This window comes from Stenotrophomonas sp. GL_101, assembly GCF_057835675.1.
Map to the genome: position 1 here is coordinate 2,152,420 of NZ_CM174432.1, position 56,642 is coordinate 2,209,061.

At 66.9% G+C, this 56,642-nt stretch carries 50 protein-coding genes and 3 pseudogenes (2 of these 53 only partly in view); 41 read left to right on the top strand and 12 right to left on the bottom strand.

All coding sequences use genetic code 11. From position 1 onward, the window contains the following. The 4 genes from AC3IR9_RS09650 to AC3IR9_RS09665 all read right to left on the bottom strand — a co-directional run. A protein-coding gene (locus tag AC3IR9_RS09650) for an ATP-binding protein (protein WP_489295511.1) crosses the window boundary here: on the bottom strand, positions 1-1,668 show its 5' portion. It extends 606 nt beyond the left edge of the window; the window shows 1,668 of its 2,274 coding nt (coding positions 1-1,668); it begins with the start codon at positions 1,666-1,668; its stop codon lies off the left edge, out of view. 14 nt (positions 1,669-1,682) lie between these two features. Next, positions 1,683-2,309 (bottom strand): response regulator, encoded by a 627-nt coding sequence (locus AC3IR9_RS09655; protein ID WP_489295512.1) that lies wholly within the window; start codon positions 2,307-2,309, stop codon positions 1,683-1,685. 195 nt (positions 2,310-2,504) lie between these two features. Then, positions 2,505-3,386, bottom strand: coding sequence for a LysR family transcriptional regulator (locus AC3IR9_RS09660; RefSeq protein ID WP_489295513.1), 882 nt, complete (start codon positions 3,384-3,386; stop codon positions 2,505-2,507). A gap of 72 nt (positions 3,387-3,458) precedes the next feature. Further along, positions 3,459-4,439, bottom strand: a complete 981-nt coding sequence (locus AC3IR9_RS09665; protein ID WP_489295514.1) for a helix-turn-helix transcriptional regulator — start codon at positions 4,437-4,439, stop codon at positions 3,459-3,461. A 134-nt stretch (positions 4,440-4,573) separates the two neighbouring features. On the opposite strand from AC3IR9_RS09665, the gene AC3IR9_RS09670 reads away from it, so the two are divergent. From AC3IR9_RS09670 to AC3IR9_RS09680, 3 genes are all read left to right on the top strand, one after another. Beyond that, on the top strand, positions 4,574-5,179 hold the full coding sequence (locus tag AC3IR9_RS09670) for a glutathione S-transferase family protein (protein WP_489295515.1): 606 nt from the start codon (positions 4,574-4,576) through the stop codon (positions 5,177-5,179). Between the two features lie 119 nt (positions 5,180-5,298). Further along, positions 5,299-6,744, top strand: a complete 1,446-nt coding sequence (locus AC3IR9_RS09675) for an amidohydrolase family protein (protein WP_489295516.1) — start codon at positions 5,299-5,301, stop codon at positions 6,742-6,744. Positions 6,745-6,929: 185 nt separating this feature from the next. Next, positions 6,930-7,304, top strand: coding sequence for a DUF805 domain-containing protein (locus AC3IR9_RS09680; RefSeq protein ID WP_489295517.1), 375 nt, complete (start codon positions 6,930-6,932; stop codon positions 7,302-7,304). Positions 7,305-7,755: 451 nt separating this feature from the next. On the opposite strand, the gene AC3IR9_RS09685 is transcribed toward AC3IR9_RS09680, so the two are convergent. Further along, positions 7,756-8,343 carry an NAD(P)H-dependent oxidoreductase gene (locus tag AC3IR9_RS09685; RefSeq protein WP_489295518.1) on the bottom strand — a complete coding sequence of 196 codons (588 nt, stop codon included), beginning with the start codon at positions 8,341-8,343 and terminating at the stop codon, positions 7,756-7,758. 74 nt (positions 8,344-8,417) lie between these two features. Between AC3IR9_RS09685 and AC3IR9_RS09690 the strand changes: the two genes are divergently transcribed. The 7 genes from AC3IR9_RS09690 (at position 8,418) to AC3IR9_RS09720 (ending at position 15,034) form a co-directional block, all read left to right on the top strand. Further along, a complete protein-coding gene (locus tag AC3IR9_RS09690) occupies positions 8,418-9,017 on the top strand; it encodes a TetR/AcrR family transcriptional regulator (RefSeq protein WP_489295519.1) in 600 nt (199 codons plus the stop codon). 221 nt (positions 9,018-9,238) lie between these two features. Next, on the top strand, positions 9,239-9,418 hold the full coding sequence (locus AC3IR9_RS09695; protein ID WP_489295520.1) for a hypothetical protein: 180 nt from the start codon (positions 9,239-9,241) through the stop codon (positions 9,416-9,418). A gap of 199 nt (positions 9,419-9,617) precedes the next feature. Then, positions 9,618-10,622, top strand: a complete 1,005-nt coding sequence (locus AC3IR9_RS09700; protein ID WP_489295521.1) for an alpha/beta hydrolase — start codon at positions 9,618-9,620, stop codon at positions 10,620-10,622. 131 nt (positions 10,623-10,753) lie between these two features. Continuing rightward, positions 10,754-12,130: a Vgb family protein gene (locus tag AC3IR9_RS09705; protein ID WP_489295522.1), complete on the top strand. Its 1,377-nt coding sequence runs from the start codon at positions 10,754-10,756 to the stop codon at positions 12,128-12,130. 47 nt (positions 12,131-12,177) lie between these two features. After that, positions 12,178-13,227 (top strand): heme/hemin ABC transporter substrate-binding protein, encoded by a 1,050-nt coding sequence (locus tag AC3IR9_RS09710; RefSeq protein ID WP_489295523.1) that lies wholly within the window; start codon positions 12,178-12,180, stop codon positions 13,225-13,227. Continuing rightward, a complete protein-coding gene (locus tag AC3IR9_RS09715) occupies positions 13,224-14,267 on the top strand; it encodes a FecCD family ABC transporter permease (protein ID WP_489295524.1) in 1,044 nt (347 codons plus the stop codon). The genes AC3IR9_RS09710 and AC3IR9_RS09715 overlap by 4 nt, the downstream gene beginning before the upstream one ends. Beyond that, positions 14,264-15,034 carry a heme ABC transporter ATP-binding protein gene (locus AC3IR9_RS09720; protein WP_489295525.1) on the top strand — a complete coding sequence of 257 codons (771 nt, stop codon included), beginning with the start codon at positions 14,264-14,266 and terminating at the stop codon, positions 15,032-15,034. The genes AC3IR9_RS09715 and AC3IR9_RS09720 overlap by 4 nt, the downstream gene beginning before the upstream one ends. Before the next feature lie 23 nt (positions 15,035-15,057). On the opposite strand, the gene AC3IR9_RS09725 is transcribed toward AC3IR9_RS09720, so the two are convergent. Beyond that, a complete protein-coding gene (locus AC3IR9_RS09725; protein WP_489295526.1) occupies positions 15,058-17,259 on the bottom strand; it encodes a TonB-dependent siderophore receptor in 2,202 nt (733 codons plus the stop codon). A 260-nt stretch (positions 17,260-17,519) separates the two neighbouring features. Between AC3IR9_RS09725 and AC3IR9_RS09730 the strand changes: the two genes are divergently transcribed. From AC3IR9_RS09730 to AC3IR9_RS09745, 4 genes are all read left to right on the top strand, one after another. After that, complete coding sequence (locus AC3IR9_RS09730) at positions 17,520-18,272, top strand: hypothetical protein (RefSeq protein ID WP_489295527.1); 753 nt, start codon at positions 17,520-17,522, stop codon at positions 18,270-18,272. 433 nt (positions 18,273-18,705) lie between these two features. Continuing rightward, complete coding sequence (gene fusA / locus AC3IR9_RS09735) at positions 18,706-20,754, top strand: elongation factor G (RefSeq protein ID WP_489295528.1); 2,049 nt, start codon at positions 18,706-18,708, stop codon at positions 20,752-20,754. A gap of 319 nt (positions 20,755-21,073) precedes the next feature. Then, entirely contained in the window at positions 21,074-21,991 is a 918-nt protein-coding gene (locus AC3IR9_RS09740) for a M14 family metallopeptidase (protein WP_489295529.1), read from the top strand. Positions 21,992-22,133: 142 nt separating this feature from the next. Then, positions 22,134-22,463, top strand: coding sequence for a hypothetical protein (locus AC3IR9_RS09745; RefSeq protein ID WP_489295530.1), 330 nt, complete (start codon positions 22,134-22,136; stop codon positions 22,461-22,463). Here the strand turns inward: AC3IR9_RS09745 and AC3IR9_RS09750 are convergent. Then, positions 22,457-22,861, bottom strand: a complete 405-nt coding sequence (locus tag AC3IR9_RS09750) for a ribonucleotide reductase subunit alpha (protein ID WP_489295777.1) — start codon at positions 22,859-22,861, stop codon at positions 22,457-22,459. The genes AC3IR9_RS09745 and AC3IR9_RS09750 overlap by 7 nt on opposite strands. 179 nt (positions 22,862-23,040) lie before the next feature. Between AC3IR9_RS09750 and moaA the strand changes: the two genes are divergently transcribed. The 19 genes and pseudogenes from moaA (at position 23,041) to AC3IR9_RS09845 (ending at position 42,654) form a co-directional block, all read left to right on the top strand. Next, entirely contained in the window at positions 23,041-24,021 is a 981-nt protein-coding gene (gene moaA / locus AC3IR9_RS09755; RefSeq protein WP_489295531.1) for a GTP 3',8-cyclase MoaA, read from the top strand. A gap of 8 nt (positions 24,022-24,029) precedes the next feature. Further along, positions 24,030-25,028, top strand: coding sequence for a bifunctional molybdenum cofactor biosynthesis protein MoaC/MoaB (gene moaCB / locus AC3IR9_RS09760; protein WP_489295778.1), 999 nt, complete (start codon positions 24,030-24,032; stop codon positions 25,026-25,028). Next, a complete protein-coding gene (locus AC3IR9_RS09765; protein WP_489295532.1) occupies positions 25,025-26,284 on the top strand; it encodes a molybdopterin molybdotransferase MoeA in 1,260 nt (419 codons plus the stop codon). Before moaCB ends, AC3IR9_RS09765 begins: the two co-directional genes overlap by 4 nt. Next, on the top strand, positions 26,281-26,538 hold the full coding sequence (locus AC3IR9_RS09770) for a MoaD/ThiS family protein (protein WP_489295533.1): 258 nt from the start codon (positions 26,281-26,283) through the stop codon (positions 26,536-26,538). Before AC3IR9_RS09765 ends, AC3IR9_RS09770 begins: the two co-directional genes overlap by 4 nt. Before the next feature lie 2 nt (positions 26,539-26,540). Continuing rightward, on the top strand, positions 26,541-27,047 hold the full coding sequence (locus AC3IR9_RS09775; RefSeq protein WP_489295780.1) for a molybdenum cofactor biosynthesis protein MoaE: 507 nt from the start codon (positions 26,541-26,543) through the stop codon (positions 27,045-27,047). Beyond that, complete coding sequence (gene mobA / locus AC3IR9_RS09780) at positions 27,028-27,588, top strand: molybdenum cofactor guanylyltransferase (RefSeq protein WP_489295534.1); 561 nt, start codon at positions 27,028-27,030, stop codon at positions 27,586-27,588. Before AC3IR9_RS09775 ends, mobA begins: the two co-directional genes overlap by 20 nt. Positions 27,589-27,622: 34 nt before the next feature. Further along, entirely contained in the window at positions 27,623-27,952 is a 330-nt protein-coding gene (locus AC3IR9_RS09785) for a hypothetical protein (RefSeq protein ID WP_489295535.1), read from the top strand. Between the two features lie 139 nt (positions 27,953-28,091). Further along, positions 28,092-29,510 (top strand): NarK family nitrate/nitrite MFS transporter, encoded by a 1,419-nt coding sequence (locus AC3IR9_RS09790; protein WP_489295536.1) that lies wholly within the window; start codon positions 28,092-28,094, stop codon positions 29,508-29,510. A gap of 68 nt (positions 29,511-29,578) precedes the next feature. Then, positions 29,579-33,326 (top strand): annotated as a pseudogene (locus AC3IR9_RS09795) (nitrate reductase subunit alpha). Then, the gene (gene narH, locus AC3IR9_RS09800; RefSeq protein ID WP_489295537.1) at positions 33,326-34,870 is read left to right on the top strand and encodes a nitrate reductase subunit beta; all 1,545 of its coding nucleotides are present in this window, start codon (positions 33,326-33,328) and stop codon (positions 34,868-34,870) included. Before AC3IR9_RS09795 ends, narH begins: the two are co-directional and overlap by 1 nt. After that, a complete protein-coding gene (narJ, locus tag AC3IR9_RS09805; protein ID WP_489295538.1) occupies positions 34,867-35,547 on the top strand; it encodes a nitrate reductase molybdenum cofactor assembly chaperone in 681 nt (226 codons plus the stop codon). The genes narH and narJ overlap by 4 nt, the downstream gene beginning before the upstream one ends. Then, positions 35,544-36,251, top strand: coding sequence for a respiratory nitrate reductase subunit gamma (gene narI / locus AC3IR9_RS09810; protein WP_489295539.1), 708 nt, complete (start codon positions 35,544-35,546; stop codon positions 36,249-36,251). The genes narJ and narI overlap by 4 nt, the downstream gene beginning before the upstream one ends. Before the next feature lie 3 nt (positions 36,252-36,254). Then, positions 36,255-37,151 carry a peptidylprolyl isomerase gene (locus tag AC3IR9_RS09815; protein WP_489295540.1) on the top strand — a complete coding sequence of 299 codons (897 nt, stop codon included), beginning with the start codon at positions 36,255-36,257 and terminating at the stop codon, positions 37,149-37,151. A gap of 25 nt (positions 37,152-37,176) precedes the next feature. After that, positions 37,177-38,507, top strand: a pseudogene (locus AC3IR9_RS09820) (MFS transporter). A 44-nt stretch (positions 38,508-38,551) separates the two neighbouring features. Beyond that, the gene (locus AC3IR9_RS09825; protein WP_489295541.1) at positions 38,552-39,766 is read left to right on the top strand and encodes a coproporphyrinogen III oxidase; all 1,215 of its coding nucleotides are present in this window, start codon (positions 38,552-38,554) and stop codon (positions 39,764-39,766) included. A 10-nt stretch (positions 39,767-39,776) separates the two neighbouring features. After that, positions 39,777-40,550, top strand: coding sequence for a helix-turn-helix domain-containing protein (locus tag AC3IR9_RS09830; protein WP_489295542.1), 774 nt, complete (start codon positions 39,777-39,779; stop codon positions 40,548-40,550). Between the two features lie 23 nt (positions 40,551-40,573). After that, complete coding sequence (gene modA, locus AC3IR9_RS09835) at positions 40,574-41,314, top strand: molybdate ABC transporter substrate-binding protein (RefSeq protein ID WP_489295543.1); 741 nt, start codon at positions 40,574-40,576, stop codon at positions 41,312-41,314. Positions 41,315-41,324: 10 nt separating this feature from the next. Beyond that, on the top strand, positions 41,325-42,002 hold the full coding sequence (modB, locus tag AC3IR9_RS09840; RefSeq protein ID WP_489295781.1) for a molybdate ABC transporter permease subunit: 678 nt from the start codon (positions 41,325-41,327) through the stop codon (positions 42,000-42,002). Further along, positions 41,992-42,654 (top strand): sulfate/molybdate ABC transporter ATP-binding protein, encoded by a 663-nt coding sequence (locus AC3IR9_RS09845; protein ID WP_489295544.1) that lies wholly within the window; start codon positions 41,992-41,994, stop codon positions 42,652-42,654. The genes modB and AC3IR9_RS09845 overlap by 11 nt, the downstream gene beginning before the upstream one ends. 46 nt (positions 42,655-42,700) lie before the next feature. Here the strand turns inward: AC3IR9_RS09845 and AC3IR9_RS09850 are convergent, their stop codons facing one another. The 3 genes from AC3IR9_RS09850 to AC3IR9_RS09860 form a co-directional block, all read right to left on the bottom strand. Further along, positions 42,701-44,242: a flavodoxin domain-containing protein gene (locus AC3IR9_RS09850; protein ID WP_489295545.1), complete on the bottom strand. Its 1,542-nt coding sequence runs from the start codon at positions 44,240-44,242 to the stop codon at positions 42,701-42,703. After that, positions 44,242-44,670, bottom strand: coding sequence for a PAS domain-containing protein (locus AC3IR9_RS09855; protein ID WP_489295546.1), 429 nt, complete (start codon positions 44,668-44,670; stop codon positions 44,242-44,244). The genes AC3IR9_RS09850 and AC3IR9_RS09855 overlap by 1 nt, the downstream gene beginning before the upstream one ends. A gap of 632 nt (positions 44,671-45,302) precedes the next feature. Further along, complete coding sequence (locus AC3IR9_RS09860; RefSeq protein WP_489295547.1) at positions 45,303-45,836, bottom strand: hypothetical protein; 534 nt, start codon at positions 45,834-45,836, stop codon at positions 45,303-45,305. Positions 45,837-46,246: 410 nt separating this feature from the next. Between AC3IR9_RS09860 and proP the strand changes: the two genes are divergently transcribed. The 7 genes and pseudogenes from proP (at position 46,247) to AC3IR9_RS09895 (ending at position 52,998) form a co-directional block, all read left to right on the top strand. Further along, the gene (gene proP / locus AC3IR9_RS09865) at positions 46,247-47,734 is read left to right on the top strand and encodes a glycine betaine/L-proline transporter ProP (RefSeq protein ID WP_489295548.1); all 1,488 of its coding nucleotides are present in this window, start codon (positions 46,247-46,249) and stop codon (positions 47,732-47,734) included. A gap of 150 nt (positions 47,735-47,884) precedes the next feature. Beyond that, complete coding sequence (locus tag AC3IR9_RS09870; RefSeq protein ID WP_489295549.1) at positions 47,885-50,236, top strand: GH92 family glycosyl hydrolase; 2,352 nt, start codon at positions 47,885-47,887, stop codon at positions 50,234-50,236. Positions 50,237-50,370: 134 nt separating this feature from the next. After that, positions 50,371-50,709 carry a type II toxin-antitoxin system prevent-host-death family antitoxin gene (locus AC3IR9_RS09875; RefSeq protein WP_489295550.1) on the top strand — a complete coding sequence of 113 codons (339 nt, stop codon included), beginning with the start codon at positions 50,371-50,373 and terminating at the stop codon, positions 50,707-50,709. Between the two features lie 3 nt (positions 50,710-50,712). Then, positions 50,713-51,342 carry an ATPase gene (locus AC3IR9_RS09880; protein WP_489295551.1) on the top strand — a complete coding sequence of 210 codons (630 nt, stop codon included), beginning with the start codon at positions 50,713-50,715 and terminating at the stop codon, positions 51,340-51,342. Between the two features lie 114 nt (positions 51,343-51,456). Beyond that, positions 51,457-51,876: pseudogene (locus AC3IR9_RS09885) on the top strand (baeRF12 domain-containing protein). After that, positions 51,873-52,202, top strand: a complete 330-nt coding sequence (locus tag AC3IR9_RS09890; RefSeq protein WP_489295552.1) for a thioredoxin family protein — start codon at positions 51,873-51,875, stop codon at positions 52,200-52,202. The pseudogene AC3IR9_RS09885 and the gene AC3IR9_RS09890 overlap by 4 nt, the downstream one beginning before the upstream one ends. 7 nt (positions 52,203-52,209) lie before the next feature. Beyond that, entirely contained in the window at positions 52,210-52,998 is a 789-nt protein-coding gene (locus tag AC3IR9_RS09895) for an AraC family transcriptional regulator (protein WP_489295553.1), read from the top strand. A gap of 10 nt (positions 52,999-53,008) precedes the next feature. On the opposite strand, the gene AC3IR9_RS09900 is transcribed toward AC3IR9_RS09895, so the two are convergent. After that, complete coding sequence (locus tag AC3IR9_RS09900; RefSeq protein ID WP_489295554.1) at positions 53,009-54,238, bottom strand: MFS transporter; 1,230 nt, start codon at positions 54,236-54,238, stop codon at positions 53,009-53,011. A gap of 179 nt (positions 54,239-54,417) precedes the next feature. Here AC3IR9_RS09900 and AC3IR9_RS09905 point away from each other — a divergent pair, with 179 nt between their 5' ends. Next, on the top strand, positions 54,418-55,848 hold the full coding sequence (locus AC3IR9_RS09905; protein WP_489295555.1) for an XAC2610-related protein: 1,431 nt from the start codon (positions 54,418-54,420) through the stop codon (positions 55,846-55,848). 43 nt (positions 55,849-55,891) lie between these two features. Here AC3IR9_RS09905 and AC3IR9_RS09910 read toward each other — a convergent pair whose 3' ends face one another. Beyond that, on the bottom strand, positions 55,892-56,642 hold the 3' portion of the coding sequence (locus AC3IR9_RS09910) for an AraC family transcriptional regulator (protein ID WP_489295556.1). Its footprint extends 203 nt past the window's final position; 751 of the gene's 954 nt are visible here — the last part of the coding sequence; its start codon lies off the right edge, out of view; it ends in the stop codon at positions 55,892-55,894.

Here is a 56,642-nt window from a genome sequence, read left to right on the forward strand (position 1 = left end):
GACGGTCAGCTGGCGGGCCGCCAGCACCCGGTTCAGGGCGTGATCCTCCACCAGCAGCAGTGAGCACCCGGCCAGTGGCGCCGCGCGTGGGGGCGTGGCGAGCGGGCGCACCGAGACCGGCAGCAGCAGCGCGAAGCGGCTGCCGCGTGCGGGCGTGCTGCTCAGTTGGATGCTGCCGTGCAACGCCTGGGCCAGCTCGCGGCAGATCGACAGGCCCAGGCCAGTGCCACTGGCGTCGCGCACCTGCGCATCGGGGGTCCGTGCGTACGCGCCGAACACGCTGGCGTGGTGGTGGGCCGGAATGCCGATGCCGGTATCGCTGACGACCAGCTGTAGTTCGGTGCGGGCGGCGGTGTGGCACAGGCTCGCCTCGAGTGCGATATGCCCGTGGTCGGTGAACTTCAGCGCGTTGTCCAGCAGGTTGTCGAGCATCTGGCGCAACGCGTGGGCGTCGATCCACAGCGACGGTAGCGGGTCCGGTTCGATCGCCAGCGCCAGGTGCACCCCGTTGGCCGTCGCTGCCGGGGCGATCGTCGCGAGGCAATCGCGTAGCAACGGGGCGATGTCGTGCCATTGCGGGCGTGGCTGGTACTTCCCGGCCGCCATGCGCGCGTGCTCCAGGGCCCGGCCCAGCAGTTGCCGAAGGCCGCCGCCGGCGGCACGCGCGGCATTGACCAATTGCCGTTGGCCCTGGTCCAGGCCGGAGTGGCTCAGCAGTTCCACCGATGACACCAGCGTCTGCGCGGCATTGCGCACTTCGTGGCTCATCACGCCGATGAAGCGCGCCTGGCGGCGATTGCTGCGCTGCGCCGAATGCTGCGCGTGTGCAAGCCAGCAGGTGGCGGCCAGCAGTAGCGACAAGGCCGTGCCCAACAGCAGCAGTTCCCAGCGGAAATGCTGAACCACGGCGGCCACGGTAGGGACGTCGATGTAACCGTGCCGTGCCAGTTGCTGGAGGAGTAGGCCGTGCTGCTGCGGGGTCACCGCCTGGAGGGCGGCCTCGATCTGCTCCAGCAACGGTTGGTCGCTGCTACGCGCCACAAGATGGAGATTGCCGGGCAGGTCGTCAGGCCCACTGCGCAGCAGCAGGTCGTTGGCGTAGTCCCGGCGGACCAGTGGGCGCATCACGACATCCAGGCCCAAGGCGGCATCGACGGCGCCAGCTTCCAGCGCCGACAGCGCGGCGCGCAGGTCCGGTGCGGCGACGACCTGCAATTGCGGATAGTGCGCCTGCAGCCACGCGGGGTAACGACTGCCTTGGGCCACGGCCACGCGGTGCGATTGACCGTTGTCCAGCACGACCACGGCGCGGGAGCCGCGTCGGCTGGCTACCACGGTTTCGCCCCGATAGTAGGCGCGCGAACTGATGAGCGGGCAGGGCGGCAGCTCTATCGGGCCCAGCAGCAGCATGAGGTCGGCGTGGTGGTCACAGACGGCGAGCATGGCCTCCTGGCTGGACGCCACTTGATAGGGCTGGATCTGCATGCCGGAGTGGGCGCTGACCAGGGCGGTGTAGCCTCGGGTCAGGTGGGCCGAAGGGCCTGGCTGCGTTGCGGGCGCCAGCACCTGGTACTGCGTGGGATCCAGTGCGACCCTTACCGTGCGCGCTGCAGGTGCCGGCGCCATCGTGGTGGGTGGTGCCGTGGCCAGCAGCGCACTTGCCAGCATCCAGGCCGCCGCACTCACAGTGGTGCCAGCTGGTGGCGCAGGGTATACAGCTCACCATCGTTGCGCAGCCCGAGTTTGCGCAGCGCGGCGTGTTTCTGCGTGCTGACCGTTTTGATGCTGCGGTGACGACGCAGGGCGATCTCGGTCACCGTCATCCCGGCCAGGCACAACTGCAGTACCTCGCGCTCGCTGCGTGACAGCGTGGCCTCCTCGGTCGAGCCTCTGATGCCGGCGGGCAGCCGGTGCAGCCCGCTGGCCACCTGTGCCACGGCCTCGGCCAGGGCATCCAGTCGCTCGGTCTTGGTCACCACGCCGGCCGCGCCGGCGCGCATCACGCTGGACAGCATCACCCGGCCGGTGTATGCGGTGAACAACAAGGGGCGCACGCCAGGGAAGCGGTTTTTCAGCAGGGTGAGCAGTTCCAGCCCCGCCAGGTCGTTGCTGGCCAGCAGGTAGTCCACCACCGCCACGTCCACGCGATGGGTCGTGAGCGTGGCGATGAGGCCGTCGCTGTGTGCATGACTTCCGACCACGTTGAAACGTGGGTCGGTAGCGAGGTGGACGAAGGTGCCGTGCCGGACAACGTCATGGTCGTCGAGCAGGGCGATCGTCAAGGTGCGGGAAGAGGCCTGTCCGCTCATGGGATCTGGATGCTGGTTGACAAAGGGAGGCACGCGCTGGGAAGTTTTGAGGAATTCTCCTCACTTGTATGTGCGGTAATGCCGCCTCAGTGCAAATTTAGGACTATTCCTACATCCGGTACGCGAGCCCCGTCACTTTCCGGGCGCATCCGATCGGTCGCGTTGCGGTCGGCCGGGTGGTTCGGCAGGGCGACGTCAGCGTCGCTCGCGATCCAGCAACCGCGAGAAACGGGTGGCCAGTTCATGCACCAGTGGCGTGGCGCCGGGGCGGTGCAACAGTGCGATTTCCATGGTCTGCATGGGCGGCAGCCCGTGGCGACGGCTCAGTGCACGGTGCTCGCGGGTCATCGCGCGTGCCGGTAACAGGCTGATGCCCATGCCATCGGCAACCGCACCCTGGATGCCGCTGAGGCTGGAGCTGGTGAAGCTGATCCGCCAACGCCGGCCCATGGCTTCCACTGCCGCGATCAGCTCGTCGCGGTACAGGCCACGTGGTGGGAAGGTGACCAATGGCACCGGGTCAAGGGTGATGCAGGGGTTGCGCGCGCTGTCCACCCAGCGCATCGGCTCGGGCCAGCATGCGACGGCTTCGCGGCTGTTGCGCCGCTGCTTGACCAGTACCAGGTCCAGTTCGCCGTGGTCATAGCCATTGGCAAGGTCGCGACTGAGGCCGCTGGTCACCTCCAGCTTCACCTGCGGGTAGCGGCGGTTGAAGCTGCCCAGCAAGCGCGTGGTCCGCGCGTTGACGAAATCCTCCGGCACCCCCAGGCGTACGGTGACCGCCACGGTGGCGCCGGCCAGCACTTGCAGCATCTGCTCGTTCAGCGCCAGCATCTGGCGGGCGTGGCCGAGCAGGGTCTGGCCGGCGTCGGTGGGGTGCACGTCGCGGTTGCCACGGACCAGCAGCGGGTGCCCGGCCATGTCTTCGAGCCGGCGGATCTTCTGGCTGATCGTGGACTGGGTGGAGTGCAGGCGGGCGGCGGCGGTGGTGAAGCTGCCGCAGTCGGCGACGGTGACGATCGCGCGCAGCAGATCCAGGTCGAACAGGCTGCGATGGGAGGTTGCTGGGGTGGCCACGGTTGCCTCCATCGACAGGGGGCTTGCGTTCTAACATGGCCGCGTCGGTGCGGCAAACCTGGGCTTGGCGCGTCAGCCGGTGGCGCTGGCTGCGGCACGGGCCAGCCCGCGTGCAATGCGCTCGCCGGCCTCGCGCAGTTTCTGCTGCAGCGCCGGCGGGCCGAGCACTTCGAACTCCAGGTCGATGGCCATCAGCCAATACACGATCGAGCCGTGCGGGCTGGCACCGCAGCGGAGCAGGCAACGCTGTTCATCGACCGCTTCCAGCGCCCCGGCCGACGCCGGAATCTGCTGCCGCATGGCTGCCAGCGGGGCATGCAGGATGATCCGCGCCTGGTCGGCGGACTGGCCCAGCGACAGCTGCTGGGCTACCCAGGTGCGCAGGTCGCCGTTGCCAGGGCCGGTGCGCGGGCTGAAATGCACGCCAACCACCGGCGCGGCCGTCAGGCGGTCGATCCGGAACGTGCGCCAGTCCTGGCGCGCCAGGTCCCATGCCACCAGGTACCAGCGTCGATCGGTGTGCACCACGCCCTGCGGCTCCACCCGCCGCTGGCTGCGCTGGTCGCTGCGGTCGGCGTAGTCGAAGTGCAGCTGCAGCTGGTCGCGACAGGCACCGGCGAGCATCGCCAGAACGCTGGCGTCGACCACCGGGCCGGACTGGTCCAGCGGCAGGATCGCCGAGCGCAGCGCATCCAGGCGCTTGCGCAGGCGCGCTGGCATCACCTGTTCCAGCTTTACCAAGGCGGTGATCGCGGTCTGTTCGATGCCGCTGACCGTTCCGGTCACCGCGGTGCGCAGTGCCACCGCCGCGGCCAGGGCTTCTTCGTCATCCAGCAGCAGCGGCGGCAGGGCGCGGCCGGCGCGGAACGCGTAGCCGCCGGCGACGCCGCTGCTGGCCTGGATCGGGTAGCCGAGCTGGCGCAGGCGGTCGATGTCGCGGCGCAGGGTGCGCGCGTGCACCTGCATGCGTTCGGCCAGCGCCGCACCGGTCCAGTGCGGTCGTGATTGCAGCAGGGACAGCAGGCTGAGCAGGCGCGAGGAGGTGGTGAGCACGGCGGCAGTGTCGGCGATGGTCGAGGACAGGAACTGTCCGCAATGGTGGCTAGCCTGTGGCCAGGGTGCAAGGCCACAGGCAGCACCGTTCTACCTCGACCATCCACACCTCGATCATCCACAAGGAGTTGCACATGTCCCTCGTCTTCTATTGGCACCCGATGTCCAGCGCTACCCCGGTCGCCTGCGCGCTGGCCGAACTGGCGGTCCCGCACGAGCGGGTCCGGATCGACATCCGCGGTGGCGAGCAGCGCACGCCGGAGTACCTGGCGATCAATCCCAATGGCAAGGTGCCGTGCCTGGCGATCGATGGCACGCCGATGTTCGAGGGCCTGGCGATCCTGCAGTGGCTGGGGGCGCGCTACGGGGTGGCCCAGGGCGTGTGGCCGGCCGAAGGCAGTGCCGAGCGGGTGCAGGCGCTGTCCTGGACTACCTGGGCCTACGTCACCTATGCCGCACTGCTGACGCGGCTGTGGCTGGCCACCCGCGACGAGGCGTTGCGCAGCCACGAGCATGCCGCCGCGGCGCTGGCCGGGGTCAACGAACTGCTGGACCTGCTGGAAGCACGCCTGGCCGAGCAGTCGTGGCTGCTCGGTGAGGCCTACTCGCTGGTGGACCTGGTGGTGGGCTCGGTGGTGGGGTACGGGGTGTACTTCGGTGCCGATGTCGACGCGCATCCGCAGGTCAAGGCATGGCTGACCCGGCTGCAGTCGCGGCCGGCGATGCAGGGCGAGGTGTGAGCGCGCACGCTGGATGCGGTGGCATTTGATTACTGCATGCAATGCATGCCCAGATTTAACTGGTGCATGCGGGTGGCCGGGTCTTATCGTGGCCCGGTCTCCCTGATTCAAGCCCTCCCATGAAAAAGTCGCTGTGCGCGTTGGTTCCGACCCTGCTGATGCTGGCCACCCCGGCGTTCTCCGCCGAACAGGCCGACCTGATCATCCGCCAGGCCACCGTGGTGGACGTGGAGCACGCCCGCACCGTGGCCCACCAGAGCGTGGTGGTCCGCGGCGACACCATCGTGGCGGTCGGCGAAGATGCGGTCATCGCCGGGCAGTGGCGCGCGCCGCGCCGGATCGAGGCAAAGGGCCGCTACCTGATTCCGGGGCTGTGGGACATGCACGTGCATTTCGGCGGTGGCCCGGACCTGATTGAAGAGAACAAGGCGCTGTTGCCGCTTTACATCGCCCATGGCATCACCACCATCCGCGATGCCTCCGGCGACCTGCCCGGGCAGGTGCTGCAGTGGCGTGGCCAGATCCGCGATGGCAGCCTGGTCGGGCCGCAGTTGTTTACCTCCGGGGCCAAGATCGAAGGCATCAAGCCGGTCTGGAAGGGCACGATCGAAGTGGGCAGCCAGGCCGATCTCGACGCGGCCTTCGTGCGCCTGAAGAAGGACCAGGTCGACTTCGTCAAAATCACCGACAGCACGCTGACCCCGGAGTTGTTCCTGGCGGCGGTGCGTGGCGCGCGCGCCAACGGCCTGCGGGCATCGGGGCACATTCCGATGGCGTTGACGGTACAGCAGGCGGTGGATGCGGGGATCAGCTCGATCGAACACCTGGACTACGCCTATAAGGCGGGGGTGAAGGATGAGGCGTCGATCGCGGCGGATTTCGCTGCCAAGCGGATCGACCGTGCGCAGGCCAATGCCCGCCTCGACGCCGGTTTTGATCGTGACACGGCGATGGCCGCCTATCGCGGGTTCGCGGCCAAGGGCGTGTCCGTAACGCCCACGCTCAATGGTGGGCGCATCCTGGATTTCCTCGACCAGGACGACCACGCCAACGATCCTTACCTGGCTTACATCGGCCCCAAGCTGCAGGCCACGTATGCCTGGCGGGTGGAGCGCGCCGCCAAGGCGACGCCGGCGCAGATCCAGGCACGCCATAAGCAGTATCACCAGGTGGCGGCGGTGCTGCCGATGCTGCAGCAGGCCGGGGTCACGATCATGGCCGGCACCGATGCCGGCTTCCTCAATTCGTTCAACTATCCCGGCATCGGGTTGCATGACGAGCTGTCATTGTTCGTCAAGGAGGGCTTGAGCCCGGCCCAGGCGCTGTCGGCGGCGACCCGCGCCGGCCCGGGCTGGTTCGGCACGCTGGATCGCTATGGCGGGATCGCCGCGGGCAAGGCCGCCGATCTTGTCCTGCTGGAGCGCAATCCGCTGCAGGACATCCAGGCGACCCGCGGCATCGATACGGTGGTGTTGCGAGGGCAGGTCTACGACCGCAAGGCGTTGGATGCGCTGCTGGAGCAGGCACGGGCCAAGGTGGCGGCGTGGAAGGCGGCGCAAGGCTGATGGGGGTGCCGGGCAAGTCTGTGCCCGGTTTTCCGGAAACGTTTTCAACGTTCCGGCCGGGATGACCTGATCGGCAATCCAAAGTACCTGAACAGCTGTTATCCTGCGCGCCGCCCTGCTACGTGGTCCGCGCTCGCGGGTTACCGAGAGGCAGGTCTTTCCACCTTCAGGATGAAGTGAATCCCATGAAATCGATGCTGCTTCCGTTCCACCGCTATGCCCAGTTCGATGGCCGTTCCGGTCGCAAGGAATACTGGATGTTCCAGTTGTTCCTGTGGCTGGTGATGATTGTCGGCTACGCCGGCATCGGTCTTGGTGCCGCCATGGAGAGCAACCTGGTGTCGGGCCTGTTCGGCGTGCTGTTGGGGCTGTTCTCGCTGGGTGTGATTGTCCCGGCGATCGCCGTGGCGATCCGTCGCCTGCACGACATCGACAAGTCTGGCTGGTTCATCCTGGTCAGCCTGATTCCGTTCGTGGGCGGCATCATCCTGCTGGTGTTCAACGTGATGCCGGGTACCCCGGGTGAGAACCGCTTCGGTCCGGTGCCGCCGCAGGTCTGATCCTGCCGGCACGCAGACGTTGCAGACGCCCCGCAGTGCGGGGCGTTTTTTTTTGGTTTTTCTCTCATGTTAGGGGATTGGTTCACCCACAGGGCGACAGCAGATTGCGGGGGCTATATCGCTAGCGTCCGGGGCCGCTTGGCGGCCGGCAGGCCCTTGTGCAAATGTCCCCCGGTCGACGCCTGCGGCGCCGGCCTCCTCCTTTATTTTGCCAAGGACCTGCCGGCCGCCAAGCGGCTCGGCTTGCGGAACGCAACTGCACACTTCGATGTTTGCCGCAGGCCGCCTTGGTTCCCGACACGCGGGCACCGATGCGGAGGTAGGTCACCACCGTTGGTGGTGACGCGGATCTCGACCCACCCCTGCCCAGCGTGGGAACCAATGAATGGCTCCGCCTTCCTGCTTTCCCGCAGTTGGGCGAAGCATTCTTTTTTGTCGATGATGCAGCCGCTCAGCGACCTGCGATGGCGGCGCCGATGTCGGTTGCTGCCGCCAGTGCCGCCGGCGCGCCGGTGGTATCGACCTCCAGCAGCAACGTGGAGGACACCACCGGGGCGCCACAGTAGTTGAAGATGCCGGTGTCGATCTGGGTCTTCATGGCATCGGTGTAGCCGCGCTTGGTCCAGGTGCGCAGGTCGGCACCCCCGAGGCCGACCAGGTGGACGTCCAGGTGGCCCAGTTTCTTGCGCACGCTGCCGTCGGTGTCGTCGTAGGCCCAGCCGTTGGAGAACACCCGGTCGATCCAGCCTTTGAGCAGGGCCGGCATTGCCCACCAGTACACCGGGAACACCAGCACCAGGGCGTCGGCGCGGTCCAGGCGGATCTGCTCGGCGCGCACGTCGTCCGGCGACGGGCGTCGGTGATGATGGGCGTCCAGGTCGGCCTGGGAAAAGCGGGGGTCGAAACCCTCCGCGCTGAGGTCGGCCAGTGCCACGGTCACGTCGGGCCGGGCCTGGGTGATGCCCTGCGCGAGCTGCGTGGCGACGGCATGGGTGAGCGAGCCGGGGTCGGGATGGGAGAAGGCGATGAGCGTGTGCATGCGTGGGTCCGGGGGAGGAGGGGGTGTATACTTTTGGTAAGTTACGGTTCGTAAGTTACGATTGGTATATAGCCATGTCAAGTCCGCCTCCCGTTGCCGTGCCGCGTCGTCGGATGAGTCGCGAGCAGCGTTTGCAGCAGTTGTTGACCCATGCCTGGCAACTGGTGCGCGAGGAAGGCACCGAGGCGCTCACGCTGGGCCGCCTGGCCGAGCAGGCAGGGGTGACCAAGCCGGTGGTGTACGACCATTTCGGCACGCGCGCCGGGTTGTTGGCTGCGCTCTACCGTGATTTCGACCGGCGCCAGGGTGTAGTGATGGAGGCCGCGCTGGCCACCAGCGGGCCGACACTGGCCGACAAGGCCGCAGTGATCGCACGTTCCTACGTGGCGTGTGTGCAGACCCAGGGCCGCGAGATTCCAGGCGTGATCGCCGCGTTGGCCGGCTCGCCGGAACTGGCGCGGATCAAGCGCGAGTACGAGGCGATCTTCATCGAGCAATGCCGAGCGTTGCTGGCGCCGTTCGCGCACGCAGCAAGACTGCCATTGGCCGGTTTGTGGGGAATGCTGGGGGCGGCCGAAGGGTTGTCCTACGCGGCGGTCAACGGTGACATCACCGCCGTGCAGGCCGAACAGGAGTTGACCGCGACGATCATGGCGATGGTCGCGCGCGGTTGAGCCGACAGCCATTGCGCAGGATTGCCGCACCGTCCCGCATGTAAAGCGGCTGCGACAACTGTGTCAACGCAGTGACGTGCAGGGTGCACGGCATGAACTGTTTACCGACATGCCGACCGTGTCTAGGGCAGGAGCCTTGCGCGGCACGCAGCAGTAACGCGCCGCCGCCTACGGTGGAGTCACCGGCAACGATCACGATGCCGACTACCGGAGATGCAGCGATGGGCACCAACCAGAACCAGCCGAACCCGCAGCAGGACCAGAAGAATCAACCTGGTCAGCAGAACCAGCAGAACCAGCAGGAGCGCGACAAGCAGCGCGACGGCCAGCAGCAACAGCAGGATCCCAACCAGGAACAGAAGCGCGAGCGCCAGCAGGGCGGTCAGGACGAAGAAGAATAAGTCGACTGTCCACTGAACGATGCGCGAGGGCCCGGCCACATGGTCGGGCCTTTTGCATGTGCGCCGGTGAGTGGTCGGATCGGCGGGCCGGATACAGCGTGACACATGATCTATGTGATAAGCATTCGCATTTGAGGTAGACTGCGTTGTCCCCTTGTGAAGAGGGCTGCGCCGCCTGCGCCGCCACCCACCCGTACCCATGATCCTGTCCCTTGCGGCCCGCCGCCGATCACCTGTCCTGCTGCCCCTGGCTGGCCTCGTGCTGTGCCTGGCCTGCGCGTTGCCGAGTGCGTCGGCGCAGCAGCGCAATCCGCAACAGCGGGTGAGCAACAGTATTTTCGAGCAGAAAGCGCAGAGCTACCGCTTCGAGCGCTTCACCCTGGACAGCCCGGACGGACAGCGCCGCTGGCAGGTCAATGTTGGCATTCCAGTGCGGGCGGGGAAGGCACCGGCGCCGGTGTTGTACATGCTCGATGGCAACGCGGCGGCGATGGTGATCGACCAGCCGCTGCTCGCCGAGCTGGCGGCCAAAGCGGCACCGGTTTTGGTGTTCATCGGCTATGACAACGACCTGCGCATCGACTCGGCGGCACGCACCGCCGATTACACCGCGTGGATCGATCGAGCCGACGATGAAAGCGGCACGCCGACGGTGGTCGGCGGCGGTGCGTTTGCGTTCCAGGACCTGATCGAGCGCCGGATCAAGCCGGAGGTGGAAAAGCGCGCGCCCATCGATCGCCAGCAGCAGGCGCTGTGGGGCCACTCGCTGGGCGGGCTGTTCGTGCTGAGCAGCCTGTACACGCGTCCGGCGGCGTTCCAGTACTACCTGGCCGCCAGTCCGTCATTGTGGTGGAACCAGGGCGCAGCGCTGGGCGACCTTGAACAGCAGTTCCTGGAAAGCCAACACGGCCAGCCGGCCCGTTTGTGGATGATGCTCGGCGGTGCCGAGCGCGTCGGCGACCGCGGCAAGCGCGACATGGACAACCCGCGCGTGGTGGCCCATCTGCGCCGCATCGGCGGGGCCACCCCGGATGCGGCGATGCAGTTGGCGCAGCGCCTGGGCAAGGTGCCCGGGTTGCAGGTGCAGTACCGCGAATTCGAGGGGCTCGGCCATGGGCCGATGCTGCCCGCCTCGCTGCAGGCCGCGCTGAGCGCGCTGTACGGCGTCGGTGATCGCAGCACGGCCGTGTCCGCGCCGCCCTGACCGAGTGTTTTGATTCCTCGCACGGCTATTCCGTGCGCCCCGCTACCCAGGCTTCATGTGCATTGCGCACCGGCCCAGGCAACCGTTGAACCCACCGCGCGCCGCGCGGTACCCCGTGCAAGGAGCCTGTCATGTCGTTCCGTTCTTCCTTCCGTCTCACCACTTTGGCCGCCGGCCTGCTGCTGGCTGTCGCCGGCAATGCGCAACCGGTGTTCGACCAGCCCGTCAGTGTGTTCAAGGGCGAAGTCGTTTCGCGCGGTGAGAACGTCGTGCCCGGCAGCACTGCCGAGGTGATTGGCCGGGATTTCGTCCCGGGCCAACAGGTCAGCCTGCTGCGCGGCGAGACCGTGCTCAACGGCCAGCCGTTGATCGTCGATGCTGACGGCAACTTCAAGACCCAGCTGCAGATCCCCGCCGACGCCGTGCCGGGTACCCACCCGGTAGTGGTGCGTGCCAGCCAGCCGGCCGCCGCGACGGTGCTCAAGCTGCGCGTGTCGCCGCAGCTGCCGCTGTCGGGCCAGGAACGCTTTGCCACCCAGTCCAACAAGCTGGTGCAGGGCCTGTACCAGTCCGCCTACAGCGCGGCCAGCAATGCGGTGTTCGTCACCTCCGCGGTCGGCCGTCCGCCGGTCACCCAGTCGCAGCTGCTGAAGCTGGACCCGACCTCGCTGAAGGTGGTCAAGGCGATCACGCCGGCACAGGTGCCCGATGCCAAGGGTGGCAGCGTGTTCGCGGTGTACGGCGTGGGCGTGGACGATGTGAACGGCAATGTGTGGGTGACCAACACGCGCCAGGATACGGTGGCGGTGTATCGCCAGTCCGACCTGTCGCTGGTGCACCAGTTCCCGGTGGGCGCGGTGCCGCATGCGCGTGACGTGGTGGTGGATGCCAGGCACGGCAAGGTCTTTGCATCTGCCGGCGGGGAGGACCACCTGTCGGTGTTTGATGCTAAAACCCTCAAGCCGCTGGAACCGATCGTGCTGGCGTCGGGTGTGGATGACGGCAAGTTCGTCCCGATGAGCCTGGTGCTGGATGAGGCCAGCGGCAAGCTGTTCACCGTCAGCATCAGCACGCCCGAAGCGGCGGTGATCGATGTGGCCAGCGGCAAGGTCGACAAGGTGATCGATCTCGGCAACGCGATCAGTGCCTCCGGGGTGGCCTATGACGCCCGGCAGAACCGGTTGTATGTGGCCTCGCAGGGCACCGACAACCTGCTGATCGTCGATGTGGCATCGGGCAAGGTGGTGCACGACGTGGCCGTGGGTGCCGGTGCGCTCAATGTCGCCTTCGATCCGAAGGCCGGCCTGGCCTATGTCACCAGCCGGGGTGCCGGTACGGTCACCGTGGTCGATCGCAGCGGCAAGGTGGTGGCCAACCTCGATGGGGGCACGTTCCCCAACCACGTCCGTGCCGATGGCAAGGGCAACGTGTTTGCGGTGAACAAGTCGCGCGGCGTCGACGATGCCAAGGGCGACCACATCACCCGTATCGCACTGCGCAAGCAGTAAGTCATGGGGCGGGGCGGCCGCCGGCCGTCCTGCCGAAGGAGCAAGTGATGAAATCGATGTATTCCCTGCCGCGGGTGCCGTTGTCGCTGGCACTGGTGGTTGCGCTTGCCGCGTGCAGCGGACCGGCCGCGCCTCCGGCGGCCGATGCTGCCCCGGCGGAACACCCGGCCGCTTCGGCAGCGGCCCCCCAGCCGCTCCCGGCTGGCTGGGTGCGTTTGGATGGCGGTGCGTTGCCGGCGATGATCGGGCAGGTGCCGGTGCTGCCGGCAAGCGTGCGCTCCGACGATGGCGCGCAGGTCGAGGTGGATGACACCGCCCGGATCGTGGTCGGTGGCGATGACGTGATTGCGGTGATCGATGCGCTTGGTCTCGGCAGTCAGGTCTTTGCCGCACCCAAGAACACCACCACCGATTCCGGACGCGCCGCGCCGCACCAGTTTCTGTTCAACCGCACCACCGGGGTAGAGGGTGTGCTGAGCCTGAAGGGCTCCCTGTTCCTGGGCAACAGCCTCCGCCGCCACACCGAACTGGCGCAGAAGCTGCGCGCCGTCGGCGAGCCGGCGGTGGTGGTCGACGATCTGCAGCCGGCCCCGGACAAGGTGCGCAAGATCGCCGCTGCGCTGGGCCTGGCCGATGCGGGCCGGCAGCTGGCCGCGCAGGTCCAGCAGCAGCTGGATGAAGCAGAAGCGATCGGCAAGGCCAGTGGCCGTGCGCCACGCGTCATCCATGTCTCGGCGACCGGGGCCGGCGGCTCACCGACCGTGGCCGGCACCGACAGTGCGTCGGCCAAGCTGATCGCCCTCGCCGGCGGGCTCAACATCGGGACCGAAGCGGGCGTGGCCAATTACTCCGCATTGAGCAACGAGGGTGTGGTGGCGGCGGCACCGGAGGTGATCCTGGTCACCGAGCATGACCTGGCGCTGTTCGGTGGTGCGGACGGCCTGTGGAAGGCCTATCCCACCCTCAAGCAGACCCCGGCCGGCCAGGCCAACCGGGTCTGGGTGATGCCGGATGTGCAGCTCAAATACGCCAGCGTCGGCTCCGGCGTGGGTGCGCTTGCGTTGGCAAAGGCGTTGGCGGCGCTGCCGCCGGCATGAGCCCGGCGGATCGTCGCCGCCGCCGCGGGCGCGGCATGTTGTTGCTGGCCGCGGCGGTGCTGTTGGTGGCGGTGCTGGCTTCGTTCGCGGTCGGCCCGTTGCGCTTGCCGCCGATGGATGTACTGCAGGCCATCGGCGCGAAGCTGGGCCTGGTCGATCCGCAGTTGGTGAGCCGCCGCGACATGGCGGTGGTCTGGCAACTGCGCATTCCGCGCGCGCTGCTCGGCGCGATGGTGGGTGCGGCATTGGCGATGGCCGGTGCCAGCCTGCAGGGCCTGTTTGGCAATCCTCTCGCCGACCCGGGCATCGTCGGGGTCAGCCAGGGCGCCGCGCTGGGCGCGGTCGCGGCGATCGTACTGGGTGCGGCCGGCGCCGCCGGCTGGATCGTGCCGGTGGCCGCATTCGTGGGCGGCGGCTTGGCCATCAGCCTGACCTATGCGTTGGCACGGCCGGGCCGGGGCAGTGGCAATGCGACGCTGCTGCTGGTCGGCATTGCGATGGCGGCGTTCTGTTCGGCGGTGATCGGCTTCCTTACCTACATCGCCAGCGAAAGCGAACTGCAGTCGCTGGTGTTCTGGCAGATGGGCTCGCTTGCCCGTGCCAGCTGGGCCGACGTAGCCGCGGTAGCACCGTTGTTTGCGATCGGGGTGTTTGCCCTGCAGCGCCTGTCCACGCCGTTGGACATGCTGGCGCTCGGCGAACGGCAGGCCCAGCATCTTGGCCTGGACGTGCCGCGTACCCGGCGCCGGCTGGTGGCGTTCAGCGCACTGCTGGTCGGGGCGGCTGTCGCCTTCGCCGGCTCGGTGGCCTTTGTCGGCCTGGTGGTGCCGCACGTGGCACGCATGCTGGTTGGCCCGGGCCATCGCTGGTTGCTGCCGTTGTCGGGCGTGCTGGGCGCGGTGTTGATCGTGGTGGCCGATACCGCCGCCCGTACGCTGGACCCGCCCGCGGAAATCCCGTTGGGATTGTTCTCGGCGGCACTGGGCGCCCCGTTCTTCCTGTGGCTGGTGCTGCAGCAGCGCCGCAAGGACTCGCCATGACGCCCTTGTTGCGCCTGCGCGGGGTGATCGTGCGCCGCCAGCAGCGCGAGATCCTGCATGGCATCGAACTGGATTTCATGGCCGGCACGGTGACCGCGCTGGTCGGTCCGAACGGGGCCGGCAAATCGACCCTGCTTGCGGTTGCTGCCGGCGACCTGCAGGCCGATGCCGGCGAGGTGCTGCTGCAGGGCAGGGCGCTGGCCGGGTACAAGACCGGGCCGCTGGCGCGGCAGCGCGCGGTGATGCCGCAGGAGCACGGTGTGCGCTTCGCCTTCAGCGTGGAGGAAGTGGTGGCGATGGGGCGTCTGCCGCATCCGCCGGATCCGGCGCTGGACGATACGCACGTGGAGCGCGCGATCAGTGCGGCCGAACTGCAGGCATTGCGTCAGTGCGAGGTACAGCAGTTGTCCGGAGGGGAATCGGCGCGCACCACGTTCGCGCGTGTACTGGCCCAACAGACGCCCTTGTTGTTGCTGGATGAGCCAACGGCGGCGCTGGACCTGCGCCACCAGGAGCGCACGCTGCGCTCGGTGCGCGCCCTCGCCGATGCGGGCGCGTGCGTGATCGTGGTGCTGCACGACCTCAACCTGGCGGCCGGGCATGCGGACCGGATCGTGCTGCTGGAGCACGGCACGGTGGCTGCCGATGGCACGCCGGCAGAGGTGTTGACCGAAGCCACCCTCGGCCGCGTCTACCAGCAGCCGGTCATCGTGTTGCAGCATCCGCAGCGCGGCGTGCCACTGGTGGTGGTAGCCGACACCGCGTAGGGCCGGGCTCGGCCCGGCCGCATTTACCAGCCGAACCTCGCCGTGGCCATCACCGTGCGCCCGCTGCCGTAGTAGCACGACGACACCCCGGTGCAGGTGGACACGAAACGCTTGTCGGCCAGGTTGCTGGCATTGAGCGCCAACTGCACCGAGGTACTGCCGATCTGGCCAAGGTCATAGCGGATCGCCGCATCGAACAGGGTGTAGGCGCCGATCCGGTACAGGTTGGCGCTGTCGCCGTAGCTGACACCGTTGTAGCGCGCACCCGCGGCCAGGCTGATGCCGCGCAACGCGCCGGCCTGGAAGGTGTAGTCGGCCCAGAACGAGGCGCTGTAGTCGGGCACCATCGCCAGTGCCTTGCCGCGATAGGGCGTGGAACGGGTCATTTCCGAGTCCATGCGCGATGCCGCGCCGATCAGGCTGAAGCCCTCGATCGGGGTGATCCGGCCTTCCAGTTCGATCCCGCGCACGCGGCCTTCATCGCCCTGCACCGAGCAGGTGGCCGTGCCGGTGGCGCCGCAGTTGCGGTGGCTGGCCACCGGATCGTCAACGATCATGTTCTGCTGGCGCAGGTCATAGACCGACAACGTCACCAGCCCGTCCACCGTGGCCGGCTGGTATTTCAGCCCGGCTTCCCATTGCGAACCGGTGACGGGCTCGAACGCGGTGTGGGTGAAGCTGTCCAGCGGCGAGCGGGTCGAGGGCTGGAACGATTCGGCATAGCTCACATAGGGGGTGAGGCCGTTGTCGAACACGTACAGCACGCCGGCGCGACCGGTGAAGGCGTCGCTCTTGATCACGCTGCGGCCGCCGGGCGTGGAGATGCCGGTGGCGATGTTGCGGTTGGCGCTGCTGCTGTCGTCCTTGGTCCAGTCGTAGCGGCCGCCCAGGGTCAGCCGCCAGTTGCCCAGCGCCATCTGGTCCTGCAGGTACACGCCGCTCTGGCGGTTGACGCCGGCGGTCGGGGTTTCCGTACTGACGGTGGGGACGTAGTTTGAGTAGACCGGGTTGAAGATGTCGATCGGGCGCGGGCTGCTCATCGCGCTGCGCACGCCTTCCCAGTCGGCACGCTGCCAGTCCCAGCCCAGTAGTACGGTGTGGTCGACCGCACCGGTGGCGAAGCGGGCCTGCAGGCGGGTGTCGAAGGTGTCGCCGTCCGAGTCGCCGGTGCCCTGCACGCCGCGACGGTTCTGGGTGCGGCCGTCGGCATTGAGCGCACCAAAGGTGACCACGCCGCGGTACAGCGAATCCACATGGGTGCGGCGCGCGCTCTGGGTGAGCGTGAGGTGGTCGTTGAACTGGTGTTCGAACATCCAGCCGGCCGTCCACAGCGTGCGATCGAAGGTATTCCAGCCGGGCTCGCCGATGAAGGTGCTGTTCTTCATGTGGCCGTAGGGTGTTGCGTTGAGCGTGCCGGCCGCCGGCAGGAACTGGTAGGTCGAGCCACCGTCGTCCTTCTGGTACATGCCGAGCAGGGTCAGGCGGGTGTGTTCGGCGATCTGCCAGGTGTAGCTGGGCGCCAGGAACCAGTGCTGCTGCTGGGTGTGCTTGATCTGGGTGTCGCCGTCGCGATACAGCCCGACCAGTCGCAGCAGATGGGCGTTGTCCGCGCTGCCGGTGCCCACGTCGAAGGCGGCGTTGTATTGGCCGTTGGCGTCCACGCCCAGACGCAGTTGTTGCTGCTGGCCCGGGGTGGGGGTCTTGCTGACCTGGTTGACCATGCCGCCGGGCGCCACCTGGCCGTACATGACTGCCGACGGCCCCTTGAGCACTTCCACGCGTTCCAGGTTCCAGCTGTCGAACATGCTGCGGTTCCACTGGCTGCCCTGCGGCGCACGCATGCCGTCAAGGGTGACATTGTTGGCCCAGCTGCCCGCGTCGAAGCCGCGGATGCGGAAGTCGTCCACGCGGTTGTCGATGCCGCTGCTTTCCAGGCTGACGCCGGCCACGTAGCGCATGGCGTCATTGAGCGACTGCACGCCGCGCGCATCCAGTTCGGCGCGCTCGATCACCGACACGGACTGGGGCGTTTCGGCGATGCTGGTGCTGGTCTTGGTGGCGCCACTGATGCTGTTGGCGGCGCGATAGGCGTTGACCTGGACCGCATCCAGCGCGGTGGCCTGCTGCGCGGTTGCGTCGTAGGACAGCGTGGTGGCCGCCAGGGTGCAGGCCAGGGACAGCAGGGTGCGGCGCAGCCTGTAGGGAAGGGGGGCAGGAGAATGCATGGCGCGGCTCGGGACGGATGGGGGCGAATGCCTGGCCGGTGGTGATGGGCAACACTGCGGACGTTGATTCCAATCCAGGCAACGGGGAATCTGCACGCCATTTTAACCGGTTTGCGCGCTGATGCAATTGCAACCCATTCGCATATCCGTGGTTGCGACATCCGGTCGCAGCGGGCCACGGGGCCGACCCGCCCACGTATCATGCGCGGCCCTGTTCGACGTCGACCTCCATCGACGCGCTTCCGCAAAGGAGTGATCGCATGACCCACACCCCCATCCGCATCGCGCTTGCCACCGGGCTCCTTGGTCTGGCCGGCGCCGCCATGGCCGGCACGTTGAGCACCGTGTCGCTGAACAAGGCCGCCTCGGAGGCCGCCAGCATCGATGTGCAGCACCTGCCGGGCAACGGTGCCGAGATCTCGTCCATGCAGACCCGGCATTTCGCCGACGGCGACCAGCTGACCACCTGGGCCGACGGTGGGGTGATGATGCTGTGCCGCAAGGTGGGCTACATCAAGGTGCCCGCCGACAAAGCGGACATGGCCGCGCTGCCGCTGGAGCAGCGGCAGATGCTGGTGTACGCGGCGGTGATGGGCAGCGTGGGCGGCGTGATGCAGGTGATGCAATGGACCGGCGAGAACGTGGCGGTGGCCGACGACGGCAGCGAAACCACGCGCAGCGCCGAATCCAACTGGGCCTACGGTGTGGAGCGCGCCGAGGTGACCACCCAGCGCATGCCCGACGGTGCGTTGCGGGTGCGTGCTCACAAGACCGCCACGGAAGAATCCACGCCGCGCTCCGGGCCTGGCGACAGCTTCAGCACCGACGCCGACCGTGACGCACGGATTGCCGAGCTGCCGGCCGTGGGCAGCTGGATGGAGGTGCTGATCGGCACGCAGCCGAAGGCGGCCCGCATCGATCCGGCGTTCTCCCTCACCGGTTGGGTGTCCTCGGGCGACGGGCACGCCGCCACCGTGGGCGAGGCGCGGGCGGCGGCGGGCTGCAAGGACTGAGGCGTGCATAGTGCCGTTGTTCTGTTGTTGGTCGATCCATCGCTGGATGGATGTCAGTGTTCTGCCGTTGTGGTGTAAAAGCCCTTGCTGCCGGCCTGCACAGGTCTACAATGGCGCCATTCCTTCCGGGCCACCCCGATGCGTTCGCAACCGCTCCTGACGTTTTTTACCCAGACCCGCGCAAGCGTGGAACGGGCGCGTCTGCCCTGCGGCTCATCCGGCGGCTGATCGATACCCGATCCCCCTGAACGACCCAGACAGAGCGACCTACCGGGCGCTCTTTTCGTTTCCGCGCTTCACTTCCTTCCCTGCTACAGAACACCGCAAAGGAGAACGTGCCATGCACCTGATCGCCGAGCCCCAAACCTGGCCGCACGCCCGTTAGCCAACGGCGGCGTGCGGCTCTTCGATGTTGGCGACGAGAGCACTCATCATGAACACCCATACGCATACCCATACCCTTTCCCATCGGCGCAACCTGGGCATCATTGCCCACATCGACGCCGGCAAGACCACCCTCACCGAACGCCTGCTGTGGAAGACCGGCGAGATCCGCCGTGTCGGCGAAGTCCACGATGGCGCGGCCACCACCGACTTCTCGGCGATCGAGCGCGAGCGCGGCATCACCATTGGCGCCGCTGCCGTACAGGCGCATTGGGCGCCGCGTGGCGGTGCGGACCATCGCCTGACCCTGATCGACACACCCGGCCACATCGATTTCGCGATCGAAGTGGAGCGTTCGCTGCGTGTGCTCGATGGCGCGGTAGCGGTGTTCTCGGCCGTCGATGGCGTGCAGCCGCAATCGGAAACCGTCTGGCACCAGGCGCGCCGTCATGGCGTGCCGCTGATCGCCTACGCCAACAAGATGGACCGTGTCGGTGCTTCGTTCGAACGCGTGCTCAGCCAACTGCAGGACAAGCTGCAGGCGCGTCCGTGGGCGCTGGGGTGGCCGCTGGGCAGTGAAAGCCAGTTCCACGGCTGGGTCGACTTCATCGACCAGCAGATCGTGGAGTGGGACGACGCCGGCACGCCGACGCGTCGCGACTGGAGCGCGGCCGAGCAGGCGCAATGGCAGCCGCGGCGACAGGCGTTGATCGAGGCCGTTGCCGACCACGATGACGGCCTGGCCGAGGCGTGGCTGGAGGGACGGGCGATCGATGCCGATACGTTGCGTGCGGCGCTGCGCCGGGCAACGCTGGCCGGTTCCGGCGTGCCGGTGCTGGCCGGCGCGGCCTTCAAGAGCAAGGGCATCGACACGTTGCTGGATGCGATCGTCGACTTCCTGCCCTCGCCACTGGATCGACCGGCGGTGGTTGCCAGCGCTGGCGACGTGGAGGTGCTGTTGCCGCCGGACCCGAGTGGCCCGCTGGCGGCGCTGCTGTTCAAGATCACCCACCAGAGCCACGCCGCACTGAGTTTCCTGCGGGTGTACTCGGGCACTTTGAAGGTGGGTGACCACGTGGCTAGTTCGCAGCACGCACAGGGGCGAAGGATCGGCCGGCTGGTGCGGGTGCAGGCCGACCAGACCCACGACATCACCGAAGCGGTGGCCGGCGATATCGTGGCGGTGATCGGCTGGAAGGATGCGGTGAGCGGTGAGACGCTCAGCGCGCCGTCGGCGCCGCTGCTGCTCGATGCCATCCAGGCGCAGCATGCGGTGCTGGCGTGGCGGTTGAGTGCGGAAAAGGCCGCCGACCTGATCCGCATGAGCCAGGGCCTGTCGAGCCTGGCGCAGGAGGACCCTTCGTTCCGTGTCGAGGCCGATGCGGTGACTGGGGAGACGTTGATCTGGGGCATGGGCGAGCTGCACCTGGAGGTGATGGTCGAGCGCCTGCGCAGTGAGTGGAATGTGGCGGTGCGGACCGGTGCGCCGCGTGTGGCCTACCAGGAAACCCCGGCACAGGTCGTGAAGGGCGTGGAAGGCAAGGTGGCCAAACAGACCGGTGGCCAGGGTCAGTTCGCCCGGGTGCTGATCGACGTGGCGCCCACCGACGATGGGGCGATCCGCTTCGTCGACCGCACGGTCGGCGGGGTGATTCCCAAGGCGTTCGTGGCGGCGGTGGAGAAGGGGGTGCGCGCGGCGTTGCAGGAAGGGCCGCGTGGACACCCGGTGGTCGGGATCGAAGTGACCCTGAGCGATGGCCAGACCCACGCCAAGGACTCCTCGGAAATGGCCTTCCACCGCGCCGGTAGCGAGGCGGTCAAGGCCGCGTTGGCGAAGGCGGGCACGCGCCTGCTGGAGCCGGTGATGGAGGTGGCCATCCACGCGCCGTCGGGCAATGTCGGCGATGTGGTCGGCGACCTCAATCGCCGCAATGGGCGGGTGGCCTCGATCGAGGACCACGGGGCCCAGGTGGAGGTGCTGGGCTATGCGCCGCTGGCGCGGCTGGCCGGCTACACCACCTCGCTGCGCTCGCTGACCCAGGGGCGCGCCTCCAGTGACATGCGCTTCAACGGTTACGAGGAAGTGCAGGCCGCCTGAAGCACCGCACCGACCGCACGATGGGAAGGTGATCGCAAGCCGCGTGGGTGATTGCGGGCAGGGTAGGTGCCGACCGTTGGTCGGCACGGGGGGAGCCGGGCAACCGGCTCCCTTTTTTTGTACGCTGGGTAACGCCACGCAGAACGTATGCAGCGGCTTGCCCACCACCTGTAGCGCCGACCGTTGGTCGGCTGCCGTCCTGCCGGGATCACGCGCAGCCGACCAACGGTCGGCGCTACGGGCCAGGCTTGCTGCCGGTACACTACGCAGCTGGGCTGCGCCATTGCCGCGGCCCATTACCTGATGACTGGAGCCACTGATGACCACCGCCCATTTCTATCCGATCGGCACCCCCGGCCAACCCTGGGGCGAGGCCGAGCGCGCGCAATGGCGGGCCGGTCAGCAGCGCCGGCGCAGCTATCACGAAGACGTGGTGGCGGCACTTGAGCGCCTCAATGAGCGCTTCGATGTAGTCCAGTACGGTCAACTGGATTACGCGCCGGATCATTACCCGCTGTTTGCCGTGATCAACCATGACTGGGACCCGGGACTGCCCACCGCGCTGGTTACCGGTGGCGTGCACGGCTACGAGACCAGTGGCGTGCATGGCGCGCTGCAGTTCCTGGATGAGCAGGCCGAGGCATACGCCGGCCGCATCAACCTGATCGTGGCACCGTGCGTGAGCCCGTGGGGCTATGAGCGCATCCAGCGCTGGAACCCGGCCGCGATCGATCCCAACCGCAGCTTCCGTGATGGCGGCCAGATCGAAGAAGCCGCATCCTTGATGCGTTGGATCGCCGCTCGCGGTGATACGTTGCGGGTACACCTGGACCTGCACGAAACCACCGACAGCGACCTGCAGGAATTCGATCCGGCCCGCTGCGCGCGCGATGGCAAGGCACTGGTGCCGGACATCATTCCCGACGGCTTCTATGTGATCGGCAACAGCGAAGACCCGCAGCCGGCGTTCCAGCAGGCGCTGATTGCGGCCGTGGAGAAGATCACCCATATCGCCCCGGCCGATGCCAAGGGCGAACTGATCGGCATGCCGTTGCAGTCCAAAGGTGTGGTGTGGGGCGAGTCGCGTTCGATTGGTGCCTGCGCCGGGTTCACCGACGCACGTTATGCCACTACCACCGAGGTTTACCCGGACAGTCCGCGGACCAACCCGCAGCAATGCAATGACGCGCAGGTAGCGGCGGTGTGTGCCGGGCTGGACTTCGCGCTGGCCGGGTAAGGCCTGGCGTCACGGGTTGACGGCAGCCGGGTAGAACCCGGCTCTACCGGGCGGGTTGACGGCCTTGGCAACCGGGCGCACTCTTGGCTGGCACATGTTTTCGCACGTTGTTGATCGCGTGACCTGACCCACAGGGAGAATCATGACCGCCGCCACCTCCATGCAATCCCCAGCGGACACCCCGCCGCGTTCCACGTTGTGGCGGGTGTTCTGGCTGTACGGGGTCATTCCCAGCAACCTGTTGTGGGCCCTCGCGCTCTGGGCCATGACCCGGCAGAACACGCCGCTGGTGCTGGGCCTGTTCGCGCTGCTGCTGTTGTTCACCGGCTGGATCATTCCCGCGGTGTGGCGGGCCGCGCCGACCGCCAACACCCCCAACCTGGGCCTGGCCGCACGCGGGCTGACCGTGGCCTGGGGGCTGAACACCCTGCTGTTGGTGTTCTTCCTGACCCTGCAACGGGTGGCTCAGTAAAACTGGACAGGCTCACCGGCGCGGTCGAAGGCGGCGAAGTGGTTGACCTGGCCGTTGTTGATTGCATTGACCATCAACCGCAGCGGTTGCGCGGCCTCGTCGCTGGAGGGGGCCACGCCGCCGCGTCCGTCGAGCGCGGCCACGAACACCAGGTCCCAGTCGATGCCGGTGCTTCCGGATTCACGGTCCAGTGCCTGGAACGACGCTACCTCGCCGGGTAGTTTGTCCACGCACAGCACCGGCCCGAGGGTGCCGCCTTCACGCCGCTGGTGGCGTTCACGCTGCGCAGCGGTAGGGGAGTCGGGCAGGTCGGTGCGGACAAACACGAACAGCAATCGTTGGGGTTCGGCCTGGTGCGCCGCGGCGTCCAGCAGCTGGGAAAAGTCGCTCAACATCATGGTTGTCTTCACGTTGTCCAACCGGGGAAGCTGCATGCTGCCACAACCGCGCCGCATCGAATTGATTTAAGTCATCTCGTTCAAACTGCCTGCGACGTAGGCTGGCTCACATCGATAAGCGCGCGGCTGCCCGCCGCGCCCGGAGGAGTGAACAGGTGGAGGTGCAAGGGGGTACGGCCATGAATGCACTGACCGACGGCTTTGGCCGGCGTTTCCCGTACCTGCGCCTGTCGTTGACCGAAGCCTGCAACTTCCGCTGCAGCTATTGCCTGCCCGACGGCTATCAGGCCGACGGGCGACCCACCTTCCTGGCGGTGGACGAGATCGAACGCCTGGTGCGGGCGTTTGCTACGCTGGGCATGCACAAGATCCGCCTCACCGGCGGCGAACCCAGCCTGCGCAAGGACCTGGACCAGATCATTGCCACCGTCGCGGCGGTGCCCGGTATCCGCAAGGTGGCCATCACCACCAATGGCACGTTGCTGCCGCGGCGCCTGCCGAACTGGCACGCGGCCGGGCTGACCGCACTCAACGTGAGCATGGACAGCCTGCGCCGCGATCGCTTCCATGCCATTACCGGGCATGACCGCCTGCCGGAAATCCTGGAAGGACTGGCGATGGCCCAGCAGCTGGGCATGCAGTCGATCAAGCTCAACGCGGTGCTGCTGCGCGGTGCCAACGACGACGAATTGCCGCAGTGGATGGACTTCCTGCGCGATCGCCCGATCAGCGTGCGCTTCATCGAACTGATGCGCACCGGCGACAACCAGGCCTATTTTGAACGGCACCACCTGCGCGCCGACGTGCTGGTGGCGCAGTTGACGGCCGCGGGCTGGAGCGCATGCCCACGCGCCGACGATGCGGGCCCGGCGCGCGAGTATGCGCATCCGGACCATCGCGGCCGGATCGGCATCATCGCGCCGTACTCGAAGGATTTCTGCCGTGGCTGCAACCGCCTGCGCGTCACCGCGCGCGGTGACCTGCGGCTGTGCCTGTTCGGCGACTTCGGCGTGGCCCTGCGCCCGCTGCTGCAACACGATAGCGACCGCGACGCCTTGCTGGCGCGGGTCACCACACAGCTCGGGCTCAAGGCCGCCGGGCATGGATTGCACCAGGGCCAGACCGGGTTGACCCCGCACCTGGCCTCGATCGGAGGATGAGCATAGACATGAGTGGCGAGATGGCAGCGGCGTTCCATATGGCCGATGTGCGCGACAAGCGCATCACCCGGCGGCGTGCGGTGGCGGTAGGCGAGCTGCTGGCCGGGCCGGTGGCCTACCCGATGATCGTCGAGCGTCGCCTGCCCAAGGGCGACGCGCTGGTCATGGCCGAGGTGGCTGGGTTGCAGGGCGCGAAGATGGCCTCGGCGCTGATGCCGTTGTGCCATCCGTTGCCGCTGGAGCTGGTGCGCGTGCATTGCGCGCCGGTACCCGAACGCCAGGCGATCCGGGTGTGGTGCGAATGCGCCAGCGAAGCCCGCACCGGGGTGGAGATGGAAGCGCTGGCGGGCGTCAATGCCGCGCTGCTGACCCTGTACGACCTGAGCAAACCGGTGGAGCCGGCGCTGGAGATCGGCGCGATCCGCCTGTTGTTCAAGGAAGGCGGCAAGCGCGGCCTGTGGCAGCACCCGCAGGGCATGACCGATGAAGAGCGTGCGCGATTCCAGCCGCGTCCGCCGCGCAGCCTGCAAGGCGCGCGCTGTGCGGTGGTCACCTTGAGCGACCGCGCCAGCCTGGGTGCGTACGACGACCGTTCCGGGCCGCGTCTGGTCGAAGGTTTGCAGGCGCTGGGCGGGGAGATCGATGCGGCGCAGGTCCTGCCCGATGGCATCGAACCGCTGGCCAGCCACCTGCGCGACCTCGCCAACAGCGGCGTGCGCCTGTGCCTGTGTACCGGCGGCACTGGCCTGGGCCCGCGCGACCTGACCCCCGAAGCGCTGCAGTCGCTGGGGGGGCGGCGTGTGGAGGGGCTGGCGCAGATGGTGCGCAGTCTCAGTGGCCAGCACACCCCGATGGCCTGGTTGAGCCGTGCCGAGGTGGTGCAACTGCAGGACATGCTGGTGGTTGCGTTGCCCGGCAGCCCGCGCGCCGCCGCGCAGTGCCTGGACATCCTGGTGCCGGTACTGGGCCACGCGCTGGCCATGATCGACGGCGGTGACCATCGATGATCAGCTATGCACAGGCATTGGAGACGCTGCTGGCCAACAGCCAGGCGCTTCCCGGCGAATGCATTGCCGCCGACATGGCCGCAGGGCGCGTGCTGGCCGAGCCGGTGGACAGCCCGCAGTGCCTGCCGCCGTTCGACAACGCAGCGATGGACGGCTTCGGGCTGCGTTGCGCGGGGGTTGAGCGGGCTGCGGGGGCCGAGTTGACGGTACAGGGGTGGCAGGCCGCAGGCGATGTGGCGGTCGACGGCGGGCCGGGCGTCTGGGAAATCATGACCGGCGCACGCATGCCCGAGGGCCTGGACAGCGTGGTGCCGATCGAGAATGTGGAGATTCTTGCGCAGGCGGAGGGACGCCCGCAGCGGATCCGCCTGTTGCAGGCGGTCAAGCCGGGCCAGCATGTGCGCCTGCGTGGGCAGGATGTGCGCAGTGGCGAGCCGGTGCTGGCCGCCGGCACGACGCTGGGCATCAACGAACAGATGCTGCTGCACGCCATCGGCGTGGGCGAGGTGCAGGTGCGGGCGCGGCCGCGGGTGGCGGTGATCGCCACCGGCAAAGAGCTGGTCAGTGACCCGGCGCACACGCTGGAATCGGGCCAGATCCGTGACAGCAACCGGCCCTACCTGGTGGGGCGGCTGCAGGCCGCCGGCGCCGAGGTGGTGTGGCAGGGCGTGGTCGGCGACGATGTGGCCGCCTTCAACCACGCGCTCGACACCGCGTTGGCTGCCGGCGCGCAGCTGGTGATCAGCACCGGTGCGGTGTCGATGGGGCGCTACGATTTCATTCCCGACGCACTGCGCGTGCGCGGTGCCGACATCCTGTTCCACAAGGTGGCCATCCGCCCGGGCAAGCCGCTGTTGTTCGCGCGGCTGGCCGAGGGCGCGCTGTATTTCGGGCTGCCGGGCAATCCGGTGTCGGCTGCGGTGGGGCAGCGGTTCTTTGTCGAACCGCTGCTGCGGCGTCTGCTCGGGCTGCCACCCGAACAGACCCTGCAATTGCCCTTGCACGCCGATGTGCGCAAGCCGCCGGGGATGCGTTTCCACGCGCGCGCGCAGGTGCAGCTGGATGACCAGGGGCGCTTGAGTGCGCGGGTGTTGTCCGGGCAGGAGTCGTTCCGGCTGATGTCGATGCTGCAGGCCAATGCCTGGGTGGTGCTGGACGGCGAGGGCGACCTGGCCAGCGCCGGCAGCCCCGTACAGGTTCAAGGCTGGGGGCACCGCGACCCGGTGCAACTGGCCGCACAGGAGCACGCACGATGAAAATGCAGGTGCAGTTGTTCGGGGCCTTCTCGGACCTGGTGCCCGGCCGCACGCTGGAGCTGGACGTGGCGGGGGAGCGCATCGCCGACCTGCGCCAGGCATTGCGCGAGCTGCTGCCGCAGCGTTGGCCGCAGTTCCGTGCCGGGTTGCTGGATTACTCCGCCTTCGCCGACCACGAACGCGTGCTGCGCGACCACGAGCCGTTGCCCCTCGATGGCATGGTGGCGATCCTGCCACCGGTCAGTGGGGGATGAACATGGACCCGCGCCTGTGTTTGAAAGTGGTGGAACGCAGCGAGGCCGCGCTGGACCCGGCCGAGGCGATTGCCTTTGTGTCCGACCCCGGCTTCGGCGGGCTGGATGTGTTCATCGGCAAGGTGCGCGACCTCAACCAGGGGCGCGCGGTGCTGGGCATCAGCTATGACCTGTTCGTGCCGTTGGTGCTCAACGAATTCCAACGCCTCGCCGACGAGGTGGAGGCCCAGTTCGGGCCGAAGGTGAAGTTGTATGTCGCCCATGCCAAGGGTCGGCTGGCGGTGGGCGAGGTGGCGATAGTGGTGGCGGCGGGCACGCCGCACCGCGATGAAGCATTCCGTGCGTGCCGGGCGCTGATCGAAGCGGTCAAGCACCGCGCGCCGGTGTGGAAGCAGGAGCATTACCACGACGGCGACAGTGTCTGGAGCGAAGGCTGTTCGCTATGCGAGACCACGCCCACGCAGGACACCGATGCCACCGGCCACGCGCATGACCACGCCCACCACTGAGCCGGTCGGCGGGCTGGTGCTGGCCGGGGGGCAATCCCGCCGCATGGGCAGCGACAAGGCCCGCCTGGGCTGGGCCGGCGGCACGCTGCTGGCGCATGCACGGCAACTGCTGGCCGCCGCTGGCGCGTACCGGGTCTGGGTGAGTGGTACGTACCCCGAATTCGATGGCATTGCCGATCAGGTCCCCGGCCTGGGGCCGCTGGGCGGCCTGTCCAGCGCGCTTGGGGTCATCCCCGATGGCCCGCTCTGGGTCATTCCCGTGGATATGCCGGCGTTGACCGCCGGCATGCTCAGGCAATTGCGTGACGCAGTTCGCGAACCGGTCGCCATTTTCGCCGGCTACCCGTTGCCCATGCGGTTGAATGTGGACGCAAACTGTCGCACTGTGCTCGCACGCATGCTTGACAACGTCGCCGGACCGCGCTCCTTACGGGCGTTGCAGCACCGACTGGGCGTAGGTGAAGTTCCGCTGGCAGCCGATGACCTGCCACGCCTGGCCAACTGCAATACCCCCCAGCAGTGGAGGGAACTTGCGTCATGAAGATCCAGATCCAGCAGCAGTCTGTCCGCCTCGCGTGGATGAGGCTGAATTGGCCCGCCTGCTGGCCGGCGAACGGATCGGCAACCACACCGCATTGGGCGCTGGGCTGGCCTGGTCGCAGCAGGTGATGCTGGGCGCGGTGCCTGTGGCCCAGCTCGACGGCGATGCCCAGCACCTGCGCGTGCTGCTGCCGCACGCCGACGTACTGGCCTACAGCCAGCAGCTGCCATGCCGCGACGGGCTTGCCTTCACCCTCGATACCGGCAGTGCTGCAGTGCAGCTTCAGTTCGACGTGGACATCCGCGACAGCCTGCGCGAGCGCGGCGCGAGGCGGCGCCATGCCGAGCCGGTGTCCCCGACCTGACATTTGTCAGGCGCACGTTGTTGAAACCGTCGTAATTGATTGAAATCAACTGTAAGCGCGCCGCGCAATGGCCCAATGGTGGCGTGACTTAGGAATCGTTGCAGATACCCGTCGTCACTCCACAGCCTCGGAGCCATGCATGACCACCGGTAGCGATGTCACCCAGAAAAGCAGCAACGGCCCCGGTCGCGTCATCAGCGACTGGACCCCCGAAGACCCCGCGTACTGGGAGCGCAGCGGCCATCGCGTGGCCACCCGCAACCTGGTGATCTCGATCCCGGCACTGCTGCTTGCCTTCTCGGTCTGGGTGCTGTTCTCGGCGGTGTCGATCAACCTGCCGAAGATCGGCTTCAATTTCAGCACCGACCAGTTGTTCTGGCTGGTGGCGTTGCCCAGCCTGTCCGGGGCAACCCTGCGCATTTTCTATTCGTTCGTGATTCCCATCGTCGGCGGGCGGCGCTGGACCGCGCTGTCGACCGCCTCGCTGCTGCTGCCGACGATCTGGTTGGGGTTTGCGGTGCAGAATCCGGCCACCCCGTTCTGGGTGTTCGTGGCCATTGCGATGCTATGTGGCTTCGGCGGCGCCAATTTCTCCTCGTCGATGTCCAACATCTCCTTCTTCTATCCCAAGCAACGCCAGGGCATGGCGCTGGGCTTGAATGCCGGGCTGGGCAACGTGGGGGTGTCGGTGGCGCAGCTGGTGGTACCGCTGGTGATCACCGTGGGCGTGTTCGGTGCGCTGGGTGGCCCGCCGCAACCGGCCGCCGATGGCGGCGCGCTGCTGTACCTGCAGAACGCCGGCTGGATCTGGGTACCGGCCATCGCCCTGTTCGCGGTCGCGGCCTGGTTCGGCATGAACGACCTGACCAGTGCGCGCTCCTCGTTCGCCGAACAGGCGGTCATCTTCAAGCGCAAGCACAACTGGCTGATGTGCTGGTTGTACGTGGGTACGTTCGGGTCCTACATCGGCTTTTCGGCCGGGTTCCCGCTGCTGGTCAAAAGCCAGTTCCCCGACATCAACCCCATGACCTACGCCTTCATCGGTCCCTTGCTGGGCGCGCTGATGCGCTCGGTGGGCGGCAGCCTGGCCGACCGCCTGGGCGGGGCGCGGATGACCTTCTGGATCTTCGCGTTGATGATCGCCGCGGTATTCGGCGTACTGCACTTCCTGCCGAAGGACGGGCAGGGCGGCAACTTCTTCGGCTTCCTGGGCGCGTTCATGGCGTTGTTCGTGCTCAGCGGCATCGGCAACGGCACCACGTTCCGGATGATCCCGGTGATCTTCCGCACCCTGCATGAGCGCCTGTCGGCCAACGCCGATGCCGCCGGCAAAGCGGCCGCCACGCACCAGGCCAGCATCGAGTCGGCCGCGGTGGTCGGTTTCTCCGGGGCGATCGGTGCCTACGGCGGCTTCTTCATTCCCAAGAGCTACGGCTCCTCGATCACCCTCACCGGTGGTCCGGCGCTGGCCCTGTACGGATTCATTGCTTTCTACATCACCTGCCTGGCCGTGACCTGGTGGTGGTACTACCGGCGCGGCGCCGAAACGCCCTGCTGACAACACCTCGCACCGCAGCCAATGCACCACACAGCCACGATGCCAAAGATCGCCGAGGGAGATCCACGATGAGCTATTTCCTTGACCGCCTGCAATTCTTCAAGCGGGACGCCCAACCCTTTGCCGACGGCCATGGGGTCACCAAGACCGAAAGCCGCGAATGGGAGAACAGTTACCGGTCGCGCTGGCAGTACGACAAGATCGTGCGCTCCACCCACGGCGTGAACTGCACCGGGTCGTGCAGCTGGAAGATCTACGTCAAGAACGGCCTGGTCACCTGGGAAACCCAGCAGACCGACTATCCGCGCACGCGCCCGGACCTGCCCAACCACGAACCTCGCGGCTGCCCGCGCGGCGCCAGCTATTCGTAGCGCCAACCGGCTGAAGTACCCACTGATCCGCGGCGCGCTGGTGCGCATGTGGCGGGAGGCGCGCAAGACGCTGGCGCCGGTGGATGCGTGGGCCAGCATCGTGGAAGATCCGGCCAAGGCGCGCGAGTACAAGACCCGCCGCGGCATGGGCGGTTTCGTGCGGCTGCAGTGGGAAGAGGCCAACGAGATCATCGCCGCCTCCAACCTGTACACGGTCAAGCAATATGGGCCGGACCGGGTAGTCGGCTTCTCGCCGATCCCGGCGATGTCGATGGTGTCCTATGCCGCCGGCGCGCGTTACCTGTCGCTGCTGGGCGGCGCCTGCCTGTCGTTCTACGACTGGTACTGCGACCTGCCGCCGGCCTCGCCACAGGTGTGGGGCGAACAGACCGACGTGCCCGAATCGGCCGACTGGTACAACAGCCGCTACATCATCGCCTGGGGCAGCAACGTGCCGCAGACGCGTACGCCCGATGCGCACTTCTTCACCGAAGCGCGCTACAACGGCACCAAGACCGTGGCGATCTGCCCGGACTACTCCGAGCTGTCCAAGCTCACCGACCACTGGCTGCACCCCAAGCAGGGCACCGATGCGGCGCTGGCGTTCGCCTTCGGTCATGTGATCCTGCGCGAATTCCACGTCGATGCGCCCTCGCAGTACTTCCAGGACTACTGCCGCCAGTACTCGGACATGCCGATGCTGGTGCGGCTGGAACGGCGCGACGACGGCCGGTTGGTGCCGGGGCGCTTCCTGCGCGCCAGCGACCTGGGCGGGCTGGGCGAGGCCAACAATCCCGAGTGGAAGGTGCTGGCCATCGACGAGCACAGCGATGCCATCACCATCCCGAACGGCTCGGTGGGGTTCCGCTGGGGCGAGAAGGGCAAGTGGAACATCGAAGAAAAGGCCAGCAATGGCGACGCCACCCGGCTGCGCCTGAGCCTGGCCGGCAAAGAGGACGCCATCGAAGCGGTCAGCTTCCCGTACTTCGGTGGGGTGGAAAACGAGCGCTGGACCGCCGCGCCGGTCGATGAGGTGCTGGAGCGCAACATTCCCGTGCGCCGGCTGGCGCTGGCCGATGACGGCCAGGCACTGGTGGCCACCGTGTACGACCTGCTGCTGGCCCAGTACGGCGTGGACCGTGGCTTCGGCGGTGCCAACGTGGCCACCAGCTACGACCAGGACGTGCCGGGTACGCCGGCCTGGCAGGAGCGCATCACCGGGGTGGCGCGTGCGGAGGTGATCGAGATCGCCCGTGAATTCGCGCGTACCGCCGACAAGACCCATGGCCGCAGCATGATCATCGTCGGCGCGGGCATGAACCACTGGTTCCACAACGACATGAACTACCGCGGCCTGATCAACATGCTGGTCATGTGCGGCTGCGTGGGCCAGACCGGCGGTGGTTGGGCGCATTACGTGGGCCAGGAAAAGCTGCGCCCGCAGACTGGTTGGCAGCCGCTGGCGTTCGGGCTGGACTGGAGCCGGCCGCCGCGCCACATGAACGGCACCTCGTTCTTCTACTTCAACAGCGGGCAGTGGCGTTACGAAAAGCTGCAGGTCAACGAGCTGCTGTCGCCGCTGGCCGACGCCAGCAAATACAGCGGCAGCCTGGCCGATCTCAACCTGCGTGCGGTGCGCATGGGCTGGTTGCCCTGTACCCCGCAGCTGGACCGCAACCCGCTGCAGCTGACCCGCGAGGCCGAACAGGCCGGCGTGGCGCCGGCCGACTACGCGCTGGCCAAGTTCAAGGACAACTCGCTGGATTTCGCCTTCGCCGATCCGGATGCGCGCCAGAACCACCCGCGCATGATGTTCATCTGGCGCTCCAACCTGCTCGGTTCCTCGGGCAAGGGCCACGAATACATGCTGCGGCACCTGCTGGGCACCCGCCACGGGCTGCAGGGCAAGGACCTGGGCGAATCCGGCTCGATCAAACCCGAAGAAGTGAAGTGGCGCGATGAAGCCCCCGAAGGCAAGCTGGACCTGCTGGTCACGCTCGACTTCCGCATGTGTACCACCGCGCTGTATTCGGACATCGTGCTGCCCACCGCGACCTGGTATGAGAAGGACGACCTCAACACCTCGGACATGCATCCGTTCATCCACCCGCTGTCCAAGGCGGTCGACCCGGCCTGGGAATCGCGCAGCGACTGGGAGATCTTCAAGGGCGTGGCGCGCACCGTGAGCGAAATGGCGCCCGGCGTGCTGGGCGTGGAAAAAGACCTGGTGCTGGTGCCGACCCTGCACGACACTCCCAACGAGCTGTCCATGCCGTTTGGTGTGTCGGACTGGAAGAAGGGCGAGTGCGAGGCGATCCCGGGCAAGACCATGCCCTCGATGGTGGTGGTCGAACGCGACTACCCCAACCTGTATCGCAAGTTCACCTCGCTGGGCCCGTTGCTGGACAAGCTGGGCAACGGCGGCAAGGGCATGAACTGGGACACCAGGGACGAAATCGACTTCCTCGGCAAGCTCAACCACACCGTGCTGGACGAGGGCGTCAGCCAGGGCCGTCCTGCGATTGATTCGGCCATCGATGCCTGCGAAGTGATCCTGCACCTGGCCCCGGAAACCAACGGCCACGTCGCGGTCAAGGCGTGGGAATCGCTGGGTACCTTCACCGGCCGCGAGCATACCCACCTGGCAGTGGGCAAGGAGCACGAGGCGATCCGCTTCCGTGACATCCAGGCGCAGCCGCGCAAGATCATTTCCTCGCCGATCTGGTCGGGGCTGGAAGACGACCACGTCAGTTACAACGCCGGTTACACCAACGTGCACGAGCTGATTCCGTGGCGCACCCTCACCGGGCGCCAGCAGTTCTACCAGGATCACGAGTGGATGGTCGACTTCGGCGAGGCCTTCATGGGCTACCGGCCGCCGATCAACACCCGTACCGTGGAACCGCTGTTGAACCAGCGCGGCAACGGCAACAAGGAGATCGTGCTGAACTGGATCACCCCGCACCAGAAGTGGGGCATCCACAGCACCTACAGCGACAACCTGATCATGCAGACGCTGTCGCGCGGCGGTCCGATCGTGTGGCTCAGCGAAGATGACGCGCGCAGTGCCGGGATCGTGGACAACGACTGGATCGAACTGTTCAACGTCAACGGGGCGATTGCCGCGCGTGCAGTGGTCAGCCAGCGGGTGATGCCGGGCATGGCGATGATGTACCACGCCCAGGAACGCATCATCAACGTGCCGGGCTCGGAAATCAGCGGCACCCGTGGCGGCATCCACAATTCGGTCACCCGCATCGTGCTCAAGCCTACCCACATGATCGGCGGCTACGCGCAGCTGTCCTACGGCTTCAACTACTACGGCACCTGCGGCACCAATCGCGACGAGTTCGTGATCGTGCGCAAGATGGACAAGGTGGATTGGCTGGATGGTGAACAGGGTAGCTCTACTGCCGACACTGCCAACGCACGGGAGGTGGCGTGATGAAAGTTCGTGCCCAGATTGCGATGGTCCTGAACCTGGACAAGTGCATCGGCTGCCACACCTGCTCGATCACCTGCAAGAACGTGTGGACCTCACGCGAAGGCGTGGAGTACGCCTGGTTCAACAACGTGGAAACCAAGCCGGGCATCGGCTACCCCAAGGAATGGGAAAACCAGGAGAAGTGGAACGGCGGTTGGGTGCGCAACCGTGCCGGCAAGCTGGTGCCGCGTGCCGGCGGGCGCTGGCGGATGCTGGCCAAGATCTTCGCCAACCCGGACCTGCCGCAGATCGACGACTACTACGAGCCGTTCGATTTCGACTACCAGCACCTGCATGACGCTGGCGACAGCAAGCACCAGCCCACCGCGCGGCCGCGCTCGCTGATCACCGGCCAGCGCATGCAGAAGATCGAGTGGGGCCCGAACTGGGAAGAGATCCTGGGAACCGAGTTCTCCAAGCGTTCGCGCGACTACAACTTCAACAACGTGCAGAAGGAGATCTACGGCGCGTTCGAGAAGACCTTCATGATGTACCTGCCGCGCCTGTGCGAGCACTGCCTGAATCCGGCGTGCGTGTCGGCGTGCCCGTCGGGCGCGATCTACAAGCGCGAGGAGGACGGCATCGTGCTGATCGACCAGGACAAGTGCCGCGGCTGGCGCATGTGCGTGTCGGCCTGCCCGTACAAGAAGATCTACTACAACTGGAAGAGCGGCAAGTCCGAGAAGTGCATCTTCTGCTACCCGCGCATCGAGATGGGCGAGCCCACCGTGTGCTCGGAAACCTGCGTGGGCCGCATCCGCTACCTCGGGGTGATGCTGTACGACGCCGACCGCATTGGTGAAGCGGTGTCGGTGCCGGCCGAGAAGGATCTGTACCAGGCCCACCTGGACATCTTCCTGGATCCGGAAGATCCGGCGGTGATCGCCGCCGCGCGTGCCGAGGGCATTCCGGACAGCTGGATGGAATCGGCCCGGCGTTCGCCGGTCTACAAGCTGGCCATCGACTGGAAGCTGGCGCTGCCGTTGCACCCGGAATACCGCACCCTGCCGATGGTCTGGTACGTGCCGCCGCTGTCGCCGATCCAGTCGGCCGCCGAACGCGGCCACCTCGGCATGAACGGCGAACTGCCCGACGTGGCCTCGCTGCGCATCCCGGTGCGCTACCTGGCCAACCTGCTGTCGGCCGGCGACGAGGCCCCGGTGGTACGCGCGTTGGAACGGCTGATGGCGATGCGGGCCTGGCGCCGCGGCATCAACGTGGAGGGGGTGGAGGACACCGCCGTGCTGGAGCAGGTGGGATTGAGCGTCGCCCAGGTGGAGGAGATGTACCGCTACCTGGCCATTGCCAACTATGAGGACCGTTTCGTGATTCCCAGCGCACACCGCGAATACGCCAACGACGCCTTCGGCGAACGCGGCGGCTGCGGCTTCACCTTCGGCGATGGCTGCAACGGCAGCAGCCCGGCCGACCTGTTCACCCAGCGCAAGAGCACTACCTACGCGGTGCATCCCAACCGCCAGCGGCGCCATGAGGTGACCGAATGAGCCTGCTCAAACTGATCGGCGTGCTGATGGACTACCCGCGCGAAGAACTGTGGCAGCACGGCGAGGAGCTGATCGCCGCCACCGATGACCCGGCATTGTCACGCGGCCGCCGCGCGCAGTTGAAGGCCTTCGTGCAGCAGTTGCTGGCGTCCGACCCGCTGGACGCGCAGGACCGCTGGCTGTCCACCTTTGACCGCGGCAGGGCGATGAGCCTGCTGTTGTTTGAACACATCCACGGCGAATCGCGCGACCGCGGCCAGGCCATGGTCGACCTGATCGATGCCTACCGCCGCAACGGCTTCGAACTGGATGCCAAGGAACTGCCGGACTACCTGCCGCTGCTGCTGGAATACCTGGCCCAGCGACCGCAGGCCGAGGCCAAGGACTGGCTGCACCATGTGGGCCATATCGCCGGCATGCTGGCCGCCCGCGCCGCCGAGCGTGAGCTGCCGCATGCGGTGCTGTTCGAGATCCTGGTCGAAGCCGGGGAGGGCAAGGTCAACCTGGAGGTCATGCGCCAGCGTGCCAGTGAAGAGATCCGCGATGACACCGTTGCGGCCATGGACCAGCTGTGGGAAGAGGAGGCGGTGCGCTTCGGCAACGACGCGCCGTCGCAGGACTGCGATCCGCCGCACCGTTCCCCGGCCCGTGCCCAGAACCGGGAGATCCAGCCATGAACCACTACCTGCATCAGTTCGCGTTCCAGTTCTATCCCTACATCGCCGTGGCAGTGTTCCTGATCGGCAGCTGGGCGCGTTTCGACAAGTCGATGTACACCTGGCGCACCGGCTCCAGCCAGCTGTTGTCCGACCGCGGCATGCGGATCGGCAGCAACTGTTTCCACATCGGCATCCTGGCCATCCTGGGTGGCCATCTGGTCGGGCTGTTGACCCCGCATTGGGTGTACGAGCCCTTCATCACTTCGGCGCAGAAGCAGATGCTGGCAATGGTGGTGGGTGGGTTCTTCGGTGCGCTGTGTTTGGTGGGCATCGTGATCCTGCTGGTGCGCCGGCTGTTCAACCCGCGCGTACGCGCCACCGGCAGTTTCGGCGACACGCTGGTGCTGGTACTGCTGTTCGCGCAGTTGTGCCTGGGCCTGATCAGCATCAAGACCTCGTCGGGCCACCTGGATGGCGGGGTCATGATCATGCTGGCCGAATGGGCGCAGCACATCGTGACCTTCCGTGCCGGCGCCGCCGATTTCATCACCGATGTCAGCTGGGTCTACAAGCTGCATATCTTCCTGGGCCTGACCCTGTTCCTGATCGCACCGTTCACCCGCCTGGTGCATGTGTGGAGCATTCCGCTCAGCTACCTGTGGCGGCCGTACCAGGTGGTGCGCCGTCGCCAGGCCACGTTGCGCTACGGGTCGAAGGAATAAGCCATGGCCAGCCTGCCCAGAATCCTGCCGATCACCGTGATCGATTCCGCCCAGCCGGTGCCCACCGAGGCCGGCCACCACCATGCAGACGCGGCCGGGGAGGGACCGCGTTCGTTCGGCCAGCCAGCGCCCTGCCATCTGTTCGTGGGCGAGGTGGCGATCAGCGAGGCCGATATCGCGCGTGAAATGTTGTTCCACCGTGCGATCCGGCCGGAGCAGTCGCGCGCCGATGCCGCCCGGGCGCTGGTGGTGCGTGAGCTGTTGCGGGCCGAGGCCGAACACCTGGGGCTGTCTGCCGCCGGCGACAGCGACGGGGTGGTCGACGAAGAGCAGCTGATCGAGCAACTGCTGGAAACCGAGGTGGGCGAACGCGCGCCGGACGAGGTCGCCTGCCGTCGTTACTTCGAGCAGAACCGCGACCGCTTCCGCGCGCCGGACCGGATCAAGCTCCGGCATATCCTGTTGGCCGCGCCCGCCGATGACGTGGCCGGGCGCCTGAAAGCGCAAAGCCAGGGCGAGAAACTGATCGCCGAGCTGCGCGAACAACCGCACCTGTTTGCCGATCTGGCCATGCGCCACTCGCAGTGCCCCTCCAAGGACCAGGGCGGCGAGCTGGGCTGGCTGCAGCGTGGCCAGACCACCCCCGAGTTCGACCGCCAGGTGTTCCGCCTGAAGCAGGGCATGGCCGGCTTCCCGGTGGAATCGCGCTGGGGCCACCACGTGGTCAGCATCGACGCACTGGAGACCGGCGAGCCGCTGGACTTCGATGCCGTGCACCCGCAGATCCGCGATTACCTGGAGCTGCAGGTGCGCCAGCGCGAGGTGCAGGCCTACCTGCTGGCGCTGCGCGAGCGCTACCTGGTGCGGGGCCTGGACGAGATCGAAGCCCAGGCCGAATGACCCCCCTTCTTCCCCCGGAGACCGCATGAACCAGGTCCTTTCCCCGGCCAGCCCCGGCCAGCAGCAACGCGCCTTGTGGTTGAGCACGTTCGCCTTCACCGTGTGCTTTGCGGTGTGGATGATCTTCTCCAACATCGGCATCCAGATCAGCCAGCAGCTGGGCCTGAGCGACACCCAGTTCGGGCTGCTGATTGCCACCCCGGTACTGACCGGTTCGCTGAGCCGGGTGTTCCTGGGCATCTGGTCGGACCAGTTCGGCGGGCGCAAAGTGATGGCGCTGGTGATGCTGTGCGGCGCGCTGGCCACCTGGATGCTGACCTACGCCACTACTTACCCGCAGTTCCTGTTTGCCGCGTTGTGCGTGGGCATTGCCGGCGGCAACTTCTCGGTGGGCGTGGCCTATGTATCGAAGTTCTTCCCGGCCAGCCGGCAAGGCACCGCGCTGGGCATCTTCGGTGCCGGCAACATCGGCGCGGCGGTGACCAAGCTGCTGGCCCCGCTGGTGATGGTGGCGGCCGGCTGGACCATGGTCGCCAAGGTGTGGGCAGTGGCGCTGGCGATCACCGCGGTGCTGTTCTTCCTGTTCGCCAAGGAAGATCCGTCACTGGAGCAGCGGCGGCGCGACGGGGTCAAGCCGGTGCCGTTCGCCGAGCAGATGGCGCCGTTGAAGAACCTGCAGGTGTGGCGGTTCTCGCTGTACTACTTCTTCGTGTTCGGCGGCTTCGTGGCGCTGGCGCTGTGGCTGCCGCACTACCTGGTGGGTGTCTACGGCGTGGATGTGGGCCACGCCGGCATCGTGGCGGCGTGCTATTCGATTCCGGCCAGCCTGTTCCGGGTGGTGGGTGGCTGGATGTCCGACCGCATGGGCGCGCGCCGGGTGATGTACTGGACCTTCGGCGTGTCGGCCATCTGTACCTTCCTGCTGGCCTACCCGGACACGGTGTACGTGGTGCAGGGCATCCACGGCGAGCTGCGCTTCCACCTGGCCATCGGCGTGGTGATGTTCACCGTGCTGGTGTTCGTGCTGGGCTTCTTCATGTCGCTGGGCAAGGCGGCGGTGTACAAGCACATCCCCGTCTATTACCCCAAACACGTGGGGCGGTGGGCGGGGTGGTCGGCATGATCGGCGGGCTGGGCGGCTTCATCCTGCCCATCGTGTTCGGTGCGCTCAACGATGCCATCGGCATCTGGAGCAGCTGCTTCATGCTGCTGTTCGTGGTGGTCTCGGCCGCGCTGGGTTGGATGCACTTTGCCATCCGTCGCATGGAGCGCCGCCACTTCCCGCAGCTCGATCGCGAAACCGACCTGCCCGAAGCCATCGATGCGGCCGCTGCCGATCGGCGCGCCCGCACTTGATCCAGATCAGGGCGGCCGGCGACGGCCGCTGTCAGGATGGAGCCATGATCGCCGAACTGTCGCCGTCCGCCTCCTCGTTGCTGCAGCAGTCACTGCTGCAGCAGCCTGTCTACGTGCTGTACCCGCCCGCCCACCAGTTCAGTGCCGGGTTTGGCGAAGCCGGTTGGCGCGCCGCATTGCGGGCCAGCAACGAGCAGTTGATTCCGCGCTCGCTCACGCTGGGCATGCAGGCGCCGCGCGGAGCGCTCACCGATATCGGCGCCCCTTACCAGGCCGCATTGCTGGATTGCCTGCGCATCCACGCGGCCCTGATCGCCGACGACCGCGAAGTGGTGGCGATGGTGCTGCACCGTGGGCTGGCCGAGTGCCTGGCGCCGGCAGCGTTGGGGAAAGTGCTCGATGCGGTGCCGCAGCACCTGCGGATCGTGGCGCGGCCGCAGGTGGAGGTGCGGGTGGACGCGGGCAGCGCACGGCATCCGGCGCAGCTGCGCGCGATCGGCTGCACCCGCATGAACGTGATCGACCGGGCCGGTGCCGACGGCCCGGGTCTGCTCGAACAGGCGCTCGGTGCCGGCTTCACTGCCTGCTATTACCAGTTGCGGGTGCCTGCCAGCACCGATGACGGCTTCCTCGGCCGCGTCGAGCAGGTACTGGCGCTGGCACCGGACCGCATCGTGTTGCCCGCGCCGTATACACGCCCGGACCATCCCGCGCTGGCCGCCTGGGTGGCTGCCTGGCAGCAGGTGGGCCAGGCCGGCTATGTTCCCATTGGCGCCGATCATTACCAGCGTGGCGACCGTGCACCGCCTGCCAGTGGGGTGGATGACTACCGTCATTGCGACCTGGCCCGTGTACCGCGCCGCGACCGCAGCGATTTCATCGGCATCGGCACCGGCGCCTGCAGCCAGATCGGCGACGTGCTGTGCCGGCTGGAGGACGACCTGCCGCAATGGCAGGCGCGGCTGGCCGCCGGCCATGCCGGGGTGGTGGCCGGGCTGATCCAGTCCGCGCCCGAAGCATTGGCTTCTGAACTGGTGCAGCAGATTGCCTGCAACCACGCCCTGGACGTGGCTGAATTTGAATGGCGCAACGCGGTCTCCTTCGCCGACAATTTCAGCGATGCGCTGGCGCGCATGGCGCCGCTGATTGCCAACGGCTGGGCGCAATGGAACGGCAACGTGCTGCGGCTGGCACCGGAGGGCATGTTGTTGTGGCGTATCATGGCCGCGTGTTTCCGCCCGCTGAACGATCTGGTCTAGACCCTCGACGATGTCGCTTCCATCGCCTCCCCGCAGCGGCCACGCCGCGCCGAACCCGGCTGCCGCCGACGATGGCGATTCGCTGCGTTTCTGCAGCACCTGTGCGTTCTCCGATGCCTGCATCTCGCAGGGCTACGACAAGACTGCGCTGTCCGAGTTGCACGTGCTGGTGGACCACGTCGGGCCGTACCACGCAGGCGAGGTGATCTTCCGCGCCGGCGAGGCGTTCGATTCAATCGCCGCGGTCCGTGCCGGCATGGTCAAGACCTTCGTCGATGACAGCCAGGGCAATGAGCAGGTGCTCGGCTTCAGCCTGCCGGGCGAGGTGATCGGGCTCAACGCCATCCACGGCGCCCGTTACCCGTGCAATGCGGTAGCGCTGGATACGGTGCACCTGTGCCGGATCTCCTTTCCCAAGATGAGCCTGTTGGCCAGCCGCATGCCGGGCCTGCAGGCCAAGCTGTTCAGCCTGCTCAGTGCCGAGATCGGCAAGGTGGCCTTGCTGGCGGCCAACCACCGCACCGAGGAGCGCATGGCCGCCTTCCTGGTGGACATGTCCGAACGTTACGCGCGGCGCGGGTTCTCGGCGGTGCGCTTCAATCTGATGATGAACCGTACCGAGATTGCCAACTACCTGCGCATGGCGCCGGAAACCGCCAGCCGGGTGCTGCGGCGGCTGGCCGATGATGGGATCATCGCGGTCAAACAGCGCGAAATCCTGCTGCTGCAGCCTGAGCGTTTGGCGGCGATGGCGGCCGCGCACAGCGACGAGGACCCCGCCTGATGTTCACCCCACGGAGAATCACCATGCGTGTGTTGATGGGTTTACTAGCACTTTGCCTCTCCGGTGCATTGAGCGCGGCGGAGTTGACGGTGTCGGCGGCGTCCAGCCTCACCGAGAGTTTCCGTGACATCGCCCGCGCCTATGAGCAGGCCAACCCGGGCAGCAAGGTCGACCTCAATTTCGCCGCCTCCGGCGTACTGCTGCAGCAGATCGCGCGCGGCGCACCGGTGGATGTGTTCGCCTCGGCCGACGAGCCAACCATGAACCAGGCCGTGACCCAGCAGCTGGTGGACCCGGCCACGCGCGCGGTGTTTGCCGCCAACCAGTTGTGGGTGGTGGTGCCGCCGGCGGCCAAGGCCGTGCCGACGTCCCTGGCCGCATTGGCCGCCCCGGCCGTGCAGCGGGTGGCGATCGGCAACCCAGACAGCGTGCCGGTGGGACGTTACGCCCGCGGTGCATTGGAGCAGGCCAGGCTGTGGCCGACGGTGCAGGCCAAGGCGATCACCACCCAGAACGTGCGCCAGTCGCTGGACTACGTGGCGCGCGGTGAAGTGGATGCCGGCTTTGTCTACGCCACCGATGCGCAGGCGATGCCCGGCCGGGTCAAGCGCGCCTTCCAGGTACCGGTGGACGGTGGCATCACCTATCCGCTGGCAGCGGTGCGCGGCAGCCCTCGCGCAACCGAGGCACGCCGCTTCATCGCCTTCGTGCAGTCGCCAGCGGGGCAGGCCATCCTGCGCCGCTACGGCTTCAGCCAGCCCTGAGCACGCCGTCCTGGACTGGAGCGCGCTGACGCTGTCACTGAAGGTTGCCGGGTGGGCCACGGCGATCAACCTGGTGCTGGGCGTGTCATTGGGCGCGCTGCTGGCCCGCCGCCGGTTTCCCGGGCGCGAGCTGCTGGATTCGCTGTTGACCCTGCCGATGGTGCTGCCGCCCACCGTGCTGGGCTACTACCTGCTGGTGGTGATCGGCCGCAACGGGCCGCTCGGCGCCTGGCTGCAAGCCAGCTTCAACATCAACCTGGTGTTTACCTGGCAGGCGGCGGTAATCGCCGCGGCGATCGCCTCGCTGCCGCTGGTGTTCAAGCCGGCGCGTGCCGCGTTTGAAGGCGTGGACGGGCAGCTGGAGCAGGCCGCGCGCACGTTGGGCGTATCGGAGGCGGCGCTGTTCTTCCGCGTATCGCTGCCGTTGGCGTGGCGCGGCATCCTGGCTGGGTTGTTGCTGGCGTTTGCCCGTGCGATGGGCGAGTTCGGGGCGACCATGATGGTGGCCGGCAGCATCCCCGGCCGCACCCAGACCCTCTCCATTGCCATCTATGAAGCGGTACAGGCTGGGCAGGACGACAAGGCCAATGTACTGGTGCTGCTGACCTCGGTGGTCTGCATCGTGGTGCTGCTGGTCGCCGCGCGGCTGGTTGGCCGCCATCAACGGGCGCTGCGCGATGTGGCTTGAAGTCGACATCCAGCGCCGTCTGCAGGCCGCACAGCAGGTGTTCGAGCTGCAGGTGACGCTGCAGTGCACGCAGCGCAACGTGGTGCTGTTCGGGCCGTCCGGTGCCGGCAAGAGCCTTACCCTGAAAGCGGTGGCGGGGCTGCTGAAACCCGCGCAGGGCCGGATCCGGCTGCTGGACCGCACCTTGTTTTCGGCCGCGGAAAAGATCGACCTGGCCCCGCAGCAGCGCCATATCGGCTACGTGTTCCAGGACTACGCGTTGTTCCCGCATTTGACCCTGCGCCAGAACGTGGCTTTCGGGCTGGCGCGCGGCTGGTTGAACCCGGGCCGCGGCCAGCGTATCGACGCGGTGGAAAAGTGGCTGCACGCATTGCGTATCGACCATGTTGCCGACGCCTTGCCACAGCAGCTGTCCGGTGGCCAGCGCCAACGCACCGCCCTGGCCCGGGCGTTGGTGACCCAGCCGCAGGCATTGTTGCTGGATGAGCCGTTTGCCGCGCTCGATCACGACCTGCGCGCGCACCTGCGCCGTGAACTGGAGGCGGTGCTCGACCAGGCCGGCATCCCGCTGCTGTTGATCAGCCACGACCCGGAAGACGTTGCCGTGTTCGGCCAGCAGGTGGTCCACATGCACGAGGGCAGGGTGGCGTAACGCGGGGCTGAAAACGCAATGCCGGGCTCTGCCCGGCAACCAGACCTCAGTACAACTCGCAGTGCAGGCGCCCTTGCTCCTGCAACGCCGCCCACGCTCCTGCTGTTTCGCCATCACCCGGCACCAGCGCATCGATCGCCGCCTGCACCGCCCCCTCCAGATGCTGCTTGTTGCCACACACATACACATGCGCCCCGCGCGCGATCAGCGCACGCACCGTTTCAGCCCGGTCGGCCAACGCATGCTGCACGTAGTACTTGGCCGCACCATCGCGCGAGAACGCGGTATGCAGCGATTGCAACCGCCCCTCACCCTGCCAGCTTTCCAGCTGCTCGCGGTACAGGAAATCGTGCTCACGCTGCTTCTCCCCAAACACCAGGTGCACCTCGCGGCGCTGCACGGCCAACGCCAGTTCCCGCAGCAGCCCCATCAACGGCGCGATACCGGTGCCGGTACCCACCAGCAGCAACGGGCTGTCGGCATCGGCGGGCAGGTGGAATCCGGGATTGGAGCGCACGTACACACGGGCGCTACCATCGCCATCCAGCAGCCAGCCGGTAGCCGTGCCGCGCCGCTCGCGCCCGTTGCGGGTGTAGCGGATCTCGCGGATGCACAACGCCACCCGTTCGTTGCCGGCGGCCGAGGCGATCGAATACGCCCGCGGCAGGCACGGTGACAGCAGGTCGAGCAGGCGCGCCAGCGGCACGGTGGTAGGGGTGGCATGGTCCTGCAGCACGTCCAGCAGGTCCGCGCCATGCAGGTAGTCCTCCAGCGCCTGGCGCTGGCTGGATTTCAACAGGCCTTTCAGCACCTCACTGCCGCCCAGTCTGGCCAGTTCGCGCAGCAGCGTCTTGCCCAGTCGCCGCAGTTCCTTGCCGGCCAGCAGCTCGGCCGCCTCGCCCTGGCCGTACCAGCGCACCAACGCCTGCAGCAGGGCGGGGTCGTTGCCGGCCACCACGTGCAGGGTGTCGCCGGCCTGGTAGGCGATACCGCTGCCACGCAGGTCCAGCTCGACATGCCAGGCTGCCGGGTCGCTGCTGTTGAGGCGCCGGCGTTCCACGATGGGGGCGGCAAAGGCGTTGTCTTCGGCGTAGGCGGTCACCTGCAGGTGCAGGTCCTGCCCGGCGGCAGGGTTGCCCGCCAGCACCTCGCCCAGTACCGGCGCCCAGCGCTCGAAGAAGTGCGGGTAGCCGGCGTCGGCGTCGACCCGGTGCATGATCGGCAGCGCCTGGCGCTCGCCCAGCAGGGCATCCAGCGCCTTGGTGAATCCACAGAAGCGCGGATACCCCGTATCGCCCAGCCCAAACACCGCATAACGCAGGCCGGGCAGCGCAGGGCGCTGGCGCAGCGCTTCAATGAAGCGCTCGCCATTGGCCGGCGGTTCGCCGTCGCCAAATGAGCTGGACAAGGCCAGCAGTACATCGCCGGCGCCGAGTGTGCCTACGTCGATGGCATCGAAGCAGACTACCTGCGGTGCATGCTGCTGCAGGGCCGGGAACGCGCCCAGGCGATGGGCCAGGGCGCGGGCGTTGCCGGACTCGGAGCCGTACCCGACCAGCACGCGTTGGATCGGCGCGGCGGCGTTCATCAGGCGGCGTCGTAGAAGTCGTCGAACTTTTCCTTGCTGAACTCCACGGCGTCGAAGTTGGCCATCAGGTCATTCACCACGCGACGGATGCTGATGTAGGAGGTGATGGCGCCGTTGGCGTCGAACAGCGGCTGCACGGTGGTATCGACCACGTAAAGTACGCCGCCTTTGCCGATGTTGGGCACGATCCCGGTCCAGCTTTTGCCGGCCTTGATGGTGTCCCACATGTCCTTGTAGACCGCTTTGGGCACGTCCGGGTGGCGGACCATGCTGTGCGGTTGGCCGATCAGCTCTTCGCGCTTGAACCCGGTCAGGGTGCAGAACAGGTCGTTGGCATAGGTGATGTTGCCCTGCAGGTCGGTGGTGGAGATCACCATGACGTTCTGCAGGGCGGTCAGCAGCTGGGTGTTGTCGGGGGCGTAGCTCATGGCGGGATCCTTGGGGCGGTGCAGTGGGTGCGGTGTCGGCATTGCCGGTGCCGCGTTGACGTTGTGTCCAGTACAGGATCGGCCTGGCGCGCGCGGGCGACCATGACAAAGATCAAGCCGCGCTTTGGAGTTGCTGCGACATTGCGTCGCACTTGAGAAGCGCTTCTTCCGTTTGGCGGGCGGAGTCTTTCCACAAGGGCGACAGTCGCGAGCGGGTGCGTGGCTTCGTTCGGGCGTGGCGCGAGCGTCCGGGGCCCCTTGGCGGCCGGCAGGCCCTTTCGCAAATGTCCCCCGGCGCCGGCCTGCGGCCGTCACCTCCTCCTTTATTTTGCCAAGGACCTGCCGGCCGCCAAGGGGCTCGGCTTGCGGTATGTCAAGGGCAGCATCCACGCATGGCGTGGATCTGCGGGTCTGGTTCGGCCGCCGGCATGCTCGAGCGCGGGTGTCACTATCCCTCTGCCCGGGTGGGTCACCACCGTTGGTGGTGATGCGGTAGGTAGGTCACCACCAACGGTGGTGACGCGATAGGTAGGTCACCACCGTTGGTGGTGACGCAGATCGCAAACGGGAAGAGCATGAAAAAGGCGCGGGAATCGCTTCCCGCGCCGCGTGCAGAGGTCTTGGCCGGAGCGTTACAGGATGTCGCCGTATGCGCAGCCCACGGTGACCCAGCCCGGCGAATAGCTCAGGTCCAGCAGCACCCGCGCGTTGCGGTTGTCGCCCAGCGCCTTGCGGTAGTCCATGCCTTTCCAGCCGTAGGTTTCTTCCATCGCCGCCTGGTCCGGGCGCGGCGACATGCCGCCGATGCGATCGACGATGGCTTTGCCGCGTGCCAGTTCCTGACCGGGTGCAACCTTGAAGGCCAGCAGCATTTCGGTGGTGCTGGACAGCTGCACCAGGTCCGAGCTTTCCCCCCAGGCGGTGATCGGGGCATCGCTCTTCCACAGGCTCAGCGCGGCATCGCCCGAGGCGGCCGAGCCGGCATGGGCGAAGTCGGTGATTTCCTCGGCGTTGATGCTGTCGGTGAAGGCGGCCACCTGCGCGGCGGTGAGTTTGCACTCCAGCAGGCGCGACAGGGTGGCGGCGCTGCTGTCCTGTGCCTGCGCGGCCAGCGGGGCGATCAGGCAGAGCAGGGCGGCGCAAAGGGAGTGGGTCTTGATCGACATGGTGCCTCGTGGAGTGATGTGCGTGCTTGCGGTGGATGCCGGGCGCACTGTCCGTGTAAAGCACGTCGCGCCAGCGTGCGGATTCTGCATGATTCTCTGGCCGTTGTGGGTAGCGATGGATCTGTGCCCGGAAGGGCGCAGCGGCGTAGAGTGCGCGGCCATGTGAAGATGAGATTAGGATCACATTTTCAATGTGTAGTAACATGGCTCGCTTGACCATTGACCCGGGCCATTGCCCGTATCCCGGTCATCCTTTCTGCAGCGCCGTGGCATTCCACGCGGCCGTCCGGGAAGCGTCCGTTGTCACCCCTCTTCGCGCATCGTGCCGCGTTCTTTTCGAGGCGGTTTCTGCCTGTGCCGTGCGCGGGCCCCTGGGCGTTGCGATGGCCATGCTTCCAGGAGAAAGCAGAATGCAGGATCTGCATGCCGCACACGCCCATTTCGGCTGGTTCAAACGCCGACGCCACGTCCAGGTGGATGAAGTGACCGTTGTTGATCGCCCGATGCTCAAGAAGGCGGTGGGTGCCGCCGCCCTCGGCAATGCGATGGAGTGGTTCGATTTCGGTGTGTACGGCTATCTTGCCGTCACCCTGGGGCAGGTGTTCTTTCCGTCCAGCAATCCCACCGCACAGCTGATCGCCACCTTCGCTACCTTCACCGTGGCCTTCCTGGTTCGTCCGCTGGGCGGCATGGTGTTCGGGCCGCTGGGCGACAAATACGGACGCCAGAAAGTGCTGGCGTTCACCATGATCCTGATGGCGCTGGGCACCTTCAGCATCGGCCTGATTCCCTCCTATGCGCGCATCGGCATCTGGGCACCGGCGCTGCTGTTGCTGGCGCGGCTGGTGCAGGGCTTCTCCACCGGCGGCGAGTATGGCGGCGCGGCTACCTTCATCGCCGAGTACTCCACCGACCGCAACCGCGGCCTGATGGGCAGCTGGCTGGAGTTCGGCACGCTGGGCGGCTATATCGCCGGCGCGGCGACCGTCACCGCGCTGCACATGGCCCTGAGCAACGCGCAGATGCTGGACTGGGGCTGGCGCATTCCGTTCCTGGTGGCCGGGCCGCTGGGCCTGCTGGGCCTGTACATGCGGATGAAACTGGAAGAGACCCCGGCGTTCCGCGCCTATGCCGAAGAAGCCGACAAGCGTGACCACGAGCGTCCCGGCCTGGGTGCATTGTTCCGCGTGCATTGGCCGCAGCTGCTCAAGTGCGTGGGCCTGGTGCTGGTGTTCAACGTCACCGACTACATGCTGCTGACCTACATGCCCAGCTACCTCAGCGTCACCATGGGCTACGCCGAAAGCAAGGGTCTGCTGCTGATCATCATCGTGATGCTGGTGATGATGCCGCTCAACGTGATCGGCGGATTGTTCAGCGACAAGCTGGGGCGCCGCCCGATGATCATCGGCGCCTGCATCGCGCTGTTCGCGCTGGCCATTCCGTGCCTGAAACTGATCGGCACGGGCAATGACTGGCTGATTTTCCTGGGGCTGATGCTGCTGGGCATCGCGCTGGTGTGTTTCACCAGTTCGATGCCGTCCACGCTGCCTGCGTTGTTCTACACGCCGGTGCGCTACAGCGCGCTGTCGATTGCCTTCAACGTGTCGGTCTCGCTGTTTGGCGGCACCACGCCGCTGGTCACCGCCTGGCTGGTGGAGCGCACCGGCGACCCGCTGGTGCCGGCGTACTACCTGATGGGCGCGGCGGTGATCGGCATCATCACCATGCTGTTCGTCACCGAAACCGCGCGCCTGCCGCTGCGCGGCTCGCCGCCGGCGGTGGCCAGCGAGGCCGAAGCGCGGGCGCTGCTGCGCAGCGATGCGTTGATGACCGTCGATGATGCCCAACCGATGCTACCCGAGGCGGCGGTGCCCGACGACGTGCGCCCGGCCTGAGACGTGGGGCGGCAATGGATGATCGGAAAGTCGCGGGTGACGCAATGCGTAGCGCCGGGCAAGTCCCGGCGCCACCAGTGCCCGTCGCAGCGCAGCATGCGGCGATGCGACGGTGGTGCTAGGATCAAATCATCATCTGAATCGATCCAAATGCCGATGCCTACGCCGGACCGTCGTCTCCTGATCGCTCTCGCCGCCACGGCGATGTTCGCCTCTGGCCTGGCGGTGGCCGCGCCTGCGCAGTCCGCCGCCGACAAGGCCTATGCCTCGGTCGACCCCTTCATCGGCACCGGCGGTGAAGGGCATACCTACCCCGGCGCGACGGTGCCGTTCGGCATGGTCCAGCTCAGCCCGGACACGCGCATCCAGCCGCGCGAGAAGGCCTACGGCTGGGCGGCCGGCTACCGTTACGACGACAGCAGCATCGTCGGCTTCTCGCACACGCATTTTTCCGGCACCGGCCATTCCGACCTGGGCGACATCCTGGTGATGCCGTTCACTGGCAGCCCCGGGCTGGAGCGCGGCGATCCCGATAAGCCGCGCAGTGGCTACGCGTCGCGCTTCCGGCATGCTGATGAAAAGGCCGAGCCGGGCTATTACGCGGTCACCCTGGACGACTACAAGGTGCGTGCCGAATTGACCACCAGCGCCCGCGTCGGCGTGCATCGTTATGCCTTCCCCAAGGGTGCCGATGCCAAGCTGCTGCTGGACATGCGCACCAGCATGTACGACTACCCGGGCAAGATCCTGTGGTCGCGGGTACGCGTGCGCGACGACGGTACCGTCACCGGCTTCCGCGAAACCCGCGGCTGGGCACCGGGTCGGCAGGTGTATTTCGCGATGCGGTTCTCGCGCCCGCTATCCCGCCACGAACTGCACAGCACCGAGAAGGACATCGCCTACAAGGGCTTCCCGCCGCCGGGCGAGAAAGACCCGGCGCAACGCGCCCAGATTGAAGGGAAGCAGTTGGTCGGCACCTTCGAGTTCGGAAAACTGGATGCGCCGCTGGTGGTCAAGGTGGCCATTTCGCCGGTAAGCGAAGCCGGCGCCATCGCCAACCTGGATGCCGAAGTCGCTGATTTCGATTTCGACCGCGTGCGTGCGCAGGCGAAGCAGCAATGGTCCGAGGCGCTGTCGGTGCTCGACATCGACGCGCCCGAACACGCGCGCCGCAGCGCCTACACCGCGCTGTACCACACCATGCTTGGGCCGACGCTGTTCATGGATGCCGACGGCCAGTACCGCGGTTCGGACAACGCCGTGCACAAAGCCACCGGTTACACCAACTACTCCACCTTCTCGCTGTGGGACACCTACCGGGCGCTGCACCCGCTGCTGACCCTGGTGCAGCCGGAGAAGCGCAACAGCGACTTCATCAATTCGATGCTGGCCCACCACGAGCACAGCCCCTACGGCATGCTGCCGGTGTGGTCGTTCCACGGCCTGGAAGACTGGTGCATGATCGGCTACCACGCGGTGCCGGTGATCGCCGATGCCTACGTGAAGGGCATCCGTGGCTTCGATGCGGACAAGGCGTTGCAGGCCATGGTGCAGACCGCCAACTACGGCCCGTACGATGGCATCGCGCAGTACCGCGAACTGGGCTACGTGCCGATCGATGAGGAAGGTGAAGCGGCCAGCAAGACACTGGAGTACGCCTTTGACGACTGGACCATCGCGCGCATGGCGCAGGCGATGGGCAACACCGGGGTCGCCGCGACCTTCGACAAGCGGGCGGGCAACTGGCGCAACGCGTTCGACAAGGACACCGGTTTCATGCGCGCACGCAAGCGCGATGGCAGCTTCCGCGAGCCCTTCGACCCCAGCGCCAGCGGCTACGGCACCGACTACACCGAAGGCAACGCCTGGCAGTATTCCTGGTATGTGCCGCAGGACGTGGCCGGGCTGGCCGCCGCCCACGGCGGCACCGACAAGCTGCTGGCACGGTTGGATGATGTGTTCGAGGCCAAGGTGGACCCGGCCATCTTCGAGCATATGGAAGACATCACCGGCCTGATCGGCTGGTATGCGCACGGCAACGAGCCCAGTCACCACGTGGCCTATCTGTATGCGCATGCCGGCCAGCCGTGGCGCACCCAGGCCCGGCTGAAACAGATCATGGATACCCAGTATGCCGACCGCCCCGATGGCCTGGCCGGCAATGATGATATGGGCCAGATGTCGGCGTGGTATGTGTTCACCGCGCTGGGCTTCTACCCGGTGGCGCCGGGCAGTGGTGAGTACATCCTGGGCCGCCCGTTCCTGCCCAGGTCCGTGCTGCGCCTGCCCAACGGCAAGACCTTCACCATCGTGGCCAACGGGCTGGACGACAACCACACCTACGTGGGCAGCGTGACCCTCAACGGCAAACCGCTGCAGCGCACGTTCCTGCGCCACGCCGAGATCCTGGCCGGCGGCGAACTGACATTCACCATGCAGGCCGAGCCGAACAAGGCCTGGCCGGGGCAGGGCGCTGCGGCGGCGTACTCGATGTCGCCCTGAGCAACCTGAAGAACCCTTGCCGGGCGAGGGTTCCGGGGCATCCCCGGGGCGGGTTGCGCGGGAAAATGGGATTAATGCCCAATTTAGCCAAAAGGGGTATTATTAGCCCCGTATCCCACGCGCTGGAGCTTGCCATGACCCTGCCACTGGATCTGCCCGGCCTTGAAAAGGCCACTGCCTCCTCGGTGAAAACCCGCGGCTGGCCCAGCCTGATGCGCACCGTGCGCGAAAAGCAGGCCCTGGTGATCACCAACCACAACCACCCCGAAGCGGTGATCGTGGACATCAAGGCCTACCAGGAACTGCTCGCCAAGGCTGCCGAAGCCGACAGCGATGAGCGCGGCGGCGAGCTGGAACGCCTGCGTGCGCAGTTCGACGTGCAGTTGGCCAGTCTCAACAGCGCCGCCGGGCTGGGCAAGGTGCTGGGCCAGCCGATGCGGCGCGGCAAGATCACTCCCGGCAAGTCGCTCTGATCGATGGGGCAGATTCTGGTGCTGGCCGGCGTCAATGGCGCCGGCAAGAGTTCCCTGCTGGGCACGTGGCTGGAGGCCGAGGGCCTGACCTGGTTCAACCCCGATTCCTTCACCCGGGCCTTGGTCGAGGCAGGCTGGGCGGCCGAACACGCCAACTCCGCCGCCTGGCATGAAGGCGCGCGCCGGCTCCGCCAGGCCATGGCCGACGGAACTGATTTCGCCTTTGAAACCACCCTCGGCGGCACCACCATCGCGCGGCTGCTGCGTGAGGCGTGCGACACCCACGAGGTGGCCATCTGGTTCTGTGGGCTGGACAGCGTGCAACTGCACATCGACCGGGTGGCCGCGCGCGTGGCGGCCGGTGGTCACGATATTCCGCACGACAAGATCCACGCCCGCTACGATGCCTCGCGCGATAACCTGTTGGCGCTGCTGCCGCACCTGGCCGAGCTGCAGGTCTACGACAACAGCGCGCCGTTGGATGCGCAGGGCCATGCAGAGCCGATGCCGTTGCTGCATGTGGACCGCCAGGGCCTGCACTACCCGGTATCGGTGGCCCAATTGCTATTGACCCCGGATTGGGCCAAGCCGATCGTGATGCGCGCCATGGAGCTGCACGCCAGCGCTGCGTAACACCGGGGGCGCTGCATACATGACGAACACATCCGTATGCACCGCGCTTACATGCCTCTGCCTACCGTGGAGATCGGGCGCACTGGCGGCCCGTTTTCCCCCAAGGAGTCCACGATGCAGAACATTCCCGAAGGCACCCTGATCGTCGTTGCGGACGGCGGCTCGGCCCGCGTGTTCACCAACGTCGGCAGCGGCCGTACCCTGCAGCTCAAGTAGCACGATGAGCTGAAGGTCCAGGACATCAGTGCGCAGGGCGTATCCGGGCAGGGGCCGTCCGGTTCGATGCCGCAGGACATGAGCATCGCGCAGTTGAACGAGGCTACCTTCGCCAAGCAGCTGGCCACCCAGTTGAACGAAGATGCGCTCAACAATCGTTATGCCCATCTGGTATTGATCGCCGACCCGCAGACGCTCGGCCGCATCCGTCCGCAGTTGCACAAGGAAGTCCAGGCCCGGCTGCTTGCCGACCTGGCCAAGGATCTCACCAACGCGCCGCTTGAAGACATCCAGCGGGCGCTTGAGCAACCCCGATGAGCTATACCGGCGACTATGCCGAACAGGAGCCGTCCCGTGCCACGACCGAGGCCGGCACGGGATGGCAGCTGGTCGAGTTCGGTGCACCGTGGTGCCCGCATTGCAGCGGCGCGCAACTGGTCGTGAAGGAATGGTTCGACGCGCACGCCGACGTCCCGCATCTGAAGATCGAGGACGGCAAGGGTCGTCCGCTGGGACGCTCGTTCGCGGTCAAGCTCTGGCCCACCCTGATCCTGCTACGCGATGGGCAGGAAGTCGCGCGACGCGTCCGGCCTCGCGAGCGCGCCGATCTTGCCGTGCTCGATGAAGCGCTGCAGCACGCCTGACACTGCCTTGAAAAAGGACTTTATTCCCACCGACGGTGCAGGCCGACGCCTGCCGTTCGGGCCGGACACGCCGGTGGTGTGCCGGGCACGCGATTACGCGCCGGGTACAGTGATTCCGCTGCATCACCACCCCGACCGCCATCAGCTGGTCTACGCTGAAACCGGGGTGTTGGTGGTACAGGCCGGGCCGGGCCGCTGGGTCGTCCCCAGTACGCGGGCCATCTGGATGCCCGCCGGCATGGGGCACAAGGTCAGCTGCATCGGGGCGGTCGGCATGCGCAGCCTGTACATCCTGCCGGTGGCGATCGCGCAGCCACCGCCTGCCGCCTCCACGGTATCGGTCACGCCGTTGCTGGCGGCGCTGATCCGTGCGGCCGTCGATGTCCAGCAACCCTATCTGCAGGACTCACGCGATGGCCGGTTGATGCAGCTCATCCTCGATGAACTGCAGACCCTGCCGGTGCTGCCGCTGCATCTTCCGCAGCCGCTTGATCCGCGGCTGCGGACCATTGCGCGCAGGCTGGAAGCCCGGCCGGATGACCCGTCCACCCTGCAGGACTGGGCCGTGCGCCTCAAGGTGGATGCCAAGACCATCCAGCGCCTGTGCGCCCGCGAACTGGGCATGACCTTCGGTCAATGGCGGCAGCAGGCGCGGCTGCTGCGCGCGTTGGAGCGCCTGGCCCATGGCGACAAGATCATCGACGTGGCGCTGTCACTGGGCTATGCCAGCCCGAGCGCGTTCACCGCGATGTTCAAGAAGCGCTTCGGGCAGCTGCCCAGCCGGTTCTTCCAGTAACGCGCTGGACTCAATGCGCCTTCGTTCTGGGCAGGAGCGCGGTCGCCAAGCCCAACAGCGGCAGGTACGAGGTGAAGTGGTAGACCCACACGATGCCATGCACGTCGGCCAGCTTGCCCAGCCCGGCCGCCCCGATGCCGCCAATGCCGAACATCAAGCCGAACATCAGCCCGGAGACCATGCCCACGCGGCCTGGCACGGCCTCCTGTGCATACACCACCAGCGCGGCGAACGCCGATGACATCACCAGCCCGACCGCGACCGCCAGCACCGCCGTGCCCATCAGGTTGGCGTAGGGCAGGGCGAGTGCGAAGGGCGCAACGCCGAGGAAGGAGATCCAGATCACCGCCTTGCGCCCGATCCGGTCACCGACCGGGCCGCCGACGAAGGTGCCCAGCGCGATGGACGCCAGGAAGATGAAGAGGTACATCTGGCTTTGCTGCACGCTCAGGTGGAAGCGTTCGATCAGGTAGAAGGTGAAGTAGTTGGTGAACGAGGCGATATAAACGAACTTTGCGAACATCAACACCGAGATCACGGCAACGGCCTGCACGACCTTGCCACGGCTGAGGCCGGTGCCCGGGTTCCGCGCCAGGCTCTTCATCTTGGCCTGGCCGTGGCGCACGGTCCAACCGGTCAGCCGGAACAGCACGAAGATCGCCACTGCGGCGATCAACATGAACCAGCCGATGGCACGCTGCCCGTGCGGGATCACCACCGCGGCGGCCAGCAGCGGGCCGATCGCCGAGCCGGTATTGCCGCCCACCTGGAAGGTGGACTGGGCGGTACCGAAGCGTCCGCCGGAGGCCATCCGCGCTACCCGCGATGCTTCGGGATGGAACGTGGCCGAGCCAACGCCGACGACGGCGGCCGCCACCAGCAGCATTTCGTAACTGTTTGCCAGCGCCATCATGGCGATGCCGATGAAGGTGAAGCACATGCCTGCCGGCAGCAGGTAGGGCAGCGGACGTTTGTCGGTATACAGGCCCACCCAGGGCTGCAGCAGCGACGCGGTGACCTGGTAGACCAGCGCGATCACCCCGATCTGACCGAAGCTCAACTGGAACTCGCTCTTGAACATCGGGTACACCGCCGGGATCACGGCCTGGATCAGGTCGTTGAGCAGATGTGCAAACGCCGCTGCACCGACGATGCGGATCGCAAATCCCTGGTTGGGCGGGGTGGCAGGGATGTCGGGGACGGAGGGGGGCGCAGGGGAGGGGGAGGCTTCTGTAGTCATGGACGGCATCAAGGTCATGGGCGGGCCGCGCACGGCGAGCGGCAGCGGGGCAGGTGCCAAGACTAGTCCGTCGCTGACGCCCCGTCTTGCGCGATTGGGGCGTCAGTCGTCGCGTTTTGGGCATCCCGGCATGCCAAATCCCTACAATCATCACCTGGACGCAAGGAAGTATCGGCAGCATGAGTGCCCTGACAAACCCGGAAGACGCCGTGGGCATCGCCCCGTGCCGCCTGTTCTCAACGGCCTTGATCGCGGTTGCGATGAGTGCCGTATGCACCTCGGCCGCCGCGGCCGATCCCATGCAGCCTGGCATCTATCGGTTGGACCCGCAGGCTTACCTGTCTGCGACGCCGACACCTGCGGCAGCGGGAGAGGCGCTGCGCGATCGCTTCGAGCATGCGATGCCCGACGCCGCCCAGGTCCGTTACGCCTTCGTCTCGCGCGATGCCCACACCGGCATGAACAAGCTGGTGTTCCTCACCGATGCGGCGTACCACTACGACATCAACAGCCCCAACCTGCTGTGCCCGGCCTACGCATTTCCCAACTGGAACGAGCGTTCCGAACGGCAGCCGTTCTGTCGTACCAACATAAGCACCGAGCGCAATGAAGCACGTCTGGACTGGACAGCTACCTCGGTGTCAGTGCATTGGCCCGACCTGAAGCGCCACGTCGGCACTGAGCGGGTCGCGCCCACGCGCAAACCCACCGCCGAGGAGGCCGGCGCCTGCGCCATTGCCGATGTGTGTGCAGCGGAGGCCTACGGGCGGGTCATCAACCGCTATGACGTGGTGCATTACCGCGACCGTTTCATGCTTCAGCAGCCGCGCGCGTACATCGACGTTCTACCGATTCTGTCCGAGGTACCCGTGCATCGGCAGCCGATGGCCAGCGACAGCAGCGAGCATGCGGCGGCAGGCAGCTTCGTGGCGGTGATCGTGGCAACTGCGGAGTGGTATCGCATCGAGCAGCTCCGCCCGGATGGCAGCTACCGGGATGGCTGGATCTCCCGTGACGCGTTGGAGCCGCTGGACTGGGTGGAACAATCCGCATCGACGCCGGCATTCCGCTTCCGGGTGGGGTTCGCGCGCGGCGCCGACGACGGTGACGACCGGGCACTGTCCGCGCTGGAGGTGCTGGACGCTGCCACCGGCACGCGACGGCAGATCCTCCGGGACATCCAGGCAGAAGGTGCGGGCGAGGGCGTCGACCTGCTGCAACTTGTGGATGCCAATTTCGACGGATGGCCGGATATCCAGCTGCCGGGCATGTCCGGTGGCGCCGGTCCCAACAGTACTGCGACCTTCTTCCTGTTTGAGCCGGGCAGTGGCCTTTTTCGCTTCAATCAGGCGCTGTCGGATCTGCCCCAGGTAGCGATCGACCCTGTTGCACGCACGATCAGCTCGGCCGCACGGGGTAGCTGCTGCTCGCACACGTCGCAGACTTATCGGTATGTCGGCGACAGACTGCAGTTGGCAGAAAGCTGGGAACAGTCATCGACCGCCGATGGCAGCTACATCGAGACGACCCGGGGTACATGGCGCAAGGGGCGCATGCACTACCGCACCACCCGTGTCCGCGCCGATACCGAAGGCCGAATCGATCAGTGACGTCCGTCGGGAGAGCTTACCGACGCCGTGTACATGCCGTGTGCTAGGCGAACCCATCGACGCCGGGCGGGGCATGGTTGAGGACGCGACTGGCTTCGCGGAAGCGCAGCGGTGAACGACCGGCGTGGCGTTTGAATGCGTTGCTGAAGGCGCTTTCAGAGGTGTACCCCAGCCGTGCAGCGACGACCGCCACACCGACGTCTTCATCGCGCAGGGCGCTTTCGGCCAGGCGCATGCGCCAGCTGGCCAGGTAAGTCAGTGGCGCAACGCCGGCGGTGAGCTTGAAATGCGCCGCGAAGGTGGTGCGCGACATCGCCGCAGCCACTGCAAGGTCGTCCAACCGCCAGGCATGCCCGGGCTGGGCGTGCATCAAGCGCAGCGCCGGTGCCAGGCGCCGATCGCCGATCGCGCGCAAGGTGCCCGGCGGCAACGACCGGTCCGCCTGCAGGTAGATCCGCAGCACGGTCAGGAACATCAACTGGATCAGCTGCGAAGAGGCCAGCGCCGCGCCCAGCGGGCGTTCGGTACGTTCGATCACCAGTTGCGCCAGCATCCAGGCCAGCGGTTCGGCCTGCGCGTCGTGCGCATGGATATGGATCAATGGCGGCAGGATCTCGCCCAGCAGCCGCCCACTGACCGGATCCAGCCGGACATGGCCGCCGATCTGCACGCAGTCCTGGCCATCGCCCAGGGTGGCGGTCTTGGTGTCGGTGCCGCTGAACACATGGATCGCCTCGACCGGGGTCAACGCCGGGTCGCTGCACAGCACGAAGCCGCGCGCGGAGGACATCACA

What these genes read in the sequence shown, in the direction of transcription:
- AC3IR9_RS09670 (WP_489295515.1), top strand. Translation starts at nt 4,574, where the DNA reads ATGTCCCTCGTCTTCTATTGGCACCCGATGTCCAGCGCTACCCCGGTC.
- AC3IR9_RS09770 (WP_489295533.1), top strand. Translation starts at nt 26,281, where the DNA reads ATGAAAATGCAGGTGCAGTTGTTCGGGGCCTTCTCGGACCTGGTGCCC.
- AC3IR9_RS09730 (WP_489295527.1), top strand. Translation starts at nt 17,520, where the DNA reads ATGACCCACACCCCCATCCGCATCGCGCTTGCCACCGGGCTCCTTGGT.
- AC3IR9_RS09850 (WP_489295545.1), bottom strand. Translation starts at nt 44,242, where the DNA reads ATGAACGCCGCCGCGCCGATCCAACGCGTGCTGGTCGGGTACGGCTCC.
- AC3IR9_RS09775 (WP_489295780.1), top strand. Translation starts at nt 26,541, where the DNA reads ATGGACCCGCGCCTGTGTTTGAAAGTGGTGGAACGCAGCGAGGCCGCG.
- AC3IR9_RS09790 (WP_489295536.1), top strand. Translation starts at nt 28,092, where the DNA reads ATGACCACCGGTAGCGATGTCACCCAGAAAAGCAGCAACGGCCCCGGT.
- narH (WP_489295537.1), top strand. Translation starts at nt 33,326, where the DNA reads ATGAAAGTTCGTGCCCAGATTGCGATGGTCCTGAACCTGGACAAGTGC.
- AC3IR9_RS09905 (WP_489295555.1), top strand. Translation starts at nt 54,418, where the DNA reads ATGAGTGCCCTGACAAACCCGGAAGACGCCGTGGGCATCGCCCCGTGC.
- AC3IR9_RS09655 (WP_489295512.1), bottom strand. Translation starts at nt 2,309, where the DNA reads ATGAGCGGACAGGCCTCTTCCCGCACCTTGACGATCGCCCTGCTCGAC.
- AC3IR9_RS09705 (WP_489295522.1), top strand. Translation starts at nt 10,754, where the DNA reads ATGTCGTTCCGTTCTTCCTTCCGTCTCACCACTTTGGCCGCCGGCCTG.
- AC3IR9_RS09860 (WP_489295547.1), bottom strand. Translation starts at nt 45,836, where the DNA reads ATGTCGATCAAGACCCACTCCCTTTGCGCCGCCCTGCTCTGCCTGATC.
- AC3IR9_RS09750 (WP_489295777.1), bottom strand. Translation starts at nt 22,861, where the DNA reads ATGATGTTGAGCGACTTTTCCCAGCTGCTGGACGCCGCGGCGCACCAG.
- AC3IR9_RS09765 (WP_489295532.1), top strand. Translation starts at nt 25,025, where the DNA reads ATGATCAGCTATGCACAGGCATTGGAGACGCTGCTGGCCAACAGCCAG.
- AC3IR9_RS09900 (WP_489295554.1), bottom strand. Translation starts at nt 54,238, where the DNA reads ATGACTACAGAAGCCTCCCCCTCCCCTGCGCCCCCCTCCGTCCCCGAC.
- narJ (WP_489295538.1), top strand. Translation starts at nt 34,867, where the DNA reads ATGAGCCTGCTCAAACTGATCGGCGTGCTGATGGACTACCCGCGCGAA.
- AC3IR9_RS09715 (WP_489295524.1), top strand. Translation starts at nt 13,224, where the DNA reads ATGAGCCCGGCGGATCGTCGCCGCCGCCGCGGGCGCGGCATGTTGTTG.
- AC3IR9_RS09690 (WP_489295519.1), top strand. Translation starts at nt 8,418, where the DNA reads ATGTCAAGTCCGCCTCCCGTTGCCGTGCCGCGTCGTCGGATGAGTCGC.
- moaA (WP_489295531.1), top strand. Translation starts at nt 23,041, where the DNA reads ATGAATGCACTGACCGACGGCTTTGGCCGGCGTTTCCCGTACCTGCGC.
- moaCB (WP_489295778.1), top strand. Translation starts at nt 24,030, where the DNA reads ATGAGTGGCGAGATGGCAGCGGCGTTCCATATGGCCGATGTGCGCGAC.
- narI (WP_489295539.1), top strand. Translation starts at nt 35,544, where the DNA reads ATGAACCACTACCTGCATCAGTTCGCGTTCCAGTTCTATCCCTACATC.
- AC3IR9_RS09740 (WP_489295529.1), top strand. Translation starts at nt 21,074, where the DNA reads ATGACCACCGCCCATTTCTATCCGATCGGCACCCCCGGCCAACCCTGG.
- AC3IR9_RS09720 (WP_489295525.1), top strand. Translation starts at nt 14,264, where the DNA reads ATGACGCCCTTGTTGCGCCTGCGCGGGGTGATCGTGCGCCGCCAGCAG.
- AC3IR9_RS09845 (WP_489295544.1), top strand. Translation starts at nt 41,992, where the DNA reads ATGTGGCTTGAAGTCGACATCCAGCGCCGTCTGCAGGCCGCACAGCAG.
- AC3IR9_RS09880 (WP_489295551.1), top strand. Translation starts at nt 50,713, where the DNA reads ATGGGGCAGATTCTGGTGCTGGCCGGCGTCAATGGCGCCGGCAAGAGT.
- AC3IR9_RS09725 (WP_489295526.1), bottom strand. Translation starts at nt 17,259, where the DNA reads ATGCATTCTCCTGCCCCCCTTCCCTACAGGCTGCGCCGCACCCTGCTG.
- AC3IR9_RS09870 (WP_489295549.1), top strand. Translation starts at nt 47,885, where the DNA reads ATGCCGATGCCTACGCCGGACCGTCGTCTCCTGATCGCTCTCGCCGCC.
- AC3IR9_RS09745 (WP_489295530.1), top strand. Translation starts at nt 22,134, where the DNA reads ATGACCGCCGCCACCTCCATGCAATCCCCAGCGGACACCCCGCCGCGT.
- fusA (WP_489295528.1), top strand. Translation starts at nt 18,706, where the DNA reads ATGAACACCCATACGCATACCCATACCCTTTCCCATCGGCGCAACCTG.
- mobA (WP_489295534.1), top strand. Translation starts at nt 27,028, where the DNA reads ATGACCACGCCCACCACTGAGCCGGTCGGCGGGCTGGTGCTGGCCGGG.
- AC3IR9_RS09875 (WP_489295550.1), top strand. Translation starts at nt 50,371, where the DNA reads ATGACCCTGCCACTGGATCTGCCCGGCCTTGAAAAGGCCACTGCCTCC.
- AC3IR9_RS09890 (WP_489295552.1), top strand. Translation starts at nt 51,873, where the DNA reads ATGAGCTATACCGGCGACTATGCCGAACAGGAGCCGTCCCGTGCCACG.
- AC3IR9_RS09815 (WP_489295540.1), top strand. Translation starts at nt 36,255, where the DNA reads ATGGCCAGCCTGCCCAGAATCCTGCCGATCACCGTGATCGATTCCGCC.
- AC3IR9_RS09675 (WP_489295516.1), top strand. Translation starts at nt 5,299, where the DNA reads ATGAAAAAGTCGCTGTGCGCGTTGGTTCCGACCCTGCTGATGCTGGCC.
- AC3IR9_RS09710 (WP_489295523.1), top strand. Translation starts at nt 12,178, where the DNA reads ATGAAATCGATGTATTCCCTGCCGCGGGTGCCGTTGTCGCTGGCACTG.
- AC3IR9_RS09680 (WP_489295517.1), top strand. Translation starts at nt 6,930, where the DNA reads ATGAAATCGATGCTGCTTCCGTTCCACCGCTATGCCCAGTTCGATGGC.
- proP (WP_489295548.1), top strand. Translation starts at nt 46,247, where the DNA reads ATGCAGGATCTGCATGCCGCACACGCCCATTTCGGCTGGTTCAAACGC.
- AC3IR9_RS09855 (WP_489295546.1), bottom strand. Translation starts at nt 44,670, where the DNA reads ATGAGCTACGCCCCCGACAACACCCAGCTGCTGACCGCCCTGCAGAAC.
- AC3IR9_RS09830 (WP_489295542.1), top strand. Translation starts at nt 39,777, where the DNA reads ATGTCGCTTCCATCGCCTCCCCGCAGCGGCCACGCCGCGCCGAACCCG.
- AC3IR9_RS09685 (WP_489295518.1), bottom strand. Translation starts at nt 8,343, where the DNA reads ATGCACACGCTCATCGCCTTCTCCCATCCCGACCCCGGCTCGCTCACC.
- modA (WP_489295543.1), top strand. Translation starts at nt 40,574, where the DNA reads ATGCGTGTGTTGATGGGTTTACTAGCACTTTGCCTCTCCGGTGCATTG.
- AC3IR9_RS09825 (WP_489295541.1), top strand. Translation starts at nt 38,552, where the DNA reads ATGATCGCCGAACTGTCGCCGTCCGCCTCCTCGTTGCTGCAGCAGTCA.
- AC3IR9_RS09695 (WP_489295520.1), top strand. Translation starts at nt 9,239, where the DNA reads ATGGGCACCAACCAGAACCAGCCGAACCCGCAGCAGGACCAGAAGAAT.
- AC3IR9_RS09700 (WP_489295521.1), top strand. Translation starts at nt 9,618, where the DNA reads ATGATCCTGTCCCTTGCGGCCCGCCGCCGATCACCTGTCCTGCTGCCC.